A 57671-nucleotide genomic window follows, 5' to 3' on the forward strand; every position below is an offset into this window, starting at 1 on the left:
AATGTCGGACATTGTAAACCTATCGATCCGTCGCTGATGCAGAATTGCCCGCGATATAACGACGGATCGATAGAAATGATAGTGCCTGATACGAACCTAACGGTTCAATTAGTCGGCAATGAAATCTAGGTAGATAGCCGCGTCCGACGATTCAAAAAGGATAACGCCGCCAACTTCGTCTGGTGCGCCTTCGCCCTGATCGTAGCCAAAGAATACGCCTTCTGCGATCCCTTCGCCGCCCGTTCCGACATAAATGTTCGAAAAGTTTTCGACCATCGTACCGCCAGAGAACCCGTTGCCACTGATCGTCATGTCGTTGAACGCAATGCCGCCTGCTTCGTACAGGGTGACGCCATCATCCAAATACAGATCTGCAATTTCTAGATCGACAGTACCTTGGCCGAAATAGGCACTGGCCGTTGCGGTACCGCCGTACAGATCAAAATCGCCCCACGAATCTGCGCCGATACCAGCCGCGTCACCGATATACATCGCATAGCCGCTGCTGGGCATATCGCCCTCTTGCGTGACGATGCCACCAACGCCGGTCAGGTAATAGTCTACGCCGTCAACCGTATACGTTTCGGCGAATACGGTTGCGTAATCATAGTCCTGCGTGCCATAGGTGTAGACCAGCAACATAACTTCGCCGTTACCATCGGTTGCATAGCCTTCGCTGTCGAAACCGTCCTCATCAACCACGCTATATTGGCCGTCGCTGATGACCACTTTACCCGTGTTGTGGTTCAGCGAACCTGTCAGCGCGACAACGTCGAAATCATCGGAGACGCTATCCACACGTACGGCAACACCGCCCATCGTGCTGGTCGACGATGTCTGATTTGTAGAGGTCGTATTTGTCGTGGTCGTATTTGTCGTGGTCGTATTGTTTAGCGTATTATAGGTATTGGCAGCTGCCAAAAGTTCTTCAATTTCGGCGCCAACACATGCGGTCAACGAAAACAGGACTGGTGCCGCAGCAACCAATTTAAAAGCGGTAAATTTCACTATTTTGCCCCCCAAAGGCGTCTTTCAGCATAACAATCGGGGTGCGATGCCTGCTTTTATCAGCTCACCGAACACAACCCACAAGAGTATTAGAAACACGATGATAGAACGTTAATCAATTGTAAACTTTTTGATTAAAGGCGTTTTCCAAAGGTTTATTTTTACCTTTCAATCAAATGGTATGGAATTCCATACCCGCCATGATTGATCGGCAGGTGGCGATCAGGCCTCGGGCCGCCCAACAAAAAACGTGATAGACGAAATTTAGTTCGGACGCCCCGTCGATACGCCTAACAATCGCGAATTTGCCCCCTACATATTCCGTATGGATCACGCTTTGCCCACAAACCTAACGCTCGCCAGCTATAATATACGTGCTGGTTTGGGCATTGATTTGCGGCGCGATCCTATCCGCAGCCTGAAAACCATTCATGCGCTGGACGCCGATATCGTGACATTACAAGAGGCCGATTTCCGGTTAGGCAACCGCCCCACGGCCCTGCCCCGCGAAACCATTGGCACCTATACGCAATTGGCCCCTGTTCCCGTGGCGGATAATGACCACAGCCTTGGCTGGCACGGCGTTGCGATTCTTGCGCGGCCAAACCTTGCACACAGCGATATTCACCGCATTCCCCTGCCGGGGCTTGAACCTCGGGGCGCGGTCGTCGTGGATTTTCACGTCGGATTTCGATTGGTTGCCGTTCATCTGGGCCTGCTACGGCGCGATAGGCGCGCCCAGATGGCGCATATCCGGTCGGTTTTGAATGAGCTGGACAATCGACCGACCGTGATGATGGGCGATTTCAACGAATGGTCCACGCGCAAAGGGTTTGAACCATTGACAGGTTACAACGTTTTGACCGCAGGCAAAACGTTCCCGTCACGACTGCCGCTCGGCCATTTGGACCGTCTGGTCCATTGCGATAAATGTTTGGTCACGCCGATGCCCATTCCAACCGTGACAGGCGCCCACGCCTCGGATCACTTACCGATCAAGGCACGGCTGGACCTTAGCGGCGGATCATGACGCCCAGATCGGCCACGTTCGTGCCCGTTCCGCCGGTGATCAACAAATCCCCAGCGCGTCCTAATGCCTCGTAGCTGTCGTTATTGGCCAGCAAAGCATCAATATCCCCCCCTGCCGCTGCAATGCGGGACAACGTGCCCTGATCAACAATCCCGCCGGCTGCATCGGTCGGCCCATCGCGTCCGTCTGATCCCCCCTGCAAACAACACCAGTCTGTCCATCCACGCCGCGCGGCTTCTTGCGCGATTAGCAACGACAGTTCCTGATTTCGGCCACCCTTTCCTGTCCCTTTGATCGTGACAGTCGTCTCGCCGCCCCAAACGGTGACCCCGGACTGCGACGCATCACAAATCTGGCGCGCCGCATCGGCAACATCGCCCTCAACTGGTGCGCTGATGACATGGCATTGCGCACCTGCGGCCTGCTTTAATGCCGTGACAGATTGCGCATTAGATCCGATCAGAATGTTTTCAGCCGCGACAGGCCCAACCTGTGTTTCAGGTTTCGCTAAATGCGCACGGACACTGTCTGCAACCTTGTCCCACAACCCATAGCGTTCCAAAATTGCCCGTGCATCACGCCGCGTCCCCAATGCCGCAACAGTCGGCCCGCTTGCGATCGTAGACAAATCATCGCCAACAACATCCGATAGGATCAACGCACGCAAAGGCCGCCCCGCACACAATCGTGCCAGCCCGCCGCCTTTTAATTGCGACAACTGCTGTCGCACCAAATTCATCGCGTGAATATCAGCGCCGGACCCTAATAACAGTCGGCTTACGTCGGCTTTGTCTTGTAAACTCACGCCCTCGACCGGGGCAGGCAATAACGCCGATCCGCCGCCTGATACCAACACCAAAACAGGCCCGTCCGTCGATCTGATCGCATCGATAAATGCAGCCGCACCAGCCGCGCCGTTGTCATCCGGCACCGGATGACCGGCGCTCATAACCTTCGCGCCCTGCAAGGGCGCGGCATTTTCGTAATTGGTCACAACGATGCAGTCGGCACGCGGCGCCACACTCAGCGCCGCCTCTGCCATGCGGCGGGCTGCTTTGCCCACCGAAAGGATCAGCGCGGGGTCAAACCCGTCAATCCCGCGCAACACACCTGCATAAGGGTCCGCAGCCGCGACACCCGCCATAAAAATCTGTTGGGCCAAGGCCCTAATATCATTGGTCATAGGGCCAGCCTGACGCGTTCCGCCAGACGCTTCAACCCCTCAGCGGTTTATTCCAACCCCTTTAGCGCCCGATACGCCGCACCATAGCGCGCATGTGCAGCGGCAAAATCATCTTGCAACGCAACGACAGGATCAACCGTCCGTTCGATCACCGGCAGCGGCGCGGCCTCTGCCCCTGCGCCTGTCGCGGCCATCAACCCCAAACGGGCCGCACCAAACGCACCACCGTAATCGCCGGCCTCTGGCAGTGACACAGGAATACCCAGCGACGTCGCAATTGCCTGCACCCAGTAATCCGACTTTGATCCACCCCCAACGGCGATCAGGCGATCAATCTTTGTCCCTGTCGATGTCAACGCGTCATAACAATCGCGGATCGCATGGGTCACGCCCTCTAGCACCGCGCGGGTCATGGCCTGTTGATCCGTCCCGTGATCCAGATGCAGGAACGACCCACGGATTTTCGTGTCATTATGCGGCGTACGTTCGCCCCCCAGGTACGGCAGGAACATCGTCCGCGTCGGCGCACGCAAATCCCCCAAAACGCTGGTCAAATCCGCAGGTTTCGCGCCCATAACACGGCCAAACCAATTCATCGCATCCGCAGCGGCCAGAATGACGCCCATCTGGTGCCACGTATCGGGCAGCGCATGACAGAACGTGTGCACAGCCGATGCCGCATCCGGCTGATACGCCTCGGATGCTGCAAACAACACGCCCGATGTGCCCAGCGACACAAAGGCATCCCCCGGTTTCACAACCCCAACGCCCACGGCGCTGGCTGCGTTATCCCCGCCGCCGCCCGCAACAATCACATCCGATGGCAGGCCCCATTTTGATGCCAAAGCCCCACGCACGGTGCCAGAGTTTTCCGACCCTTCGACCAGTCGCGGCATCTGTTCGCGGGTCAGATCGGTCGCTGATAACAACCCATCACACCAATCGCGTTTGCCCACGTCCAACCACGACGTGCCCGCCGCATCTGACATTTCCGCGACCGCATCGCCCGTTAGGTACAGACGCAGATAGTCCTTTGGCAACAGAACCTTATCAACCTTTTTAAAAGTCTCTGGTTCGTTATTTTTCACCCATGCCAGTTTCGGCGCGGTAAATCCGGGGAATACGATATTGCCTGTCTTTGCGCGAAATTGTGGGTCGGCGTCCAATGCGGCGGCCTCGGCCGCGCTGCGGGTGTCGTTCCACAGGATACAAGGGCGCAGAACCTCGCCCGCTTTGTCGACCAGTGTCGCACCATGCATATGCCCCGACAGGCCAATCGCGCGGGTTTTGCCCAGATCCACCTTGGCCGCCAACCCTGCCATCACGTCATTCACGGCGGCGATCCAGTCGGCGGGGTTTTGTTCGGACCATCCGTCATGGGGGCGCTGTACGGTTAGCGGCGCCAAAGCCTCGGCCAGAATGGCCTGCGTGTCGTCGATCACAATCCCCTTGAGCCCCGACGTGCCCAAATCCAAACCGATGTACATTATCGTTCCTCCCGTTCCTGAATATCGGGCTAGCACGCCACCACCAAACGGGCAATAGCCCGCAATTGGGGCATATGCCCAAACCTTATCAAAACGTTGACGCAATGGGGCGACTCGATGTAGAACAAATGTAGAACATTGAGTGTTACCATGACCCGCCCCACCCCCAAAGACGCCACATTATCCGAAGTCTTTAGCCCCCGCGCCGCCGATGCCGCAGCGGTGGGTTTTGTGGTGGCGCATCTGGACACGGACAAACCCGTTCTGTGGATTCAGGACCGCATCACGCGCAAAGAAACAGGTCGCCCCTATACCCCCGGCCTGCCCCGTGATCTGGACCTGATCTATGTCGATGTGACCCGCCCTGTCGATGTTCTATGGGCGATGGAGGAAGGCCTGCGTTGCCGCGATTTCGGCGCTGTTCTGGGCGAACTATGGGGCAACCCGCAGGCGTTGGATTTCACCGCGACCAAACGTCTGGCGCTGCGGGCGGAATCCTACCGCGTGCCTGCATGGCTGATCCGCCGCGCCGCCGAACCCACGCTTAGCGCGGCGCGTAATCGGTGGCGGGTGTCATCGCTGCAATCGCTGCAAAACCCATGGGACAACCGCGCGCCCGGCACGCCCGTATGGGAGGCAGACCTGTTTCGCACCCGCTGGGGCAAACCGGGCCGTTGGGTGGCGACCTATGACAATGGCACCCTGCAATTCAGCCACGGAATGGAGGCAGACGCGGTTCCCCCCGCAGAACAGGTGCGCAGATGACCCGCGCCTTTGTTGCCATTCACCTGCCGCGCTTTGCGATGGAGCGTTGGCAAATCCTGACCACCCGCCATGGCGATGCCTATGATGCGGACCGCCCGCGCGTGTTGGCCGTAGACACGCTGCGCGGACCGATGGTGCATGCGACCAACCCTGCCGCTGAAAACGCAGGGATCACCGTTGGCGCCCGCGTGGTGGATATGCGCGCGCTGTGTCCCGAACTGGACCTGCATTACGCCGACCCCGACCATGACCGCGCCGCATTGGAACGGCTGATGATGTGGTCGCGCCGCTGGGCGCCTTGGACAGCCGTGGATGGCGCGGACGGGATCACGCTGGACGCCACGGGCTGCGCCCATCTGTTCGGCGGCCCCGATGGCATGTTGCTAGAAATAGAGGACCGTCTGGCGGGCCTAGGCATCACCGCATCCACCGCGATGGCCCCGACCATTGGGGCTGCATGGGCGCTGGCGCGGTTCGGGGGCATGCGGCCCATCGTGGGTGATCTGGATGCACTGATCGCGCCTTTGCCCGTGCGGGCGCTGCGGATTGATGGCGATACGGTTCTACTGTTGAACCGTTTGGGGCTGAAAACCATTGGCGGTCTGCGGGCCGTGCCGCGTGTCCCGCTGGCCCGCCGTTTTGCCCGTGCGCCGCTGCCGTCGAACCCTCTGATGCGGCTGGATCAGATGCTGGGCAAACTGGCCGAACCCCTGACCGCCCCCGAAGACCCGCCGCGGTTCATCCAGCACGCCCGCCTGCCCGAACCCGTCCAAGACCCGACCGAACATATCCCCGCCCTGACCCGCGCCCTGTGTGATGATCTGGAACAGGCGGGGTTCGGCGCGCGCCGCCTGACCCTAACCGTGTTCCGCACAGACGGAGAGGTATCGTGGACCCACGCCGCCACCAGCCAACCCAGCCGCGATGCGGATCACCTGACGCGGCTGTTTGACGGCAAACTGGATCGCATTGATCCTGGGTACGGGTTTGACCTGATCACTCTGGCCGCGCCTTTTGTCGAACGGATGGACCACAATCAGGACCGTCTGGACGGCAAAACGCATCGCGGCGCAGAACTGTCGCATACCGTTGACCGTCTGGTCGCGCGGTTCGGCGTACACGCCATTCAGCGCCCCGACCGCCGTGATCGGCATATCCCCGAACGGGGCGAACTGTGGCGCCCTGCGATGGCCGGCACGCCCCGCCGCCCGCTGCGCAACCCGCGCCGCCCCCAGCGCCTGTTAGAACACCCCGAAGAAATCCGCGTCCTATACGCCGTCCCCGAAGGCCCGCCCGCCCAATTCGTCTGGCGCAAAAAGGTGCACAAGGTCGGCCGCTTTGACGGGCCGGAACGGATCGCGCCCGAATGGTGGGCCGACCGCCCCGGCACCCGTCTGCGCGATTATTACAAGGTCGAAGAACAGCACGGCCTGCGGTTCTGGATTTACCGCGACGGGGTGCTGGGCGACAACCGTGGGCGCGAACCGCAGTGGTTCATGCAAGGCCTGTTTTTATAGGCCCGCCCCATGCCCGATATCGAACCGCGCCACCCGAAAAAAACGATCGCCACCGATGGGTTCACCCCCAACGCGCCCAGTTTCTATGTCGAACTGGGGCTGGCGTCGTGTTTTTCGTTTTTGCGCGGGGCCTCGGAATCTGCCGACTTTGCCCAGACGGCGTGGGACATGGGATACGACCGCATCGGGGTCGCCGATTGGAACACGCTGGCGGGCGTTGTGCGGATGTATATAGACTGCGAAAAGGCGCATATCCGCACGCTGATCGGCTGCCGTATTGTGCTGACCACGGGCGATGAATTTCTGGCCTACCCCACGGACCGCGATGCCTATGGCCGCCTGTCCCGCATATTGTCCAAAGGCAAAATGCAAACGCCCGATGGTGATTGGCAGGACAAAGGCATTTGCCAGATCACTCTGGACGATTTGGCCGCCCATGCGGACGGGATGCGCCTGATCGCTGTGCCGCCCAGCGACCTATCGCAATGGGAGCCGCGCCTTGCGCAATTGTCGCGCGCTTTGCCGCAGTTAACCCATGTGGCGGCCAGTTATATGTACCGCGCCGATGACCGCGCCCGCATCAATCGGCTGGACACGCTGGCGACGCGCAACCGCCTGTCTATTCTGGCGACCAATGATGTGCTGTACCACGCGCCGGACCGCCGCCCGTTGCAGGACGTGATGACCTGCATCCGCGAAAAGGTGAAATTGGCCGATGCGGGGTTTCTGCTGGAACCCAACGCCGAACGGCACCTGAAATCCCCCGATGAAATGGCGCGCCTGTTTGCCGAATGGCCCCACGCCATCCGCGCCACCCGCGAAATCGCGGACAGCATCCGTTTTGACCTGCGTGAACTGGCCTATGAATACCCGCAAGAGGTGGTTCCCGCAGGCAAAACCCCGCAACAGCATCTGATCGATCTGACATGGGCCGGTGCGGACTGGCGATACCCCGACGGCGTGCCCGAAAAAACCGCCGATGTCCTGCGCAAAGAATTGGCGATGATCGAAAAGCTGGATATCGCCCGCTATTTCCTGACGATCCACGACATCATCCGCTTTGCCCGTTATGAATCGCAGCCCGAAATCCTGTGCCAAGGCCGCGGATCGGCGGCGAATTCCGCGGTCTGTTACGTGCTGGGCATCACGGCGGTGGACCCCGCCCAACACCAGTTATTGTTTGAACGGTTCATTTCCGAAGAACGCAAAGAACCGCCCGATATCGACGTGGATTTCGAACATGAACGCCGCGAAGAGGTGATCCAACACATCTACCAAAAATACGGCCGCGACCGCGCAGGGCTCTGCGCGACCGTAATCCATTACCGCCCCCGATCCGCCATCCGCGAAGTCGGCAAAGTCATGGGCCTGTCCGAAGATATCACCAGCGCCATCGCCAAAACCGTCTGGGGTCATTGGGGCACCGACGTCGATGACAGCCGCGTCGCCGAAGCAGGTCTGGACCTGACCGACCCATTGCTGCGCAAAACGCTGATCATCGCGCGGCAAATGATCGGCATGCCGCGCCATCTGGGCCAGCACGTGGGCGGGTTTATCCTGACAGAACGGGCCCTGACCGAAACCGTGCCCATCGGCAACGGCGCTATGGCGGATCGCAGTTTTATCGAATGGGACAAAGATGACATTGATGCGCTGGGGATCCTCAAGGTGGATATCCTTGCGCTGGGAATGCTGACCTGCATCCGCAAATCTTTTGATTTGATATCAGCGCATTACGGGCGAAACCTTAGCCTTGCCACCACCCCGCGCGAAGACCCGCGTGTCTATGACATGCTGTGCAAAGGCGACAGCATCGGCGTGTTTCAGGTCGAAAGCCGCGCCCAGATCAACATGCTGCCGCGTCTGCGCCCGCGTGAATTTTACGATCTGGTCGTACAGGTCGCCATCGTCCGCCCCGGTCCCATTCAGGGCGATATGGTCCACCCCTATCTGCGCCGGCGCGGCGGCGAAGAACCCGTTGTCTATCCATCCCCCGCGCCGCCCCACAACCCCGAAGAATTGCGCGACATTCTGGGCCGCACCTATGGCGTGCCGATCTTTCAGGAACAGGCGATGAAAATCGCGATCGAGGCCGCCAATTTTTCCCCCGCCGAAGCGAACGAGCTGCGCAAAGCCATGGCCACATTCCGCAGCCGTGGCACCATCGGCAAACTGGAACAGAAAATGGTCGGGCGCATGGCCGAACGCGGCTATGACCCCGAATTTGCCGCCCGCTGTTTCGACCAGATCAAAGGCTTTGGCGAATATGGGTTCCCCGAAAGCCACGCCGCCAGTTTCGCGCATCTGGTGTATGTGTCCAGCTGGATCAAATGCCATTATCCTGCGGTGTTCTGCGCGGCCTTGCTGAATTCACAGCCCATGGGGTTTTATGCCCCTGCCCAATTGGTGCGCGACGCCCGCGAACACGGCGTCACCGTGCGCCCGCCCGATGTGAATTATTCCCAATGGGACAGCACGTTGGAACCGCACCAGAACGGGTTCGCCATACGGTTGGGGTTTCGGCAGATATCGGGGCTGAACCGCGCCGCCATTGATCAATTCATCGCCCGCCGCGACGCGCCCATTCGCGATATCAAAACACTGCAGGAAATGGGGGTATCGGCGGCGCATATCCGCAAACTGGCCGAAGGCGATGCCATGCGGTCGTTGTTCATTGATCGCCGTCAAGCGCTGTGGGATGCCAAATCCCTGCGCGACGCGCCCGACCTGCCCCTGTTTCAAGACACCCGAGACGAAGGCGCCGATCTGCCCGTCGCGCTGCCCGACATGCCCGTTTGCGAACAAGTGGTCGCCGATTACCAAACGCTGCGCCTATCGCTCAAGGCGCATCCGATGGGATTTCTACGTGGGTCGATGCGCAAACAGGGCTATGGGCAATGCGCGGACCTGATCCACAGCCGTCCGAACCAGAGGATCAAACTGGCGGGTCTGGTTCTGATCCGTCAACGCCCCGGATCGGCAAAAGGCGTGTGTTTCATCACGATCGAAGACGAAACAGGCGTCGCCAATGTGGTCGTCTGGCCCAAGGTCATGGAACAGTTCCGAAAAACGATCATGCAATCGCGGTTGCTAGCCGTGCATGGCTATATCCAGCGCGAAGGCGACATTATTCACGTGGTCGCGCAAAACCTGATTGATAAATCGGATGCGCTGCTACGGCTTGCGCCTGAATCAATGGCCACGCCCATCGCCCGCAGTGACGAGGTTAAACGCCCCATTCCAGCGCCCACCGCCCGTCATCCACGCAACGCGCAAATCATCCCCAAAAGCCGCGATTTCCACTGAGCCTAGAACAATTCGATCTTCAGATCACCGTCAGTGTCCGACCAGCTGTCTTCGCCGTCGTGGCCTTCTTGGGTGTGGATACGGCGCTGCGAATACATCACGTATTTCTGCGACAATTGCGCGATCAGATTATCCACATCATCACGGATATCAGTTGAAATATCCCGATCACGGATAAAGGTGCTCATCTCTTGTAGCATCTGGTCAATGGTTTCGGCCTGCTGGCGGATCACATCACCCAGTTGCGCGCTGGAAATAGCGTTGCGAATGGACCCTTCGATCTTTTTCGCCATCGCCTTGCGTTCGCTTTGCTGTTCTTCGTTCAATTCGACCAGTTCGGCGAAATTCCATGTCACGCCAGCCACCGTGGCCTGAACATTGCGCATGACTGCATTTTGTTTGTCCAAATTGGCAAAGATCGAAGCCTGTTTTTCCTGTTCCTCTTCGCTGATATAGGGCGCAACGTCGCGCGTGGCCGCGTTGATATAGGGATGCAGCTTGCGCGAAATGGCGTTTGTCGCATTCGCAAGACGCGCCACATCCATCGAAATATCCGTGAAATCAGCCAAGGCATCAGGGTATTTTTCGGATGTCGCGTTGACCTTTACCTCTAGGTCCAAAATCGCAGCGGTCACATCGTCCAATTTACCAAAACCCACGCGCATGTTGTTAATCGCATCAGCAAGGGACCGCATCACCTCGCGGGTGGTTTGGATTTCTTCGCGGATCATCCCACCGACTTTTTTGACCTCCATCATGTCACGGGTCAGTTTCATCTGATCCTTGCTATGCTGGGCCGATACGTCCTCTAGGTCGCTGATATGCGAAATCGCGGCATCTGTTTTGTCTTTTTCAGCGGCAATCGCGGTTTCAACCTCTTGCAGATAGGTCATGAAACTGATCGACGCTTCGTTCGTTTCATGCGCAATATTTTTGGTCAAACCGCTAAGTAGATCAAACAACCGAGGCAGATGTTCACCATAGGCTGACTGGGTTTCGTCGGCGTCTGCTAACATGGCTATCTCCTCTAGGTGTTTGGCAGTAGTTTGTTCAAAACAGCCTGCAGCTGTTCGTGATCGACAGGTTTGGTCAACCATCCGGTCGCGCCTGCAGCTTTGGCTTCTTCGCGGCGTTCTTTTTGGGAATCCGTGGTCAGCACCAACATGGGCGTGAACCGCAGGGGCGGCTGTTTGCGCAGCAGTTGGATCAATTCGGCCCCATTGGCGCCGCCCATGTGGAAATCGGTGATCACCATTTTTGGTGCGTCCCCGCCCTGCGATACGATATCAACCGCCTCTTCCGCGCTGGCGGCTTGGGTTGTTGTGTGACCAAACCTTTGCAGCAGGTTGTCCATGCTCATCAACACTGTGGGGCTGTCATCTACGATCAGAATATGTGCCATTTTTATTGTCCTTTATTGCACGAGGTAGCTGTTCGAATTTGATAAAATCGAACGCCAGTCATTGGTTTCAGAGTTGTTTTTGATGTTCGCCTTGGCCGCACACAGCAATTGAACCACGGCTGTATGTGCCGAAGTGCAGTCCGTCACATCGACAGTGCCGTTACGGTTTTCCAACAGCCACGGATGCAAAACGTCGACATCAGTGATGTCGATATCACCCGTTAACACAGCGGTTTGGTCTGTTAATGATATTGGCATTCGACGATCTCTCTTAGGTTTAGGGCCAACAGGATTGAACCGTCGCCCAACAGCGCGGTGCCCGAATAACAGTCGTAATTTGCTAAAACGCCGGTCATTGGTTTCACGATGGCATCGACACCTGGGTGGAACCGATCGACCACCAATCCGGATTCATGGCCGTTCACATCCACGACCATCACGCTGAGCGTTTCGGGATCGTCCAACGGGTCGCATTCAAACAGATCACGCATCCGCACCAACGGTATCAGCCGATCCCGCAGCAAAACCATTTCCGCATTCCGGTGGCGCCGAATATGCGTGGGGCTGATTTTCTGGCTTTCGACCACGCTGTCGACGGGGACCCCATACAGGCCGTCGCCGACCTCGACCATCATCAACCGCTGCACCGCCATCGACAAAGGCAACGACAAAGTCAGACGCGCACCCAGACCCGGTTCGCTGTCGATTGAAATCTGACCGCCCAGACGGCGCACCATGCTGGCGACCACATCCATCCCGACACCGCGCCCAGACAGGTCTGACACTTCTTCTTTTGTGGATAGTCCTGGCAAGAAAATCAGTTGCAGTTTTTCGTTCGCGGACATCGCGTTGACGCGTTCAGTATCGACCAACCCGCGCTCTATCGCCTTTTGCACCACCTTATCGACCGCGATGCCTTTGCCATCGTCGGTGATTTCAATGACCACACTGTCATCTTTGTTATAGGCGGACACACGGATTGTGCCCTGTTCTGGTTTCCCCGCATCGGCGCGTTCGGCAGGGGTTTCGATCCCGTGGTCAATCGAATTTCGGATCAGGTGAACAATCGGATCAGATAGGTCATCGACAATCGCTTTGTCGGCTTCGGTGTCTTCGCCATCAACAACATAGCGGATATCTTTGCCCAGCTTGCGGGACATATCGCGCACCAACCGATTGAACCGCGACAATACGGAGCCAACAGGAACCATGCGGATTTGCATGATGGCCGATTGCAATTCTTCGGCGATGCGATTGATGGTGTTGTGCTGCATTTTGATTTCGCGCACCAATTCACGACCATCTTCGATGTTTTCGGCTTTGCGCGCTAAATACGGCATCGCGTTTTTAGCAACGATCAATTCGCCTGCCAAATTCATCAATGCATCAATGCGATCACTGTCGACGCGCAAATATCCCGCCGACCGCTGTTTCGCTGGCGCGGCTGCGGATTGTTTTTCGGGCGTGGTTACGGACGGTTGTTCAACAGGCGCAGGTTCGTTTCCTGCCAATGCGCCGCGCATCCCCGCAATCGCGGCATCCAAATCGCCCGTTTCATCAGCCGATAAATTCAAATTACGTCCGATACGGCCCACAATGTCAGCCGCGCTTTTGTGGATGTTTTCCGCTGACAGGCCATGTTGGGGGGTCGCCAACAATGCAGCCTGAGACTGCAAAATATCATCGGCCAGCTGTTCGATAGCGCTGGTGCTACCCCCAGCCGAAATCTGAGTCATGACAACATCATCAATGTCATAGGAAAAATGGTTTTCCAGATCGCCCAAGGTGGCCGACGACACCAATCGAAAACCTATTTTCAGCATGAAAGGATCCAGCTGATCCAGTTCGGGCCATTCGTCAGGTTGCACAACCTGCATCCACAGAAGCCCCGGCGCAGACAGCACCGTGCGTAGCGGATCGCCGCCTGCAAAAAACGTGGTTTCACCGGGCGTATAGGTGATTAACGTCAGCCCCGTTTCAGCGCCCTCTAGGACAGGAATGTCAGCGGGCCAAGGCTCCGATGCAGCGTCTGTTTCGGACGCATCACTTGCGTCATCAACACTTTCGCCTTCGGAAATATGGGCGCGCAAACGGCTGCTCAGCGCTGCGCTAATGTCTTGGGCGTCGGGCGGTAGGGTTTCGCTGTCTTCGATACGGTCAAGCCATTCGACCAGCCGATCCAACATTTCCAGTAGCAGATCAGCGATATCCGAATTGAACGCCACATCCCCCGCGCGGACGGCATCCAACAAATCTTCGCCCGCGTGAACACAAGACGTTAACGGTTTGAAATCAAACAAACCTGACGCACCTTTGATCGTGTGAATGGCGCGGAACAGTTCATTGATTTGGGCCGCATTTCCGGTGTCAGCCTCTAATGCCAGCAATGCCCGAGATGATGTTTCAATCAGGTCACGGCATTCCGATACGAATTGATCTAGCAGCGAATTCATGACGGATCCTTTGGCGACAAAAGCGTCAACAGGTTTGAAATGTCCTGAGGACTGGCGGGTTTGACCAAATAGTGATTGGCCCCTGCTTCAAACGCTTTGTCGCGGTCAATCTTTTGGGCTTCGGTTGAAATCATCACGATCGGCACATGGCCAATCGCCCGCGACGCCCGTGCCGTTTTGATAAAGGTATAGCCATCCATGATCGGCATATTGACGTCGACAAACATCAGATCGACGTTCTGATCCAATACCTTCTCCATCGCCTCGACACCGTTTTCGGCCTCGACCGTTGTCCAACCTGCCTGTTCTATCAGCGATCGATGATACATCCGCACGGTTGTCGCATCGTCTACGATTAACGCTTTGAATGGGTGACCTGTCATGACATCGGCCTTTGATAAACGATGGAATTGGGAAAACGCCGAACCTGAAACAGCGACGTCATTCGGCTGATGCTTTCGGAATGACCAAGGAACAGAAAACCACCTGGGCGCAGCGCATCGTATAGCGCGTTAATGGCCGTCTGCCGGGATTGATCGTCGAAATAGATCAGTAGGTTTCGGCAAAAAATAACGTCATAACTGCGCAGTTTTCGGCAATCATCACGGTTGGCCAAATTGGCCTTGAACAGGTTAACGGCGTCGCGGATATCTTCGGAAATCTGGTACCGACCGGCTGAAGTTTCTGTGAAATGCCGGTCCAGCACATCAGGCGGCAGGTATTGGACACTGCGCTGATTATAAATCCCGTCGCGCGCGCGTTTCAGCACATTGGTATCAATATCTGCACCGTCCAATTCAACGTCGTAACGGTCCAACCCTGGCCAGTTTTCAATCAGCTGCAGCGCGATGGAATACGGCTCTTCTCCGGTTGAACTGGGGAGTGACAGTATACGCAAAGGCGATGATGAGCGGTTTGGCTGCGCAATCAGTTCATCCAACACCTGTTCGGTCAAAGTTTTGAATTGGTGATCTTCGCGGTAAAAATAGGTTTCATTCACCGTCATCACATTGACGATGTTTTGGAATTCTTTCTGACTGCTTTCAAAACGGACCGAGATGAAATAATCGCGAAACGATTTCGACCCTGTTTCCTCGATCCGTTTTAACAGGCGTTTATCAACGAAATATCGTTTACTATCATCAAATTCGATGCCGGTCTTTTTGTAGAAAAATTCGCGGAACAGGTTGAAATCCTGTTGGCTCAGAGCGGCTTTCATGACTGCTCCTCTGCCTGTATTGCGGTGATCCGATCAATCGCGTGCGAGGCCGCAAATTGCACATAGGCATCGGACGCAAATCGGTCTTTGACCTCTTTCAATATAGGAACCTCCAGCGGACCGCCAATTTCGCTAAGGCGGTCCAAAGCCGTCCCAACAACGTTTGCGTTTTCTTCGGACGCCAACAATTCCCGCAGCCATTCGACAGCATCCGAAATGGTCAGCAATTGCAGAATGTCCACGGCCATGATCCGCACATCCGCATCGGGATCCGACATCAGTTTGCGGATCTTTTTGGCTGCCTTTTTGGGCATCTGCTGCAAGGCATGAACCGCCTCTCGGCGCAGGGTTGCGTCATCTGCGCGCAAATGTTCAATGAACAGATCGACCACCTTAGCCGACCCGATCGCAATCAGCGCGTTTAGAACGGCATCGCGTACGGATGTTTCTGTTTCACTGCGCAATAGGTCAGACAGGGCCGCAAATGCATCCTTTCGGCCTGACAATGCGATGGCAGCCGCGCGGCGATTATCGGCATCCGCATCCGTGATCATAGCAAAGGCGTCAAACTCCGCGTCTTGTGCCATGGTCTGCGTCGAAGATTTTACGAACATTGGCGCCTCCGAATTGGGGCTGATTGACCCAGCCAACGTGACAATTGTTCGGGAATGTCAGGAAACGGCAGCACACATGTCGCACCGTCCTTTTCGATCAATTTTCCGGGCATTCCAAACACAGCGGCGGTTTCCGCAGATTCCGCGATTGTGACGCCGCCCGTTTGGTGAATGCGGGCCATTTCGTCCGATCCGTCATCCCCCATCCCCGTCAGCATGACGCCAATCAATTTTGTCGGATCGATTTTGCCCAACGCGCTTTGGCACATCCGCGACACGCTTGGGTGCCATGTGAATTGGTCATCCGATGGCACGGGCGAGGCAACCAATCGGTTGAATTTGCGATCAACAATGACGTCTTTGCCGCCTGCGGCCAGATAAACAGCGCCCTTTTCTAGCGGGGTTGTTTGCGTGACTTCGATCACGGGGTGACGACATATGTGCCCCAAACGGCCCGCAAAGGTCGTAGTGAAACGCGGCGGCATATGTTGCGCGATCAAAATCGGCACAGGCAGATGCGCAGGCAGGTTTTCCAGCACATGCTGAACCACGCCTGGCCCTCCGGTAGAGCTCCCTACCAGCACCAATTCGACCCGTGGGCGGGCACGATCCATATTGGGCTGACGCGTCGGGGCTGCGACTGATGTAACGTTCGTCGATTTTGCTGGTTTGCGTGTCCGATAGGCCGACCAAACCTTTTTCATCAGTTCGTCAAAAATTGTGGAAATATCGGTCGATACCGTTCCATCCGGCTTTGCAACGTAATCAACCGCGCCCAGCTCTAACGCCTCGAATGTGGCGGTGGCGCCTTTGTCCGTCAGCGAAGATAACATGATGACCGGACATGGCCGAATGTCCATCACATGCGCCAAACAGGTCAGGCCGTCCATTTTGGGCATATTGATGTCCATGGTGATCACGTCTGGTTCAAAGCTGGTCAGCTTTTCGATTGCGTCCTCTCCGTTTCTGGCAAAGGCCAAATCGATCCTTTGGTCAGCAGAAACATTTTCCCGCAACACTCGCCGCATAAGCGCAGAATCTTCGACCATCAGCAGCTTCATGGCGCGGCGTCCATTTCCAAGGTCGCCCCGTCCACCACGTCAAACGCCGCGCTATCCAGAACCAGCACCAAAGAACGCGATTCATGCAATTTGGCGACGTGTTCGACAAACTTTGCTGCCTCACTGTTCAAGGGCGGCGGCGGTGTAAGTTCGGCGGTGGTGACCCGCAAGACTTGGGTCACGCTGTCAACGATATACCCTGTCAGAGTTCCCCCGCAGCTAAGCACGATAATTCGCTGGCGTTCGGTGCGGGTGGCCGCCGCCATATTGAAATAGCGCCGCATGTCGATCACCGGCAAAACCATGCCGCGCAGGTTAATGATACCTTCGATTTCATGATCTGCGTTCGGAACAGACACAAAGCGATCGGGCAGCCGGATGATTTCCTGCACCGAATGGATCGAAATTCCGAAATCTTCGTTGTCCAGTTTAAAGACAACCAATTGAACGTCGTCTTGGTCGGTTGCATCCATGGGTGTCATATCCGCCTCCTGAATGGTGTCTTGCGGCTGCAGGTCGGCGTGAACGTCGCTTAGGTTGATCTGCCCTAGACTGTCATAGGCCGACAAAACCGAAACGATCCGCGCGCCGCCGTCCAATTTACAAATGCATTCGATTTCATTTGCGCCGCGCCGTTTGACGCCTTCGGGAACGTCGTCGATCTGATCCGTCGGCACGCGCAGCACCTCGCGGACGCGGTCCACAACCATACCGAATTGGCGCAGATCGCCGTGTTCATCCGCAACGCGCAAAACGACAACGCGGTTAATGTCTGTGCCCTGTTCGCGGGGCACGCCCAGACAATCACGCAAGCTGATCATCGGCATGACGCGGTCCCGCAAAGTGACCAATCCGACCACATTGGACGGCGCATTCGGAACCTCGGCGATGTCCGATGGCACGCGCACGATTTCATCCACATCCGCCAATTTGAATGCGTATTCTTCGGTGCCGATCTGAAAGGACACGATTTGCAGCACATCTTCGATGGACGTGTTATCATCCGAACGGACCGAATGCGCGGCGGCAGCGACTGAAACCGACTGTGTTTCGGTGTCCCTGTCGGTATGTTGCAATTCAGGCAAACCGCTGGGATCGCACAGCTGGATCAAACCATGATCCCCAAAGTTTTTGACCACCCCGGTCAGCAGGTCGGTATTCACCGTCTTTTCGATCGCGGTCACATCTTCAATGCGGTCGGCGGGAACGTTCAGAACCTCGGCCACGCGGTCAACGACCAACCCGACTTTCGTGCCCTGTTCGACAACGATCACGCGCGACGTGTCTGTAATGGGCCCCGATGTGCCCAGCATCGCACGCAGATCAAACACAGGCAGGATGTACCCACGTAGATTTGCCAAACCCAACATCGAAACAGGTGACATAGGAACCCGTTTTAGATCGGGAACGCGGATGATTTCCTGAACCTTTTCAATGGAAAAGGCGAACATTTCTTGACCAATGACAAAGCTGACAAACTGGCGAACGCTGGTGAGCTGCTCCTGCTCGACTTTGTCGGCGTCAAAGGCGTTTGGTTCATGTTGTGCCATGACATACCCCTTGCAATATCAACAACTTACAGCGCGTCCATCATCCCATTTGCAATTCGTCAGCGCTGGCTGCGATATTGTCGATTGCAGCGGACAATTCTTCGGCGCCCTTGCGCTGTTCGTCAGCCGCGATTGATGCCTGATTTGCAGCGGTCTGGGCCTGTTCAGCCGCCGATGCGATCTGTTCCATTCCCAGACGCGCCGTTGCGATTGCCTCTAGGATTTCGTCGCTGGAACTCAGAATATCGGAATTGCCATCCAGGACGGTGGCCATATCATCAGCGACCTGTTCCAACAGTGTCGTTGTGCCTCGGGCGCGTTCGACCTCGGCCAATGAATTTTCTGCGGTTTCAATCAGGTCGTTGCGCACAACGACGATCTGATCCTGAATGCCTTTGACCATATCTTTGATATCGTCCGCATTCTTTTGGGCGTCTTCGGCCAGATTTTGGATGTCTGTCGACACCACGGCAAAGCCTTTGCCGTATTCACCCGCGCGGGCAGCTTCGACTGCGCCACTCACGGCCAGCATGTTGGTCTGGATCGCAACATTTGCAATCGCATCGACGATTTTGTCGATACGGCGGCTGACAATTTCCAGTTCCTGAATTTCCGCGACAGACTGTTTTCCGGCCTGCATCGCATCGCTGACACCAGTGATCACAGCCGCAATGCTATCACGGTTTTCCAACAACAGTTCGCTGATCGCCTTGCCTTTGGCAACAGCGTCCTGCGCATTCTGTTTGCCCAGCTTTGCGTTGTTTTCGATCTGGATAATCCCCGCAACCGACTCTTCAACGGCCGCAGATTGCAAAGATGCTGTATCCAAAATCTGCGATATCGCGGTCGAAATTTCCGTGCTTGCGCGGTTCAATTCTTCGATGGTCGATGCCAGCTCTTCAGAGGCAGAGGCAAGCTCTTCGGACGATTTTCCGATATCCGCCGCCGTGCTTAGGTCTTCGGCGATTTCGACCAGTTCGGTCGATGCGCGGTCGGCTTCTTCTAATGCTGCGGCTTGGTCTGTGACGCTTTTGTTTGCCTGTTCGGCACCGGCGGATTGTTCTTCGGCAGCGGCGGCGACTTGTTCGGCCCCTTTTAGTGCCTGTTCAGCAGAGGTGCCCATTTCCATCGCATTCGCAGACAGGGCTTCGGCACCGGTTTGAATAGACCGCATATCATCAGAGATAACGGCCAGATTATCCGTGACCTTGCGACATTTCTGAACCTCTTCGGCGGCCGTATCTGCAGCCTCTCGTACGCTGCCCGATAGCACGTTGGCTTTGCCTTGGATGCTGCGGACCAATTGATCAATATCGGTCGCATTCCTTTCAGATGCTTCAGCCAACTTGCGAACGGTATCGGCGACAACGGCAAAACCTTTGCCGTGTTTTCCCGCGCGGGCGGCTTCGATCGCGGCATTCAGGGCCAACAGATTGGTCTGATCGGCGATGCGGATAACTTGGTTCACCGCTTCGATCACGTTTTGCGCTTGATTTTCCAATTCGCGCATCAGGTCCACAGATGCCAATTGACGCCGCGCCCCAGCATCCACGTTATCGATCAATCCAGCGACGCTGCTGTCTGCTTTGGCGATCAACGTCTGCAGTTTGTTGGTGACCTCTAGCGATTTCGACGCAGCGACCGACTGCTGGCCGACACGGCGGTTCACTTGTGTCATAGACGCAGCGCTTTCTTCAGAGGCCGAGGCTGCCTGAACCGCGCCAGCAGCGATCTGCGACATCGCGTTTGATAATTCTTCGGTTGCGGCGCTGGCCTCTTGGACGCCTGCGCTCAGCTCTGCGCAAGCCGATGCAATGGCATCCGCCGTCTGTTTTTGTTTCGCAACGGTACGCGCATGCTGGCGTTTTTGGTCAACATTGGCAGCGCGGCCATTGGCAGGGGCTTTGGCTACACGCTTTGTCCCGCGCGCTGCATCGGCATTTTTTTGATTAACGAGTGCCATGGTTCCTCCCCTACAGATGGCGCATCACGGGGTCAGAAAGCATGTCCGCATTCTTGCATTTCTCCCGCTTGTTTTCACTATCGGCAAAATGCGCGGAAATTTTTGGGGCCTTAGGCTTATACCCCCGCACCTGCCCGCAAGCAGAGTTAGGCAGGCCAATCGAACCAACTGCCCCCCCAAAAAATATTCATTGGGCAGCCAAATATTAGTTTTCAGAAAATACGCAGCACCACCAGTTCGGGCGCATTAGGATAGTTAACCGCGCGAAAGGCGCAGCATCGTTTCACTGCGCATAGCGCACGATCAGAACGAACACTGCTTTAGACTGCGCGCTTCGAAACGTCGTAGGTCTAACCTAGCGGTCTTATACGCCAAACGCCCAGATATCGTTTTTAGATCAGGGAACAGCTGCAGCAGTTCGCGCCGTTGCGCGGCATCAATCCCGGCCAAACTGTAATCGCCTGGCTGAAAGCTTTCGCTCCAGAAATTGTCCGTACAGACGACTTCGTGCTGTTCGCACATGAAATGCACATACGAAACCGCCATGGGCGCGACCTGCTTGATACCGCGCATCCCGATCAAAAATTTTGCTGCGGCAAAAACTTCGTATTCGCCAAAAAACAATTCGACATCAGCGCCCGACAACAACAAACGGTGGTTCGGGGATACCATGATATCGCGATCCGGCTGTAAATCACCCAACGCCCCCTTTGGGATCAGAATAGGACATAGTTTTGGTTCGTTTACCAATTCTACGGGCGTCAAAAGGCGGTGCCCTGTCCACGCAATAGGCTGAAGCCCATTGTCGCGCGTGATCACCAAATCACCTTGTTTCAGATTCTCGACGGCCACCAAACCTGTGGGCGTGGCGACCTGTGATCCCAGCGTAAAACACGGAATGACGTTTTCAATTTCCGAGAAAACCAAACTGGTGCCATCTTCAAACACCACCGTGCCGTTTTCGCGCGTGTCATCTGAATAATTGATCGTTGCGACATTCGTGCCCGTCAGATCAAGGGTATCGATATCAGTCCCATTAGCGTCTTCGCCGCCAGTAATGACGTCACCTGCAGACCCGCCAATGAAAACGTCGTTTCCCTGATCGCCAAACAGGCTGTCTGCACCTGCACCGCCGGTGATCGTATCGTTTCCGTCACCGCCGTAAACGACATCGTCGCCCCCCGCAGACAGGATAATGTCATTCCCGCCATTGCCGAAAATGGTGTCAGATTGATTGGTGATCTGATCGCCCTGCAAATCGGTATAGCCCAATCCCATGACTTCGCCGATTTCCAAACCGTCCACTGTGCCGTTTTGCGGCGCTTCCAAATCGAACAATGTGTTGCTGTCGATGTCCAAGCTGACGTTCAAGAACGACAATGGCGGTAGGCCATCTGGGACGAAAAGAAAGGTTTCGCCGTCTGCCTCGAATACCAGAACATCGCGTGGGAACAGCGTCGCGCCAAAGAATGACACCAGCCCGATCGTGCCCGCTCCGACGAACGTCAAATCCGTCGGATCGCCGCCGTCAGGGGTAAAGGTCGACAGCGCTTCGGCACCATCCGCGATAACGCCGTTCGGGTCGCTGATCGTCCCGCCGACCTGTTCAAACGAATTGATCAGGTTCGTGCTAAGGATACCGTCAAAGTTGACGCCGATCAGGCTGTTATCGACGCGAAAAAATTGATCTGATGTAATTTCAACCGGCATGGCAGTGCCCACTTCATTAGAATACTCTAATGTATACGTGAGCATCGCCATTTAGTTGCACCGCGCCCATTTTGCGCAGAGCAAAAGGCGAAACAGGCTATTCCGCTGCCATTTCGCGCAGGGTCAAACCACCCTCTTGAATAATGAAATCCGCGATCTCTGCAGGGCCGACGCCATTGCGCAGTTCGGCAAACAAAAACGGCCGGCCTTTGCGGTGTTCGGTGGCATCGCGGTGCATGCGGTCCACATCCGCGCCGACATAGGGTGCCAGATCGCGTTTGTTGATCACCAGTAGGTCCGATTTGGTCAGCGCGGGGCCACCTTTGCGCGGGATGTCATCGCCCGCTGCGGTATCGATCACATAGATCGTCAAATCCGCCAATTCGGGGGAAAACGTGGCCGACAGATTGTCGCCGCCGCTTTCGATCAGGACCAGATCCAGATCGGGAAAGGTTTCATTCAACTCCGCAATGGCCGCGAGATTGATCGAGGCGTCCTCTCGGATCGCGGTGTGCGGACAGCCGCCCGTTTCCACGCCGCGAATACGGTCCAGCGGCAGAACCTGCGCGCGCATCAACGCTTCGGCGTCTTCGCGGGTGTAGATATCGTTCGTGATGACCGCCATCGAACATTTGTTCGCCAACTGTTTGCACAGCTCTTTGGTCATCGTGGTTTTGCCAGCGCCAACCGGCCCGCCGATCCCGACCCGCAATGGTCCATGAGGTGAGGTCATGTTCGTTCCTATTCTACGTGCGGAAAATGCGCACGGTTTGTGTTTCGTGGTCTATCGCCGCGATGTCAGCGGCAAAGGCCGCGCTACCCAGATCATCCTCGGTCGCGGTGATGGCCTGATGCGCGATGCGTTCGATCACAGGGGCCATGTCACGCAGTACGGATTGCGCGTCTGATTGACCGATTGGGATCGCGCGGGCGGCGATGGTGCATAGGTTACTGACAAAGCCCTGTAGGTAAAACACCAGCGTTTGTTCCAATGGCAAACCATGTGTTTGCGCCGCCGCTCCTGCCGTCACGCAAAACGGCCAAACAGACTGCGCATCTCCCCAGACGTTGGCAACGACCTGACCAAAGGCGCGGCCCTGTTGGGTGGATTCAAATTGCCGTTCGCGACTGGACGCCAAAGCCAGCGCCAGTTCAGCCGTTTGTTCGGCGTCACCGCGATAGGCCAGCGACAAAAGGAACGCATCCTGCCGCCCTGAACCCAGTTCAACAACATCGCGCAACCAATTGTCAAAGCTGTCTTTATCCGTGACAAAGCCCTCTGCGATCATCGCCTCTAACCCGTGGGAATAGGCGTAACTGCCGACGGGAAAGTTCGCGCCAAACCATTGCGCTAGCGTCAGCAAATCAGTGGCTGTGGCCATGTGTCCTCCCGTGACCATAGGCGCCGCCTTCGGGGGTGAAAGGTTCGGTCACGCGGGCCAGATCAGCGCCCAAACGGATCAACATATCGGCCATCACATGATCGTCTTTGATCAACAAACGGCCCGCGCCGATTTGGCACGGCGTGTGACGGTTTCCGATGTGCCAAGCCAGCCGCGTCAGGTTTTCACCGCGCACCTCTAGCAATTCCTCTTTCGCGGCCAGAACGGTGACCATACGGCCATCGGTCAGAACCAAGGCATCGCCGTGATCGATCGACGTTGTTTCCGACAGATCGACCAGCACCGCTTCGCCCTGATCGGTGATCAGTCGTTTGCGGCGGATGAACCGATCCTCGTACGTCAACGTCAGCGACAGCGCGGTCGGCGGCATCGGCCCCCGTTTCAATGCGCGCGCAGCTAAAATTTCCAAAGTCGTCATGGGGGCCTCAGAACATGAAATAGCGCTGCGCCATCGGCAGGCTTTCGGCGGGTTCACAGGTTAGCAGAACGCCGTCTGCGCGGACCTCATAAGTTTCGGGGTCCACTTCGACCTTTGGCATCAGGTTGTTGTGGACCATATCCGCCTTGCCAATACCGCGGCAGTTTTCGACCGGCAGAACCTCTTTGCCCAAGAATTCGCTGACGCCAGCCTCATACGCGGCTTTGGACACGAACGTCACGCTGCCAGCGGTCAAACCACCGCCAAAGCTGCCGAACATAGGGCGGGTATAAACGGGCTGCGGCGTTGGGATCGACGCATTTGGATCGCCCATTTGCGCGACCGCAATCGTGCCGCCCAGCAGAACCATTTCAGGTTTCACACCAAAGAACGCAGGCGACCACAGCACCAGATCGGCGCGTTTGCCGACCTCGACGCTGCCGATGTGGCGCGACATGCCGTGCGCGATGGCAGGGTTGATCGTGTATTTCGCGATATAGCGTTTGACCCGGGCGTTGTCGTTTTCACCCGTTTCAGCGTCCAATCGGCCCCGCTGTTTTTTCATTTTGTCAGCGGTTTGCCATGTGCGGATCAGCACCTCGCCCACGCGGCCCATGGCCTGACTGTCAGACGCAATGATCGAAAACGCGCCCATGTCGTGCAAGATATCTTCGGCTGCGATGGTTTCTTTGCGGATGCGGCTTTCGGCAAAGGCGACATCTTCGGGAATCGACTGGTCCAGGTGGTGGCACACCATCAGCATGTCGAGGTGTTCTTCTAACGTGTTGACCGTATAGGGCCGCGTTGGGTTGGTGGACGACGGGATCACGTTCGGTTCGCCGCAGACACGGATGATGTCAGGGGCATGGCCGCCGCCTGCGCCTTCGGTGTGGAACGCATGGATCGTGCGGCCCTTCATTGCGGCAACGGTGTTTTCCACGAAACCCGATTCATTCAACGTGTCGGTGTGGATCATCACCTGCACGTCCATTTCGTCGGCCACGGACAAACAGCAATCAATCGCGGCTGGGGTGGTTCCCCAGTCTTCGTGCAGTTTCATGGCCGATGCCCCTGCCCGCACCATTTCGCGCAAAGGTTCGGGTAGCGACGCGTTGCCTTTGCCCGCGATGCCCGTGTTCATGGCCAACCCGTCAAAGGATTTCATCATCTGGCCAATGTGCCACGTTCCCGTGCAGGTCGTGGCCAAGGTGCCATGCGCAGGCCCCGACCCGCCGCCGATCATCGTCGTCACGCCCGAATGCAGGGCGTCATCAAACTGTTGCGGCGCGATATAGTGGATGTGGCTATCAATACCGCCAGCGGTCAAAATGCGGCCTTCGCCTGCGATGGCTTCGGTCGCGGGACCGACGATGATATTCACACCGGGCTGCGTGTCAGGGTTGCCCGCCTTACCAATGCCAACGATACGCCCGTCTTTTAGGCCAACGTCCGCTTTGAAAATACCCGTGTGATCGATGATCAAAGCATTGGTGATAACCGTATCAACGGTGCCTTCGGCGCGGGTGCGTTGGGATTGCCCCATGCCGTCACGGATGACTTTGCCGCCGCCGAATTTGACCTCTTCGCCGTAAATGGTGTGGTCTTTTTCGACCTCAATAATCAGGTCTGTGTCTGCCAGACGGACCTTATCGCCCACTGTGGGGCCGTACATATCAGCATATGTTGCGCGGGAAATTTTGGCCGGCATTTACAGGTCCCCCATGATTTTTTGATTGAAACCAAACACTTTGCGGTCGCCAGACAAAGGGATCAGATTGACCTCTCGTTCTTGGCCCGGTTCAAACCGCACGGCTGTACCTGCGGCGATATCTAACCGTTTGCCGCGTGCGGCGTCGCGATCAAACGACAAGCCCGCGTTGGTTTCTGCGAAATGATAATGGCTGCCCACCTGAATGGGACGGTCGCCCGTATTGGCAACTAACAGCGTCGTCACCTCGGCCCCGACATTCAGTTCGATATCGCCGTCGGCGGGAAAAATTTCACCTGGGATCATGGGAACCTCTTATCGAATGGGGTGGTGGACGGTGACCAGTTTGGTCCCATCGGGAAAGGTGGCTTCGACCTGCACGTCGTGGATCATTTCAGCGATGCCATCCATGCACATATCGCGGGTCACAACATGCGCGCCCGCTTGCATCAGATCCGCAACAGACCGCCCGTCACGCGCGCCTTCGACCACGAAATCGGTGATCAGCGCGATGGCTTCGGGGTGGTTCAGTTTCACGCCGCGTTCCAGACGGCCACGGGCCACCATGGCCGCGACGGACACCAAAAGTTTGTCTTTTTCACGAGGGGTAAGGTTCATGTTTCCTCCTTACATTGTCCAAACGCGGGGCAGATCGCAGCCGCGGAATTTTTTCAAAAAATCAGTTATTTGCAGGCGCAAGTTGCGGGGGTTTTCGTTCATCAAACGGATCACCAGCCGCCCGTCCCACGCGCTGGCCTGAACGCCGTAGCTGCGCACTGTTTCCAGCAGGTCCACCGCATCGGGACCGACATACAAAATAGTCGCCACCGCCCGCGCACCGTTCAACGCGCCGATACCCTGATAGGCCTTAAAATCGCCCGTGATGCGGGTCTGTTCGGCATGGATTAGTCGACCGTTTTGACGAACACGCCAGCGGTCGACGAAATGCGTCTGCGTCAGGGTTTCGCCCATGGCCTGACGGCCAAAAACAACGGGTTCGACGATCAACAAACGGCTATCTGCGTCCACATCTGCGGTGATGGTCCGCTGGATCGCGCTGTGGTCAAACAGAATGGTTTCTTGGGGCAACCAATGCAGCGCCCCACCGTCAGAAACGGACAGGGTCACATCCATATGTGCAACGCCTGTTGATGCTTTGTAAACGCGTTCAGCAGTTTGCGTGGCAACGGTGACAGACGCGCCATCATGCGCGGCGATATCTACCGCATATCGATCCCCGCCCGTCAGGCCGCCCGCCGTGTTTACCAGAACCAGATCAGGGACAGCCGCATGATTTTTCGGCAGCAGCGCCTTTAGGCTGCCGGACTGGTGCAAATCGCGCAGCCGGTTGTCGCCGCCACCAAAGGCAGCCATGGCACGCCCTTTGGCCCGTTGCAAAGATACCTGTGGCTCTGCGTCTAACATCTGTCCCCCAATTCGCATCTAATCAAAGACACCGCGCACCAAGATGCGAAAGATGGCGCAAACATTGCGCCCCTTTCGATCCGGCCGCAACGCAGGGAATGCACAAAATTGGGCATATTGCGCAAAAATTAGGCAATCAAGAAATCAGTTCAAATTTGTGAACATCCACCATCCCGCGATCTGTGATTTTCAGCGCGGGGATCACCGGTAGCGCCAGAAATGCCAGTTGCAGGAACGGCTCTTCTAGCGTGACACCCAATGACCGCGCGGCGGATCGTAGATCGACCAGCATATCGCGGACGGCTTCAAAGGGCTCAAGGCTCATCAGTCCTGCAACTGGCAGCGGTAGTTCGGCCAAAACCTGACCATCTTTGACTACGACAAAGCCGCCTTCGATTTCGCCCAAACGGTTCGCGGCAACGGCCATGTCATCGTAATCAGCGCCGACCACTGCGATGTTGTGGTGATCATGGCAAACGGTCGATGCAATCGCGCCTTGTTGGATACCGAACCCTTTGACAAAACCCGTCGCATAGTTGCCGTTTTTCCCGTGCCGTTCGATCACCGCGATACGGGTCAAATCACGCGCCACATCGGGGCGTTTGTCGCCATCCGTGCTGGGAATATCGTGGGTCAGGTATTCGGTGATGATCTTGCCCTCTAGAATACCAATCACTGGCGTTTCGGGGTTATTGCCGCCATGGCGGAACATATCAGGGGTCACCTTGGGGGCATTCACCGAATTGCGCCCCACAGGGTCAATGATGTCGCGCGCGGCAAAGGCGGTATCATCCACCACAACTCCGCCCGCCATCACCAGCTGCGCATCGCAATCGGCCAGCGATGTCACTGCGACAATATCCGCGCGTTTTCCTGGGGCGATCTGTCCGCGATCCTTTAGACCAAAGGCTTCTGCGGCAGATAGGGACGCGGCGCGATACACGGCCAGCGGCGGGCAGCCCAGTTCGATCAGGCGGCGGATCATGTAATCTAGATGCCCATGTTCGCCGATATCCAGCGGGTTACGGTCATCCGTGCACAGACACAAATAGGCCGAGGTCACGTCCGTCAGCACCGAATGCAGCGCATCTAGGTCTTTGGAAACAGAGCCTTCGCGGATCAGCACGCGCATACCTTTTTGCAGCTTTTCGATGGCTTCGGCGGCGGTGGTTGCTTCGTGTTCGGTGCGGATGCCCGCGCTGACATAGGCGTTCAGATCCTTGCCCGATAGCTGAGGGCAGTGTCCGTCAATATGCGCGCCTTCGAACAGGCGGATTTTATCCATGCAGTCGGGATCGCGGAACATAACTCCGGGGTAGTTCATGAACTCGGCCAGACCGATGTTGGACGGATGCCCCATCACCTGCGCGATATCATCGGCCAGCAACGTCGCACCCGCCGTTTCCATATGACTGGACGGTACGCAGGACGACAGCTGCACCTTGATATCCATGACCGTGCGTTCGCTGGCGGATTGGAAATAACGGATGCCGTCCAATCCGATCACATTGGCGATTTCGTGGGGGTCACAAATCGCCGTCGTCACCCCGCGCGGCGCAACGCAGCGATCAAATTCGAACGGAGTCACCAAAGAGCTTTCGATATGCAGGTGGGTATCGATGAACCCTGGAACCAAAATCAGCCCCGAAACATCGATAATGCGCGCACCATCATAGTCAGCCCCGATTCCAACGATCGTATCCCCGCAGATCGCAACGTCACCTTGGATCATGGCGCCGGTCACAACGCATAACACCTGACCGCCGCGTAAAACGATGTCTGCGGGTTCATCCCCGCGCCCTTGCGCAATGCGTGTTTCCAACTGTGCCATGTAACCCTCTGATCTTATGATCGAAGTACACCCCAGCCGCAGGCACGGCGCAACCCCGTAATCCACACCTCTTTCGATTTGCGGGTCCGTCAAAAGTTTAGGCACACAATCACAAGCTGCCTTGGGCGCGACGGCATGACGACGCATTTCGGCCCGATTTCCCCTCTAACCCCACTGGACTCGGGGATTGTGAAAGTTAACTCTGTGAGTCGGGATTCTTGCGCGTATCGAACCTGATCCGCGTAACGCAAAAGTTTAGACGACCGGGTCGGGTAATGAGGGACGAAAAATGACGAAAAAACTCCATGCTTTTGGAGCAATGGCACTGGCTACGTTATCGTTTACGCCAGATCATGTAGCCGCCACGTCCTTTACCATGACCGTTCCCGGGACGAACATCAGCCTGCCGTCGGAATACCCCGAAGCAGGCGGCGTTGCTTTTGTCATCATCGGTGACAACGGAAACATCTATTACCAGTTTTCCAACCCCCAAGGTGCGTTTGTCGGATTCCAAGATTCCGGTCGCCCGCGTCAGTTTCGCGGCAATCCGTTTACGATCAACGACCCTGTTGAACTGAATTGCGGTTTTGCACCTTGTTCGACCTATTTCGGGGGCGGCATCGCCCAGATTTACGTCCGCTTTACCGCTGATGATGGTGACACATCGCCCGGCAATTTCGACGAAGACGATATTTTCCTGATCCTAAACGGATACAACGTTGGCAACTGGTCTGACGTTACGGCGGAATCCACGAACACCGCAGGCACGGTCAGCTATGGGTTCACCACAGGCTTTGCCGACCGCGCGATCAGCACCGGCTGGTTTTCATCCACCGATCCGGCGCTGGCAAATTCAATCCTGACGTCGGGCCAAACGACGACCCAAGTTTTTGACCGCGACCCGAACGATAACTATTGGGATTTCAGCGCAGGCGAAAACATCCGCAACCGCGACTTGGTCACAGTTGCGCCGGGCTACGAGATTGAAAAATCCGCAGATCGCAGCAGCTATGCCGCGATTGGTGAAACGGTCACTTACACATATACGGTCACTAACATCGGGTCGGTGCAGATCACCGACATCGTTGTGAATGACGATAAAATCCCGTCGGTCACGTGTGATACCACCACCGTAGACGCAACGACGAACGGCAATGGCGCGGCGCAATTCGCGACCTGTACAGGCAATTATGTCGTCACCCAAGCCGACATTGATGCAGGTGAAATCACCAATGTGGCCACCGCATCAGGCACCCCGACCTATGGCAATTTGGGCAATGTAAGCGATACCGTCACCATCACCGGCCCAACGCGCACCCCTGCTCTATCGTTTGAAAAAACTGCGGATGTCGCGTCGGTTGCGGCTGCAGGCGATGTCATCACCTACACCCTGGCCGCGACGAACGACGGCAATGTGACCCTGACCAATGTTGTGGTAACCGACCCAAAGCTACCATCGCTTTCGTGTACCGCTGCTGCACTGGCCCCAGGTGATGATCTGACCTGTTCCCAGTCCCACACCGTCACCCAGTCCGAATTTGAAACGGCGGTGAACGGCAGCCCGATCACGAATACAGCCACAGCGCAGGCGGATACCCCGCTGGGTACAAAGCTGACCCAGACCGACACGGCCACCGTGTCTGCCTCTGCGCCGCAGATTTCGCTGACGATCGATAAATCAACGGGCGCGGCGACCTACTCTGCCGTTGGCGAAACCATTATCTATGCGATTGATGTGACCAACACATCGAATGTTGCGTGGCCGACCGCGCCGACCGTGACGGACAGTATCGCCCCCGTAAATTGTCCAACGGGCGGCGTGGCCATCGGCGCGACGATCACCTGTAGCGCTACCTACGATATCACGCAGGCCGATCTGGACGCAGGGACATTGCTGAACACAGCAACAGCATCCATTTCCGTCGCGGGACAATCCGATAGCCAGACCGACAGCGTGACTTTGACGGCGACGCGTACGCCATTGTTGACGCTAGATAAATCGCTGAACACTGGGTCCGCCACCACCTATGCTGCGACAACAGATACCATCACCTATGACTACACCGTTACCAACGGCGGCAATGTCACGATTGAAAACCTGACGGTCACCGACGACCGCGTGACCGTGACTTGTCCAGTGACATCGCTGGCGCCATCAGCGACTACTGTGTGCTCGGCAACTGAATCGGCTATCACCCAGACGGATATCGACGCAGGATCCATCACCAATACCGCTTTTGCCGCCGGTACAGCCGCCACATTGGGCGAAGCCGTCCAATCGAATTCCGATCAGGTCACGGTCAGCGCGGAACAAAGCCCTGCTATCGGTTTGGATAAATCCGCTAGAAACGTGCCTGCACCACTGTTTGTCGCCGGAAATACGATTGAATACAGCTTTGACGTTGAAAACACCGGCAACACAACGCTGGTGGGTCCGATTACGATCACGGACGATAAGATCGGTACGTTTGAATGCCATCCGAATGATCTAGCCCCTGCAACATCAATCACCTGTGACCGCGATTACACGATCACGACCCAAGACCAAATCGCAGGCTTTGTAACCAATGTCGCCACAGTCCAAGACGCAAATGGCGCTGCCACGGCCCAAGACAGCGAAACCGTTGCGCCGAATTTTGATGGCGGCATTTCTTTGGTCAAATCGGCCGATGTGGCTACGGTTTCTGCGGCGGGTGAAACGGTGAACTATACGTTCAACGTCACCAACACAGGCACAGCCACCATTATCGAACCGATCACCATCAACGATCCGCTGATCAGCACCGTTGACTGTTCAGCGCAGCCGCCTGCGCTGCTGGCCGGTCAAAGCTTTGATTGTACTGGGGCACTGACGACAACACAGGTTCAAATTGATCAATCCAGCATCACAAATACGGCGATTGCATCGACCAGCTACAACGGTTCGACCTTTAGTTCGGCGCCGTCGTCCGTCACAATTTCGGTGAATGGCGCGCCTTCGATCACGATTGTCAAATCGGGCCCTGCCGAATTTTCTGCCGTGGGCGAGGTTTTGGCCTATAGCCTGACCGTCACGAACACCGGCAACAAAACTCTGTCCCAAATCGCCGTGACCGACCCGTTGATCACATCCGTGTCCTGCCCCGCTACCACATTGGCACCAACTGCAGCGATGACCTGTACGGGCAATTACACCGTCACCCAGACCGATCTGGATGCAGGAACAATTACGAACACAGCATCAGTCGCTGCGCGCACACCATCGGGCGCGGCGTTGAACGAACCGTCGAACACAGTCACCGCCACCGCTGCCGCAGGGGCGCAGGTCGCCGCGGCAACGTTGGACAAAACGGCCAATATCACCGAAATCACGCAGGTCGGTGAACAGATCATTTATACGATGTCTGTGACGAACACGGGCACGGTGACGCTGAATAACCTATCGCTGTCCGACGCGCTGGACACGGGTTGGAGCTGTTCCATTTCGACCCTTGCGCCATCGGCCACCAACAGCAGCTGTCGTTTCGCGCATGTCGTCACGCAGTCCGAATTTGACGCGGGCAGCCTAACGAACACTGCGACGTTGTCGGCGGCACAGTTGGCCGCAGATGAAACCGACGCGATCACCCTGCCCGTGGCTGGGCGCACCGCTGACTTTACGGCCGTGAAAACCGTGGATCAGGATTACACGGCTGTCGGCGAAACACTGACCTTTGGGTTCACGGTAGAAAACACCGGCAATGTGACGCTGTCTAACGTCACGGTGAATGACGCTCAGCTGGGCCTGAATTGCGTCATCGGCACATTGGCACCGGGCGCGGTTGACACATCGACCTGCAGTGCGACCCACAGCGTCACGCAGTCTGACATTGACGCGGGCAGCTACACGAATACAGCGACCGTATCGGCAGAGGCCCCCGCTGGCGTCACCGCACCTGCGGCTCAATCGCCGACAGTCACCGCCAATGGCCCGACATCGGCGCCTTTGATCGTTGTTACCAAATCCGGCCCAGCCAATTTTGCACTGAATGACACGCTGACGTGGACGTTCAGCATTGAAAATACGGGCAACGTGACGCTGACGAATGTGACCATCAATGATCCGTCTTTGGGGTTCAGCTGCGCGGTTGGCACCATCGCGCCGTCGCAGACCGTCACCCAATGCGCCGACACCACGCCGTTTTCGGTCAGCCGAACCGCCACCCAAGCGGACGTTGACGCGGGATCGGTGCAAAACACAGTTACAGCATCCGGATCTGCACCCGACACAACGGTTGTGACGGATACGGCCTCTGTCCTGTCGACGGGCCCAGCGCGTGCCCCAGCGATTTCCATTGATAAAACGGCGGATACACCGACCTACGCCGCCGTTGGCGATACGATTGATTATACAATCACCGTGACGAACACCGGCAACGTCACATTGACCAGCCCGTTTGATGTCACCGATCCTTTGGCGGACAGTCTGTCTTGTGCGGCGGTCCCTGCTGCGGGGCTCGCGCCCAGCGCGTCCTTTGTGTGTACTGCATCGTATGAGGTCACTCAGACCGATCTGGACAACGGCAGCTTTGCCAATACGGCGACCGCGACCACCAGTGATCAAGGCACCGAACTGACGGTTTCGGATGACGCCACCGTCACCGCCGCGCAAAGCCCTGCGATTGCGCTGGATAAATATGTTGCAGCAACATCGGCGTCGACCTATGGCGCGGTGGGTGACACGGTGACATTTGAATACCGCGTGACCAACACAGGCAACGTGACCCTGACCGATCCGATTACGGTGACCGACGACAAAATCCCCGCAGGCAACGTAGATTGTAACCCAGGTACGCTAGCGCCTGGTGCGAATGGCACATGTACGTTGGTCTGGACCGCAGATCAGGCGGCATTGGACGCAGGGTCGGTTACAAACATCGGCACAGCGCAAACCGTATTTGATGGTCTGACCTATCAGGCAACGGACACCGCGACCGTGACTGCGCGGCAAACGCCTTCGCTGACAACGCTGAAAGAGGTTACAACGACCCCGTCTTTGTATTCGGCAGGCCAGACGATCGGCTATACCTATACCATCACAAACAACGGCAACGTCACGATTGATGGCCCCTTTAGTGTGACCGACAACCTGATCGGAACCATTAGTTGCGGCACCGCCGGATCATTGGCGCCTACAGCGACCACCACCTGCAGCGCGAACTATGTCGTGACAGATGGCGATATTTCTTTGGGGTCGACAGTGAATGTTGCGACCAGCGCGGGTACGTTTGACGGGGCCGCGATTATATCCCCGCCTACGTCGGTGATTTATCCCAACGATCCGATCCTCTACCCGCCCGCGCTGTCGATCGCGAAATCAGCAGATGCTGTGACCTATGACACCTTGGGTCAGGTCATTACCTATACCTACACCGTTACCAATACGGGCAAAGCGGACCTGAACGGCGACATCAACGTCATCGACAACAAGATCGGCACCTTTATCTGCCGCGATATCGCGACCTATGGCAACTTTGCGGTTGGTGACAGTTTCGATTGTACTGCCCCCTACTCTGTCACGCAGGCAGATCTGGACGGCGAAGCCATTTCCAACGACGCCTATGCCGATACAATCTACACCTACGGTGGCACAAACCAACTGAGCGTTGTTTCCGCCCCAGATAACGTCACGATCACGACAGCGGGTGCGCCTGCATTGACCATCGCAAAAACGGGCGATGCGACGGCAACCCCTGCGGTTGGTGACACGATCACCTTTACGATTTCCGTTCAGAACACAGGCAACCAGACGCTATCGAATGTCATCATCAGCGACAGCATGCCGGAATTGGTGTTGTCCTGTACCGACGGCACCAACCCTGTCACCATGCCGCAAACGATGTCTGTCGGGGATAGCTGGACCTGTACTGCCCCCTACACCGTGGACCAAGACGACGTTGACGCGCAGACCATCATCAATACGGCAACCGTACGCGGTGACGATCCCAAAGGTGTCACGATCACCGCATCTTCGACCGTTAACCAGCCGGTCGTTCCCGCCGCGCCGAACCTGACCATCACCAAAGAGATTACATCCACCGTTGTCGGCGGCGTTGCCTTTGGTGCCGTGGGACAAGAGATTGATTACCGTATCACTGTGACCAACACTGGCAATGTGACCTTGGCCGATGTGTCTATTACCGATGATCTGGTTCCGGGAACCTGCGCAATTGGCACGCTGTCCCCCACAGATGCTGATAATAGCTGTACCTATACCTACACAGCGACGCAGGCCGATATCGATGCGGAATACGGCCCAGCGCCCTACTACGGCGGCGTTACCAACACTGCGACCGCGACTTATTTGCCAGTAAACCCCACAGGGACCGAACAATCGGTTTCCGACAGCGTATTCGCACGCGGCCCTGATCACATTCTGGAATTCACGTTGCAGAAAACCGCGCTGGACACGGGCTTTGCCGCTGTGGGTGATACATTGGATTACCAATATGTCGTGGCCAACACGGGCAATGTGACACTGACAGCCCAGCCCGTGATTTCTGACGACAAAATCGGAACGGTGACTTGCCCTGCCATTGCGCCGGGATTGGCGCCACGCGATTTCGTTTTGTGTACGGCAACATATGCCGTCACCCAAGACGACGTTGACGCAGGGGTCGTGACCAACATCGCCGAAGTCACATCAACACAAATCCCCGTGGCAACCGCCACCGCGATTGATGATGCGACGGTTACCGGAACACGCAGCCCTGCCATTCGCGGCATCAAAACCGCCACAACAGATTTCGGCGCAAACGGACGCGCGGATGCGGGTGATACGGTCACCTACACTTTTACTGTGTCCAACACAGGCAACGTGACCCTGTTTGATATCGACGTCACCGAAACCGCCTTTGGCGGCACAGGCACTGCGCCCGTCATTACCTATGACGCGGGCGGCGCATATCTGGGCGGCACGGCGGGGATCATCGATTTGCCCGTTGGGCAAGATGTGACCTTTGTCGCGACCTACACCCTGACACAAACCGATATCGACGCAGGATCCATTGAAAACAGCGCAACGGTTAGCGGCACTGCCCCTGACGCATCCAACGTGTCGGACGTCACTGGTGCAACGCAGACAGATGATGACCCAACCGTGGTCGATCTGCCGCCCGTCGGCACGGTCGAGGTGTTCAAGTCCGTCAGCAACGCCCCCATTGCCCCGATAGCAGGTGATGTGGTCACGTTCGCGATCACTGCCGAAAACACGGGCAACGTGACATTGTCCAACCCGACCCTGACCGACACGCTGACCCGCAAAGACGGTGCAACCCTGTCGCTGGATTCAGCCCCTGCTTATGTCAGCGGCGATACAAACACAGACGGCAACATCGATACGGGCGAAGTTTGGACCTATACCGTGTCCTACACTTTGCAGCAGGCCGATATCGATGCAGGCGGTATCAACAACAGCGCAACCCTAGCCGCCACTACGCCTGCTGGCGCGACGGTATCGGATATTTCAGATGACGGCACAGGACCGGGGAATAAACCTGCGTCGCTGGACATCACTGCCCTGCCGTCGATTGAAACCGAAAAAACACTGACCAATTCTGTGTCGGTCGCGGGCGAAACGGCTGAATTTGAAATCACGGTGCAGAACACAGGCAATGTGACCCTAACGGCCATTGCTGTGACCGATACGCTGACCCGCGCGGACAGCACTGCGCTGACGCTTACCTCTGGCCCGACGTTTACGGGCGCGGATTTAGGCTCTGGTCCTGCATCGCTATTGCCGAATGAAACGGCAACCTATGTGGCCACCTATACCCTGACGCAATCTGACGTAGATGCGGGCGGCATTTCGAACACCGTCACCGCCCAAGCCGCAGCACCCAGCGGCCAGATCGTCGATGACGCGGCAGACACGCCAGCGGTGCTGACCATCGCCGCCGCGCCAGCCATCGCAATTGCGAAATCGCGGGCAACAGGGTCTTTGGCCAGCTATGATAGCGTTGGTGATGTTCTGGATTATACCTTTGTCCTGACCAACACGGGCAATATCACGTTGACCGGCCCCTTTACGGTATCCGACCCATTGATCGAAAACGCAGGCGGCTCTCTGACCTGCGGCGCTGGTCCATTGGGTCCGAACGACACGCTGACCTGTTCGGGCAGCTATGCCGTGACCCAAGCAGACATAGACGCAGGGTCCGTGGCAAACACTGCCAACGCATCGGCAGAGGCTGGAACACCGGCCACGTCTAACACCGTGACGATACCGGCGACCCAAACGCCAGATATCACCATTGTGAAAACCGTGGTTCCCGTACCTGCCGAAGATTTCGTTGTCGGCGCGATCATCGGCTACACCTATACCGTGACCAACACCGGCAACACGACCCTGACCGACCCGATTACGGTGACCGATAACCGCATTGATGCTGTGGACTGCCCTGCGTTGCCTGCAGGCGGTTTGGCCCCAACACAGGCGATCACCTGTTCTGCGGACTATGTTGTGACCGCGGATGACGTTGATCTGTTTGTGGTGACCAACCTTGCCACCGCCCAAAGCGGCGATCTGTCATCTTTGGGCACCACTGTCAGCATCCCAGAGGCTGCGATCCCTGCCCTATCCATGACCAAAACAGCCGCAACGGGCGCGACCTATTCCGTGGTTGGTGACGTTCTGGATTATACCTTTACCGTCGAAAACGCAGGCACGCGCCCATTTGTGCGCGACGTTTTGATCGTTGACCCGTTGATCGGTGATATCACCTGTTGGACGGCAACCGCGGGAGATGAAACCTTTGCCCCCGGTGAAACGGCAACCTGCTATGGGTCTTATACTGTCGTTCAGTCCGACCTAGACAACGGCGAAGTGGTCAATCAGGCCTATGCATCAACCCAATACGGCGCCGCAGATGACGAGGTCGTATCGGATCCGCAGACCGTCACAGTTCCTGCTGCTGGCGGAGCGCACCTAAGCCTGACCAAAACGGCGAACCCGACGACGGTTGCGGCTGTGGGTGATGTCGTGACCTTTACCATCACCGCGATCAACGACGGCAACCGCACCTTGCGCGCAACGTCCATCAGCGATCCGATGATTGATACGCTGGCTTGCACGGTTGGCGGGGCCCCTGCGTCGATGGGCGCCGAACTTGCACCGACCGAGTCGCTGGAATGCACGGGCACTTACACGGTGACGCAGGCGGATTTGGATGCAGGCTCGCTGACCAATACGGCATCAGCATCGGCGGTGACGCCAACAGGGTCCGAACTAACAGCAACAGCGACGGCAAGCGTTACACTGCCCGCGCAGGCCCCAGCGATTGACGTGTTCAAATCCGCAACGCCAAATGAATTCGGCACTGTGGGAACGACGCTGACCTATCTGCTATCTGCGCAGAATACTGGAAACGTCACCCTGTTTGATGTGACGATCACGGATCCGATGGCGCCAAATCTGGCCTGCACGGTTCCTACTCTTGCGCCAAATGCCGTATCTGCGCCCTGCAGTTTCAGCATCCCCGTGACCCAAGATATGGTCGATGCGGGTGACATCGAAAACACGGCAACGGTCACTGCGGCGACCCAACTGGGCACCTACGTCAGCGACAGCGCCACGCTGGTGACGAACGGCCCAGACCAATCGCCATTGATCAACGCCACCAAAACAGCATCCGCCGTGGCCCCTGTTGCGGGCGAAGTGATCACCTACACCCTAACGGTTGAAAACACGGGCAACGTCACGCTGTCGACGATCGGGATCACCGACACGATGCAGCGCGTTGACAACAGCGCCGTGCAATTGGATGCGCCATTCGCCTATGCGGCTGGCGACGACGGCGATGGCCTGCTGGATGTAGCCGAAGCATGGGTCTACACCGCCCGTTACACCGTGACGCAGACCGATCTGGATGCGGGCGGGGTGTTCAACTCTGTCGATGTGGCCGCCGTATCGCCGCAGCTGGTATCGGTGACGGACACATCCGATGACGGCAACGACACCGATGGCAACACCGCCGATGACCCGACCGAAACACTGTTCGTGGCTGGCCCAGCGCTGGACGTGACAAAAACGGTCACCACCGCAGGGTCTGCCGTTGGGGATGTTTTGGAATACACCATCACCGCGCGCAATATCGGCAACGTCACGCTGGATGCCCCTGTTATTACGGACACCATGACCCGCCTGAACGGTGATGCGATTAGCGTGACACCGACGCTAGTTTCCGGCACGGCGCCGATTGCGCCGTCCGAAACGCTGGCGTGGACCGTGACGTATACTCTGACCCAAGCCGACATTGATGCAGGCGGTATTTCCAACACCGCCACGGTCACGATGACAGCACCGAATGATGTTGCGGTGACTGACGTATCTGATGACGGCGATGATGCGGATGGGAACACAGCGGATGATCCGACGATCACTCGTTTTGCCCCTGCCCCGGCGATGGATATCACAAAAATGGTTGGCCAATCGGGTGACAACGCAGGTGATACCGTCACCTTTGACGTCTATGCCCTGAACACAGGCAATGTGACCCTGTCGAACCTTGCACTGACGGACACAATGACCCGCGCCGATGGCACGCCGATTTCTGGGATCACCGCGACCTATCTGCGCTCTGATCTGGGATCGGACGAAGGCACAATTGCCCCGGGCGAAACCGCCACCTACAGTGTGACCTACGTCCTGACCCAAGCGGACGTTGATGCGGCGGGTCTGGTCAACCAGATCACGGCCACCGCAACTGCCCCCGCCGGAGCCGCGCTGTTTGACCTGTCGGACAATGACGCAGCATTGGGCGGCGATACCCCGACCGAATTGTATATCGCTCCTGCACCTGTGGTGAACGCAACGCTATCAACAGATTTTGCCGAAACCGCCACGGATGGCACTTCGGTTCCCTATGTTATCACTGTTGAAAACACAGGAAACGTGTCGCTGGATGCGGTGTCGTTTGAAGAAACCCTGTTCGATGGTGTGGGCAATGCGGCGGGCTTTGCTGCTGCGCCAGAATACGTGGGCGGCGATACCAACAACGACGGTCTGGTCACCCCCGGTGAAATCTGGACCTATTCGGTCGCAGCAACCCTGACGGATGACATTATTGAAACGGGCGTTCTTACCGCGTCGGTCAATGTATCTGCGTCTACGCCAAACAGCGCCATTGTGTCCGACGTATCAGACGATACCGATGACACCGATGGCAACACAACAAACGACCCCGAAGTTATCGCCTTTGGCCCAAGCGATTTGTTTGTAGCCACCAAAACCGCCAACCGCGAAACCGTTGTCGCGGGCGATGTTGTGACCTTTACCTTGGATTTCACCAACAATTCGGTCAGCGATTATAGCGACATCGTATTGGTGGACCGCATGCCAAACGGTCTGGGCTATGTTCCAGGGTCGGCCACGGTCAACGGCGCGGCACGCGAACCGGCTATGGTCGGGTCCAATCTGGCGTGGGACGGTATCGATATTTCGGCGGGCAACAGCGCCACGGTGACATTTGCCGCGCGCGTGACCCAGACCCTGTCTGATGGAGCTGAAATCGTGAACCGAACCTTTGCTGAAAATGCCGTAGGTCAACGGATTTCGACCATCGGGTCCGTGACCCTGCGCATGACACCCGAAGGCGTGTTCGATTGTTCTGATGTCATCGGCAAAGTCTGGATCGACACTGACGGAAACAACCGTCAGACCGACGGCGAAACAGGCATCGCTGGCGCGCGTATCGCCACCCAAAACGGTCTGTTGATCACCACCGACGCATTTGGCCGGTTCCACGTACCTTGTGCGGCCCTACCCCGCACCGAAGGGTCGAATTTCACGATTGAACTGGACACCCGCAGCCTGCCCGAAGGGATGGGCGTTCTGTCAGAAAACCCGCGCAGCCTGCGTTTGACAGCGGGTATGGCAGCGGAAATGAACTTTGCCGTTGGCCCATTGGTGCCAGTACAAATCGCACTGACCGATGACGCTTTTGGGGATGAAGATCAGTTGCCCAATCAACTGGCCACGGCCATCAACGCGTTGGTCGCTGATCTATCTGGCCAGCCATCGCAAATTGAACTGGTTTATATCCTTAATTCGGCCGACAGCGACACGATCGCGTTGGAACGTTTGGATATGGTCGAAACCGCAATCAAACGGGCAGCGCGTGCGCAACGCGGAACACCGATCACGGTTATCAAAACCGTGCAGTACCTACAGTAAAGAGCAAGACAAATGATGACCAACACACACCGCTTTGCCCTTTTACTGTCCACCGCCGCAATCATCGGCTCTGCCGGTGTGGCGCGAGATGGAGCCGGTTTCGCCATTGTCGTCGGCGGCGCACCTGTATCTGGGGACCGCGCGCTGGCGCAAACGCTGCCGGATCGCCAAATCCTGCAATTGCAGCAGGGCCGCATTGATGTGATCGCCGATGGTCTGTCTGCGCCGCGCGTTTTGGATATGTCGATCCGCGTGACAGACGGCCGCGCAGCGGTTCAAACGCTGTCCAATTATCCCGCGTTTATTTCTGCCAGCGAATTGCGCGTTTATGACGGCAGCAAATTGGTGGCGGTCCACCCTGCCCCTATTGGGGATACCGTAACCGTCGCTGCACTGGAACATCAGCGGATTGCCCTGCGGGTTTATGGACACGGTGGCCGCTATGACGAAACCATTGCCATCCCAATTGATGCCGACCGCGCCTTTGATACATCCCTGTCTTTGGCACATCGGTCCATCGCAGTCGCAGGCGGGGCGGTCACAGTCAGTGCCACCGATTTGCCCGCAGGCGCGGCGCTGCATGCATTCGGCGATCACTATACGGCTGGGCCGAACGGCCGCGCTGTGATCCAACGGATTTTGCCGGTTGGCAGCCACATTATCGCAGCATCGGCCAATGGGGCGGCATCGGTGTCGCCCGTTATTACGATCCCCAACGGCGAATGGGAAACCACGGGCCGTGCAGAGCTGACCTACGGCCAATCATTGTCATCGGGCGATGCGTGGAACCGCGGCCAGATCGCATTCTATACCAGAGGCCGCACCGCAAAAGGTTGGTCCTTTGTCGGCGCGGCAGATACAGGTGAACGGCCATTAAACCAGCTGTTTGATGATTTCACGCAGTCCGACCCGCTGAACCTATTGGCGCGCCTAAACCCCGATCTGGCCTATGCCACCTATGGTGACGACAGCAGCGCGATCAACGATGCACCGACCGACGGGCGTTTTTACCTGCGCGCCGAACGCGATGGATCATACGTGATGTGGGGCAATGCGCGCGCCCCATTGACCGGCACCGAATTGATGCGAAACGAACGGTCGATCTACGGCGCATCGGGACGCTATGAAATGCCCAGCCGCACGATCAATGGCGATCCGCGTGTCACGGTTTCGGCCTATGCCGCCACGCCCGATTCTTTGACGAAACGCGACATCCTGCGCGGCACGGGCGGGTCGGTGTATTTCCTGAATGAACAATTCATCGCCCCCGGATCGGAAACAGTCACCATCGTGGTTGCCGACCCTGATACAGGCCGCGTCATTTCCCGCCGATACCTCACCGCCGGCACCGATTACGACATCAACTATACCCAAGGCCTGATCACTTTGTCCGCCCCTTTAACCGCGACGGTTGCGGACGATGGCGCGTTGGTTTTGGCGGCATCGGACCAAAATACGCAATCCTTGGTCGTTCAGTATGACTATGCGCCGACGGGCGACGACATTGACGGATATGCCTATGGCACCCGCGTCGAAGGCTGGGCAAACGACAGCCTGCAAATCGGCGCAACGGCTACAGTCGATAGAACAGGCTCTGCCGACCAAACCGCGCAGGGCGTTGATATCGCGTATCATTTTGGCGAAAATAGCGTCATCACGGCAGAGGCCGCAATGACCCGTGGCCCGGGATATGGTGCCGAATTTTCGGCGGACGGCGGCAGCATTTATGAAACCACCGCGCCGACTGCAGGAAACGGGCGGGCATTCAAATTGAATGCAGACGTGGACCTATCTGATCTGGGCGCAAACGCCGAAGGTCAGCTACGGGTTTGGGCGGAACGGTATTCGGCAGGGTTTTCGACACCAGACCGTCAGTTTCAGACGGACCAAAACACAACAGGGTTCGATGTCACGGTCGTACCGTCTGACCGCCTGACATGGGGCATTGCCGCCGAACGCAGCCAATCTGGCCAGACGACTCAAACCGAAGTTGTCGGCGAAATGACCTATGCCGTGTCAGACAAATGGGAACTGGATTTCGGCGTCAGCCACACAGATGAAACCGATACTGCGGATCCGGCCGAAAACGGCCGCCGTACCGATGCCGCAGTAAAGGCAACCTATGCACCCAATGACGCGCTGTCCGCATATGCATTCGGCCAATCGACATTGCACCGTTCAGTCGCATTGTCGCGCAACGATCGTATCGGCGTTGGCGCGTCCTATGGATTGACCGAAACGCTATCAGCCGCCGCCGAACTATCGACAGGCACCGAAGGAACAGGCGGCCTGTTGCGACTGGATTACGACAACGGCACGACGACAACCTATTTCGGCTATGAACTGGCCGCTGGACGCACCATCAGCGGGGTTGATTTGGTCGGCTCTGACAAAGGCCGATTCATCACGGGCGGGTCGTCCCAGCTGACGTCGGACCTGAATGTGTTTACCGAAAACAGCTATGATATGTTTGGGCGTCACCAATCTATCGGATCGACGTTTGGTGCCGAATACCGCCTGACCAACAGCGAAACCATCAGCGGTTCGTTTGAAATGGGCCGCATCACCGACCCCGCTGGCGATTTTGACCGACACGCGGTCAGCTTTGCCTATGACGCGACATATGAAACCCAAAACGCCTTTAGTGCGCTATTGGAATATCGCCGCGACAACGGGACCCTATCCGCAACAGACGTTGACCGCGAAACCATCGCGGTGGTGATGGATGGCATCGTGCACATCAATGATGACCAGCGCGTTTTGCTGAGCTTTGATGGCATCAGAACAATAGGCGATGACGCCACCCTGCCTGCAGGCGACTATGTGCGTGCAAAATTGGGCTATGCCTATCGCCCCACAACGAATGACCGCCTGAATGTGTTGGCGTCCTATACCTATTTGGCCGATGACTATGGCCAATCGACCGACGGGCCGGATGACGAGGCACCGCTGCAGCGCAGCCATGTTGCGTCCATAAACACCATCTATGATTTGACCGACCGTTGGACCATCAGCGGCAAACTGGGCGCGCGCATCAGCCAAAGCGCGCCAGACGCTGCATCCGCCTATACCGATAATGACGCATGGATCGTCGTGGCGAACGCGCGATACCATCTGCCACATGAATGGGACGCGTTGGTTGAACTACGCTACCTGAATGCTGTGGATGCTGATTTCACCCAAGGCGGCGCATTGATCGCCCTTAGCCGCAAGGTCACGGACACTGTGTCATTGGGAATCGGATACAACGCGACCGATTTTTCGGATGACCTGACCGATCTGACCCGCAACGACCAAGGTGCATTTATCTCGCTAATGGCCGAATTCTAAGGCCATTAGCCACCAATGTGGCGGCGTATCATCAGCGATGTAAGGATTGTGATGGTGCCCCCACACGGACTCGAACCGCGGACCTACTGATTACAAATCAGTTGCTCTACCAGCTGAGCTATAGGGGCACTGCGCGGGGTATTAGCCTGACATTTCAGAGGCTGCAACCCCTATCGGTTCGCACGAGCAAGAAAAGCGACGGCAGCCAGTCCAACAACCGTAATCATCAGCGCCGCAGGGGCCGCTTCGGTCAAGTTTTCAAGGCTTGCTTTGTCATAAACGCGGGTAGCCAGCGTGTTGTAATTAAACGGGCGCAGCAACAATGTGGCGGGCAATTCTTTGACGCAGTCCACAAAAACCAGCAGCAAAGCCGACCCAACAGACGCACGCACCAGCGGTAGATAGATTCGGTTCAAAACCCCGCCCGCCGATTGCCCCAAAGACCGCGCCGCCATAGGCAAACTGGGCGACACGCGGCCCAATGCGGCGTCTGCTGTGCCTTGGGCAATGGCAAAGAATCGAACGACATAGGCCAACACCAACGCCGCGGCCGACCCCGTCATAATCAAACCCGGATCCCAGCCTGTCACGGACAGGACGGCATCGGCCACGCGGTTATCAATCGCCGCCAATGGTACGAAAATGCCCAAAGCCAAAACAGCGCCGGGCGCGGCATAGCCGATTGCGGTGACCGGCATCAAAATCCGAGGCAGGTTTTTACCCGACAGGCGCACGCCGTAGACCATAACGACGCCGCCCAACACGGTTAGAATCGCGGCTGCTCCGCCAACGACCAATGTATGGGCCAGTGCCCGCAGCAAACCAGGCGCGACCCATTCCGCAGCAACCATCGCATGTGTCGATAGAACGTAGACAGGCAGAACAAAGCCGATCAGCAGCGGAATGACGCAGGCGATTGTTGCCAACCATTTGGCCGTGCCTCTGATCGCAACGGGCGACACAGGGCGTTGGCCACGTGCAGACGTGAAAAAGCGGCTTTTGCGGCGGGAAAATTTTTCCAACGTCACCAACATCACGATAAGGCCTAACACCAGAACCGCAATTTGCGCAGCCCCGCCCAGATTGCCTGCCTGACGCCACGTTGAAAAAATGCCTGTGGTCAGGGTTTGCACGGCAAAATAATCGACGGTGCCGAAATCATTCACCGTCTCCATCATCGCCACCGCGCAGCCTGCCGCAATCGCGGGACGCGCCAAAGGCAAACCTACACGCCAAAAACGGCCCCAAGGCCCAACACCCAGCGCGCGGGCGACTTCGTATCCGGCGCCGGATTGTTCACGGAATGCGGCGCGGGCCAACAGATACACATAAGGGTATAATGACGCTGACAGCACCACCACAGCCGCCCATCGCGTCCGTATCGCGGGGAACCAATAATCGGAGGGGCGCGCCCAGCCAAATGCGTCGCGCAGCGCGGTTTGAACCGGGCCCGCATATTCAAACAAATCGACCAACGCATATGCGCCAACATAGGCGGGCACGGCCAAAGGCATAAGTAATGCCCACTGAATCCACTGGCGTCCGGGAAACTGGTACATAACAACCAGCCACGCAGCCCCTGCCCCCACCGCCGCTGTGACAATTCCAACCGCTGACATCAAAACCAGCGTATTGCCCAAATACCGTGGCAACGTTGTCGAAATCAGGTGCGGCCAGATATTATCGGTGGGCGTCGCCGCAAACCACAGTACTGCAACAATCGGCGCAAGCACCAACAGCGCAATCAGAACCGACGCTGTAGACCACGGATCAAATCGCAATCGACGCGCAAGAGGGGCATAATTCTGACTAGTTTCATCGGACATAAATCACGGCCTAGCCGAAACCGGTTTCCCTGTCCAGAAATCACCGTATATTAACCACGCACAAAGAAGGCACAAAAGGAGCAGGCACTTGGAAATTGCGTTCCACATCGGCGCAAGTTGCACAGACGAAGAACGTCTACTGAAAAGCCTTTTGAAAAACGCGGATCGGTTCGCCGAACATGGTATTGTTGTGCCGCGCCCCAATCGGTATCGCAGGTTAGTTCGGGAAACATTGAATAACCTCAATGGGATGCTGCCCTCTGCTGATACCCGCGACATATTGATTGATGCTATTCTAGAGGATCAAGAAGGCAGCCGATTGATCCTATCGAACCCAGATTTTATCTGCGTTCCCAACCGTATCTTTGAGGGCGGCGAATTCTATTCACTGGCATCGGCCAAATGCGCGACCCTGCGCGACCTATTCCCGCACGATAAGATTTCGTTCTACATGGGTATTCGCGACCCTGCGACCTTTATCCCCGCAACGCTGGCCAAATCAAAAACCGAAGACGTGAATACGTTTTTGCGAGGCGCTCAGCTGGACAACATTCGCTGGTCTGATGTCATCCGCCGCATTCAGGAAAACGCACCCGGGATTCCGATCACCGTGTGGTGCAACGAAGATACGCCATTCATCTGGGCGCAATTGATCCGCGAAATTTCGGGGATCGATCCCAAAACGCGTATCACGGGCGGCTTTGATCTGTTGCGCGAAATCATGTCGCCCGAAGGCATGCAAAGGTTCGTCGCCTATATCAAAGATCACCCGCCACAAACCGAAACGAAGAAACGCAAAATCATTGCAACGTTTCTGGAACGGTTCGCAATCGAAGAAGAAATCATCGAAGACATCGAAATTCCGGAGTGGGACGAATACGTCGTCGAATCCCTGACCACCGCCTACGAGGCCGATATCGATGTCATTGCGACAATGGACGGCGTACGGTTTATCGAACCATAAAAAAGGGGGCCGCGGCCCCCTAATGTTTTACGCCATGCCCAGCGCGGATTTATACATATCCAAAATCGCTTCTTCTTCGGCGATATCGTTGGCGTCGCGTTTGCGCAGAGAAATGACTTTGCGCATGACCTTGGTGTCGTAGCCGCGGCCTTTTGCTTCGGCCATGACCTCTTTGATGGCTTCGGCGATGTCTTTCTTTTCGGCCTCTAGGCGTTCAACACGTTCGATGAACTGGCGCAGCTCTTGGGATGCGACGCTTTCGGTAACGGAATCGGACATGGTGGCTCCTGCTCTTTTTTGGGTTGCCGCAATCCCTAGCGTTTGACCGCCCCCTTGCCAAGTCCCCGCCCCCACGTTAGGCGGACACCCGCAGCAAAGGAGAAACACATGGACCTTTTGATCTGGATCGGCGCCGCCATCAGCGTCATTGGCATCTGCGGATTGCTATTTACCGTCGTGATGGTGCGCAAAGCCCGCAAGGCCGCAACAGACGACGAAGACTTGCGCGCGCGTCTGGGCAAAATCATTCCGATCAATTTGGGCGCGTTGTTGTTTTCGATCTTGGGCCTGATGGCCGTTATTCTGGGCATCAGCCTAGGTTAACTGGCGCGTTTTAGAACCAGACCATCAAAACCAGAGGCGTATTTTACCGCCTCTTCCATCATTGGCGGCACAGCCCAAACCGGGCTGAGTTGTTGCCAGTCCCGCATTTGATTGCGCAGGTGCAACAAACCGCGTTTTTGTGCGACCTGTATCGGACCGCCCAGCCAGCGACTGAACCCCAATCCGAACACGGCCACCGCGTCCAATTCGGCGGCGCGGTTGACCAAACCGTCCTGAATAATGCGGCCGCCTTCGGCCACCAAAGCGCCCAGAACCTGATCTGATACTGCGCCATTGCCTGGGCCGCTTTCGCCATCGGCGGGCGATGTTAACCCGAACGTGGCCATCGCATTCTGGATGGCAATTTCGGATATTCCGGCCTGCTGCATCGCGGTTTGTGCCGTTTCCAGCGCGCGTTTCAACCGTTCGACTACGTTTTGTCCGGTCGGGCCTAACACCCGTTTGCGGGTTTCAGCATCACGTGCGATCAGGTTTTCGGGCAACCGCCGTTCAACTGCAAACAAACGCCGTAGCGCCGCAGATTGCGGATCTGCGATCACGTCCTCGGCGCGGCCCTGTTCAAACGACAGCCCAATGTCGAACGGCATCATGGCCGCCGCCTCTAGCGCGTCCAAAATCGCCTTTGGTGCGATCAAAGGGCTAGAGCCTGCAACAGCGCGGCGGGTTTTGATGGCCGCGAAATAGCTGCGTCCATCGGGTTTCACAGGTAAATCACAGGTGCGGCGCGCGGGTTTGCCCGCCTCTGCGATAGCTTGGGCAAACCTGATGGTGCCGGCCTGAACATTTCCGTTGATCACGCCATCGATCAACGCCGCCTTTTTGGCCGCTTCTGCGCCAATGGGTTTACCTTGGATCAGCATGTCCATTGCGACACCCAACCCCGCCAAACGCGGCAACCGTTGCGTTGCGCCGCCCGTGGGGATCATGCCCAACGTGACCTCTGGCATCGCGAAATGGGCGTCGGGCGATGCGATGCGGAAATGACAGGCCATCGCCAATTCGAAACCGCCGCTAAGCACAGACCCATGCAGCCCAGCCACAACGGGTACAGCGCAGTTTTCGATCTGTTCGCAAATGTCATAAAGGGTCGGCGATTGGGTAACGTCCGACAGGTCACGCAAATCCGATCCGGCCGAAAACGTCACGCCTTCGCCCGTAAGAGATACCGCGCGCACGTCATCGCGATTGGCGATGCGATTGAACACATCCGCCAAGGCGTCGCGTAGTGGATGGGTCAACGCGTTCACGGGCCCTGATGCCAACGCTACAATCGCGATACCATCCGAAATACGGAATTTTACCAATTTCACCGAACGATCCCGCCTGCCCTGCTACACAATTTGGTTAATTGTGCCAAAGCGGCGGATCATAGCAAGACCACAACGGCAATTTCCGCTGAAAATACGACCGTTTGGTGCAAAATCGGGCGTGTTGGGTTACACAGGCAGATTATCAAACTGCGCTTCGACCGCTTCGTCCAACATTGAATTGTTCAATTCAACCAGACGATGCGGGATAGGCAGTCCGCTTTCGCGCATCTTGGTCAAAACAGCATCTAACGCAGGTTGATGCTGATGGCGACCAGCCGCACAGTTTTGGATAGTAGAAAGGACTTCGTTCAGACGTGCTTCGAATGGGTTCTTCAGCATAATGACTCCTCCTTTAAGGAAATTGAAATTCCCCCACGTCAACTACTGTAAAACCCGTTCGATGACAAAGCCATGACCTATGTCATGCCTCAAAGCGATTTGGGACAAAATACTTCGTATAGTCGTTCTAGAATCGGCGCGATGCGTTCATCTGCGATGCGATAATGAATCGTTCGACCATCACGGTCGCATGTCACCAAACCTTCGGAACGCATCCGTGCCAATTGGCCCGATACATAGGATTGGGACGCGCCCAACATTTCCTCTAGGTCACTCACACAACGTTCGCCCGGCAAAAGAGCACATAAAATGCGCAAACGAGCGGGGTTCGAAAGAACCTTGAGAACTTCTGCCGCTTCGTCGGCGGCTTGGTTCATTTCTTCAGCAGTAAAAGCTAGGTCAGTCATCGCACCCTCATAACTCATACCCATCATATATAATAGACTTGAAATATTTCAATATCCAAATATATACCTATTCGAACGCGTGATTCACCGTGGCAAACGCCATGTCCGAATGCGCGGGTCCAGCCGTGTTAGAGCGTTTTGGGCTGAAATTCAAATAACCAAACTGGGCAGAGCTGCAATTTCTGCCCAGATACAAGCGAACGGAAAAGAAAATGCAGATTGATTGGCTTTTCGGATTAGCCGGTGGTGTGATCATCGGCCTTGCCGGCGCTGTTTACCTGTTGGTGAACGGTCGGATTATGGGGGCATCGGGAATCATAGGCGGGCTGATTGACGGCAGCGCAGGGTCCCAATCCAAAGAACGTATCTGGTTCCTCGTCGGGTTGTTCGGCGTGCCGACTGTTCTGGCATTTTTGCTGGGCGACATCCGCGGCGAAGGCGCAGCGCAAACCTATGCAACATCCAACCTAGCGGCTGTCATCGTTGCTGGTCTGTTGGTCGGCATCGGCACACGTATGGCAAACGGCTGTACATCTGGTCACGGCGTCTGCGGCATTTCCCGCCTAAGCCTGCGCGGCATTGCTGCAACCGTTTTCTACATCATGGCGGGCGGCTTTGGTGTGGTCATCTTTAAACATCTGCTGGGATGGGTCTAATGCGTAACCTTTTTGCTCTTATCTCTGGTGGTCTGTTCGGCACAGGCCTGTTCATTTCCGGCATGACTGACACCCGTAAGGTGCAGGGTTGGCTGGACGTCTTTGGCGACTGGGATCCAACGCTTGCTTTTGTTATGGGCGGCGCCATCATCCCGATGTTTATCGCGTGGCGTTTGACCAATAACCGCACCCCTGCGCTGGGCGGCATGTTCCCACCGAAACCCGATCCCGTCATCGGTCGCAACCTGATCATTGGGTCGACCCTGTTCGGTTTGGGTTGGGGACTGGTTGGCCTATGCCCAGGTCCGGCCATCGCATCGCTATCCTTTGGTGGCCTACAAGGCGCAACCTTTGTTCTCGCGATGGGCGTCGGCATGTACATTTCACCAATGGTGAAAGCCCGTCTAGACGCGGCCGCTGCAGCGGTTTAAAGATTCGTCATGGATATTCGACCGATTACTGACAGCTACGCTGTATCGCCGCAGATCGCCCCCGAGGACATGGCCGCAATCAAAGCGGCCGGTTACGTGGCGATTATCAACAACCGCCCAGACGCAGAGATCCCGCCAGAATGGCAGGCCGATGCGATGGAAGCCGCAGCGAAAGAGGCTGGATTGGCGTTCACCGTCAATCCTGTCACCCACGCGGGGCTGAATATGGGTATGGTTGAAACCCAAATCGCGGCGTTGAAATCGGCAGGCGGTCCTGTGTTGGCTTATTGCGCGTCGGGCACTCGTTCGTCGATCGTCTGGTCGCTGGGCATGGCCAAAGACATGTCGGTCGAAGATATCATGACCGCCACCAGCAATGCAGGCTATGATCTGTCGGGCCTAGTCCCCCAGATCACCGCGATTGCCGGCAGCTAAAATCGGCGTCTGGTCCGATTGAGAAATAGAAATTCCGCCGTCGGTCATTTCCGGCGGCGTTTTTGCATCCAGTCGCACAGCTCTTTGGCCGGACATCTGACCCAATCGCGCGATGCCCACGCAGGACCGATCTGGCCCCAGCAATTCGACATGATTGATGGCCGCACCGTTCAATCTGATCAATTGTCCGACATCGAACTGTTCCACGTCGCTAATCGGCAATTTGAAACGATGCAGCACGGCATCCAAACGCGTTGGCGCGTCTAATACGGCCGTCGATAACGTCACCTTTGCGGGTGGTTTTTCTGTGGTGGCGGGTTTTGGTTTTGCAACAGGCGGCATTGCAAACATCGCGCGCCCTATCCGATCATGCCCCAGATCGAACGTCGCGGTGATAACGTCGTAGACCCCATCCGCCAGCAACATAGGCAAAGACCGCGCCGCACGAATGATGGCCCCTGTTTTTGCACCCTTGGCCGATTGCACCACGCTGACATCGCCGGACACCGTTTCAAACTGCGCCAAAACGTCGGTGACAAAGGGTGCGACCAACGCCAAATCCACAGGCGTTGCGCCCCGCATCGGCGCAACACGGGGCTGCACCGCACCGCAGGTTTGCAATTCAACCAATGCATTGCGCAATTCGGCGCATAGCATGACCGCGCCCGCCGTTTTTCCGCCGCGATCCAATGCAGCGATCAGGCAGGTTTCATCCACCAAACAATGCAGATCATCCAACGCCACTTTGGTCAGGGCAATTCCCACCGCCTGTTCGGTCAAAGGGCCAAAGGCATCAGCCGCCCGTTCGACAGCAACCCGTAATAGCCTGTCAGGCCCGGGTGCAGGCTCTGGCGGGGTCGGGTTGCGTAGCATTTGCGATAAAATGGATGGATCGGAATCGTGCATCACCATGACCTTTCATCATGGGAATACCCATCTGACCTTTAGCAAATGGTTAATCCGACCGCACTGGCAGAACAATTCTGAACGCCGCGCCGCCCTGCCCCGGTAGATAGGAAATCTCTCCGCCCAGGCGCTGCATCACCTCGCGGCAAATCGCCAGCCCCAGCCCCGCACCGCCCGCCGTCACGGAATCAGCCAGGCGCGAGAATTTTTCAAAAATAACCTGTTGGTTTTCTTCGGAAATACCGGCGCCGTTATCGACAAAATCCACGACCCAGCGCCCTGACACCTGATGCGGAACGATCCGCAGTTCAGGGCGTTTCGCGTCACAATATTTGGCCGCATTCACGATCAGATTTATGAACACCTGACTTAACCGATCCAAATCCGTTTCCAGCATAATCGGAATATCTGCGCGCAGATGACGAATGCGCATGGCGTTCGTCGCGATATTGCTGGCCGCAATGGCCCGTTCGATCAGATCGCCCAAATCGCCACGACTGATGTTCAGCGTGACTTGACCGTTTTCCAGAACACTTAGGTCCAGCAGATCATCCAACAGTCGGGTTAGGCGTTTGGCCTCTTCGTGGATGATGCCCGAATATTTGCCGATCTGGTCGTCGGACATGCCGCCTTCGCCCAAAATTTCGGAAAACGCACGGATCGAAGTCATCGGAGTGCGCAATTCGTGACTGATCTGCGATAGGAACGCGTCCTTTTGGATCGACAGTTTCGTCAGTTTTTCGTTGGCCAACCGCAGTTGCCGCGCGGTGCGTTCCTGTTCGGCCGATTTTGCCTCTAGTCGGTTGGAATATTCCATGATCTGCGCAGCCTCGTCCGCAACGGCGATCAGATCTTCGACCGAAACGGATGCGCCTTGGATGAATTGACCGACCATCGCATGCGCCGTTGCGGCCCCGACCGACCCCGCAAGTTCGCGTTCCAACCGCTGGACGAAATCGGGGGTAACCTCGGGCAGATAGCCCGCTTTGCCTTGCAATTGGGCTTCGGTTTGGAACAGGGCCTGCGCGTCGCTGGGGCCCAAAATGCGCTGAGCCATGACCAATAGGTCTTCGGCTTCGGCCGACGATGTTGTCCACGCCCGCGCCCCATCGGAATGGTCATAGATATTCACGAACTGCGCCCCCTGCAGACGTTCCAAAGGCAACGGGAACGTCATGACCGACGCGAAAAAGAACGCGGATGTGTTCAACAGCATCGACCACATCACCGCGTGCACCTGAGTGTCCAAACCTTCGATTCCGAACAGCGCCTGTGGTCGCAACAGGCCGATACCGAATGGACCATTTTCAATGACCGATTGCGAAATAATAGCATCGCCAAAGGATGGCAAAAACAGGGTCCACGCCCAGACGATGAACCCGACCGACACCCCCGCCGCAGCGCCCCAGCGCGTTGCGCCGCGCCAGAAGATGCCACCGATCAACGCAGGCAGCACCTGCACTGCGCCCGTAAACGAAATCAAACCGATAGAGGCCAAAGCCGCCCCGCCGCCCGATAGGCGGTAATAGATGTATCCCAGCAGCAAAACGCCCGCGATCGACAAACGGCGGGCCCCGATAACCAGCTGCCGCACGTCCCCTGACACGACAGCGCCCGCGCCCTTGGACGACAGCCAAATTGGCGTGACGATATGGTTCGAAATCATGGTCGCCAGCGCGATGGTCGCCACGATCACCATCGATGTTGCCGATGAAAACCCGCCCAAAAAGCTAAGGATCGCAAGGCCGGTCCGACCTTCGGCCAGTGGGATGGTCAGAACGAACAAATCGGGGTTTGACCCTGCCGGCAAAACATTCAGTCCGACAACCGCGATGGGGACCACGAACAGGCTCATGACCATCAGGTACAATGGAAATGCCCAGCTGGCCGTGATCAGGTTTGTTTCATCGGCGTTTTCCACAACCAACACCTGAAACATCCGCGGCAAAGTCAAAAATGCAGCCCCAGATAGAAACGTCAGACCCAGCCAGCGATCCGCGCGCTGTTCCCATGCCGCCAAAGGCGACGCATCAATCAACTGCAAGGTTTCCCCGACACCGCCCGCGATCCCCCAAATGACGAACACCCCAACCGCCACAAGTGCAAAGAGTTTGACCACAGCTTCGACCGCGATGGCCAAAACGATACCATGATGGCGTTCATTGGCATCCAGATTGCGGGTGCCGAATACGATGGTGAACAAGGCCAGGCCAGACGCCACCCATAGGGCCGAGCGGGTCAAATCCTCGGTCATCCAAACGGCACCAGAGGCATTTGCAAAGACCGCAAAGGACAAGGTCACAGATTGCAATTGCAGCGCCAAATACGGGGTCGCTGTCACAACCATGACCAATGTCACCAAAACGCCCAATGCGGTGGATTTACCGAACCGCGATGAAATCAGATCAGCGATGGACGTAATACGCTGGCTGCGCCCGATGCGGACCAATTTGCGCAGCACCCACCACCAGCCGATCATGACCACGGTTGGGCCCAGATAGATCGTCAGATATTCTAGCCCAGATCGCGCTGCGTATCCCACAGCGCCATAAAACGTCCAAGCGGTGCAGTAGATGGACAATGACAGCGTGTAGATCAGCGGTGACCGCAGCCATTTGACGTGACCCCGATCAGCGCTGCGTTCAGCAGCAAAAGCAACGGCAAACAGGAAAACAACATAGGATAACGCGACGCCAACAACGACGTTGAACGATAGCATTACCGCATATCCTCGGACTTTTTAGCGCCGATCAGATACAGCAAAACACCTGTAAGAACGATCAATAACATCCAGACAGCAAAGATAAAAATCACTGCGCTACTGGTCCCGTAGGTTCCGACCTCTCCGCGCGGCCACAACAGAGGGATGTTAAACAGAAACAGCGCAAATATCGGCAACACGCGTGCCACATCGCGCATGCGCCGCCTGCGGTATCCAGACCGTTCAAGAAACGTTAATTTTCCCGAAGGCAGCGCCATAGGTCGCCCCTAGGCCTGAACCAGTGACCGAACAGATTCCAACACTTCGGCATTGGAAAAAGGTTTGGTCATAAATTGCGACACACCCAGTCGTTCCGCCATTTCGCGATCACGGGTTTGCCCGCGCGCCGTCAGCATTAACACAGGCAATTGCGCGGTTTCGGGCGCTTCGCGTAGGTCGCGCAAAATGTCAAAACCGCTTTTGCCCGGCAACATGACATCCAAAATCACCAGATCGGGCGGTGTTGATTTGATTTTGTCGTTGGCCGTTGTGCCATCGGAATGAGTGTGCACAGTCCATCCGTCTCTGGACAGAATGAAACTGATTGCTTCGATGATATTGGGTTCGTCCTCGATCACCAATACGCGTTTGGCCATGCGTCAGTCCCTCCCAAGACGTCAGCTATTGTTTTTATTGCGACGACTATTGCGGGAATGAGCGACGCTGTCAAAAAAATCCGCTATTAAAGTCGTCTACGTCACACAGCGTCATCGTTCAAAATCGACGGCTCGCGGCGCGACCGACAACCAGAGCGCGAACATATGCGACACGACGTGCCAACCGGATCCGCAGGGCCACCCGATGCTGTAATCGGACGCACCAGCATGACGGCCTGCATCGTTGGGGCCGTATCGAAACTAAAGGCACCTGCCGGGGTTGCGATCGCATAACAGCGGAACCGCCCGCCGCCTTCGATGGGCAATTGCACGTCGCGGCGGATCGGCTGCATCGGCTGGCTCAGCGCGGAAAACAGTGGCCATAGCGGGCAGGACGCCGCCGACCGTGGCAAACTAAACCCCGGAATGGAACGTTGCAGCGTTATCGCGCCCGCCGCATCGCACATCGCTAACCCGAATGCGGGATGCCCCAGAGTTTCGGGCAACGTCGCCAGACGCCGCATCGCCGCCGCAAGCGACACATCAAACCGTGCCGCCAACAATGCAGGATCATGCCCCAATTCGGTGGCTGCCTGTGAAAACGCGACCAAAGGCATGTCGCGCACGTCTTGGGAATAGGTCGCACGGTATTCGGCCAGAATGCTAGATGCTGCTTTGGACCGCAATGTGGGCGCGTGGTGGGCGGCACCGCCTTCTTCTAGGTACGGCAAATGGAACCCTTGGGCGTCCAGATAGGCTTCGACTTCTTCGTGGGGCGACAGCGCTGCCGCGCCTTCATCGCTAGGGGTATCCAGATAAGACACCAGCGCACGCGACGATTCAGCCAGCTTGAGGCTGTCTTCGTATATATTACGGTGGAACCTTTCTTCCCAATCGCGGTCGATGTCGTTGTCGGTCACAAGGATCGACGCAGTGGACCGGATCGCGGTCACAGCGGTGATGACTTCGTGCAAGGAGGTTGCCAATTGCGGGTCATGCGCCAAACGGTCGGTCAGAACTTTTACACGGGCCTCTAGATCATTGATGCGTTTGGCCTGACGTGTGACCAGTGCAGACCACCCCTGAAAACGGCCTGCAAAATCTTCGGTTCGGGACAATTCCGCCCCTGCCCCACGATCCTGCGCGGCGGCGCTGCGCAACTGATCCAGCAGCGCGACTTCGGCGCCTTCGGTCAGGGCCGCTAGGTCGACTTGCAACACGCGGGCAAGGTCATTCAACAACTTTCCGCCGATTCTGCGCCGGTTGTGTTCTATCAAATTTAGATAGGACGCCGAAATCCCAACGGCCTGCGCAAGATCGGTTTGCCGCATTTCCAAATCAATGCGCCGTTCGCGAATCCGGCTCCCAGTTAACTGACGCTGTGGCATCCAATTCCTTTAACGTTTTCAGTGTCTTTCCGCAGGTGCGAGAAAATGATTTTACAATGCATACCATGGTATTGTGACAAAATTTACAAAAAAGTCATTATATCCAAACGGTTTGTTGCGAGATTTTCCAAAACTCATCGATACTAAACCAGCGTGTAAAGCGCATTCGCCGTTGGGAAGAGGAGCCCAGCTGCGTTTTTTCAAAATCAGGGAGGATATATATATGTCCAAGAACTTCACACGTCGCGGTGTGCTGAAAACCGGTGCCGTTGCTGGCGCTGGTCTGACGCTACCAACCTATCTGCGTGCTGCAGGCCACGAAGGTTTCACCAACGCGCCAACCGGCAGCACAGTGACTTTGGGTTTCAACGTACCGCAGACTGGTCCATACGCTGATGAAGGCGCAGACGAACTGCGCGCCTATGAACTGGCTGTTGAACACCTGAACGGCGAAG

45 protein-coding genes and 1 tRNA gene (2 of these 46 running past the window's edge) are annotated in these 57671 nt (G+C 56.7%); 12 read left to right on the forward strand and 34 right to left on the reverse strand.

Annotated features, from left to right (window positions below; genetic code table 11):
- On the reverse strand, positions 1-12 hold the 5' portion of the coding sequence (dusA, locus tag ACXAGA_RS11315) for a tRNA dihydrouridine(20/20a) synthase DusA (RefSeq protein WP_475117582.1). Its footprint begins 978 nt before the window's first position; the window shows 12 of its 990 coding nt (coding positions 1-12); it begins with the start codon at positions 10-12; its stop codon lies off the left edge, out of view.
- A gap of 96 nt (positions 13-108) precedes the next feature.
- On the reverse strand, positions 109-1008 hold the full coding sequence (locus tag ACXAGA_RS11320) for a HupA family protein (RefSeq protein ID WP_475117583.1): 900 nt from the start codon (positions 1006-1008) through the stop codon (positions 109-111).
- Between the two features lie 337 nt (positions 1009-1345).
- Here ACXAGA_RS11320 and ACXAGA_RS11325 point away from each other — a divergent pair, with 337 nt between their 5' ends.
- Positions 1346-2038, forward strand: coding sequence for an endonuclease/exonuclease/phosphatase family protein (locus ACXAGA_RS11325; protein ID WP_475117584.1), 693 nt, complete (start codon positions 1346-1348; stop codon positions 2036-2038).
- Here ACXAGA_RS11325 and ACXAGA_RS11330 read toward each other — a convergent pair.
- Entirely contained in the window at positions 2022-3221 is a 1200-nt protein-coding gene (locus ACXAGA_RS11330; RefSeq protein WP_475117585.1) for a glycerate kinase type-2 family protein, read from the reverse strand. The genes ACXAGA_RS11325 and ACXAGA_RS11330 overlap by 17 nt on opposite strands.
- Before the next feature lie 47 nt (positions 3222-3268).
- Positions 3269-4708: a xylulokinase gene (gene xylB / locus ACXAGA_RS11335; protein ID WP_475117586.1), complete on the reverse strand. Its 1440-nt coding sequence runs from the start codon at positions 4706-4708 to the stop codon at positions 3269-3271.
- Positions 4709-4858: 150 nt separating this feature from the next.
- Between xylB and ACXAGA_RS11340 the strand changes: the two genes are divergently transcribed.
- Genes ACXAGA_RS11340 through ACXAGA_RS11350 form a run of 3 tightly spaced genes read left to right on the forward strand, consistent with a single transcriptional unit; the run spans position 4859 to position 10296 of the window.
- A complete protein-coding gene (locus ACXAGA_RS11340) occupies positions 4859-5473 on the forward strand; it encodes an ImuA family protein (protein WP_475117587.1) in 615 nt (204 codons plus the stop codon).
- A complete protein-coding gene (locus ACXAGA_RS11345; RefSeq protein ID WP_475117588.1) occupies positions 5470-6990 on the forward strand; it encodes a Y-family DNA polymerase in 1521 nt (506 codons plus the stop codon). Before ACXAGA_RS11340 ends, ACXAGA_RS11345 begins: the two co-directional genes overlap by 4 nt.
- A 9-nt stretch (positions 6991-6999) precedes the next feature.
- Entirely contained in the window at positions 7000-10296 is a 3297-nt protein-coding gene (locus tag ACXAGA_RS11350; RefSeq protein ID WP_475117589.1) for an error-prone DNA polymerase, read from the forward strand.
- A gap of 2 nt (positions 10297-10298) precedes the next feature.
- Here the strand turns inward: ACXAGA_RS11350 and ACXAGA_RS11355 are convergent, their stop codons facing one another.
- From ACXAGA_RS11355 to ade, 19 genes are all read right to left on the reverse strand, one after another.
- Positions 10299-11312: a hypothetical protein gene (locus ACXAGA_RS11355; RefSeq protein ID WP_475117590.1), complete on the reverse strand. Its 1014-nt coding sequence runs from the start codon at positions 11310-11312 to the stop codon at positions 10299-10301.
- 11 nt (positions 11313-11323) lie between these two features.
- Entirely contained in the window at positions 11324-11698 is a 375-nt protein-coding gene (locus ACXAGA_RS11360) for a response regulator (protein WP_475117591.1), read from the reverse strand.
- A gap of 12 nt (positions 11699-11710) precedes the next feature.
- Positions 11711-11956 carry an STAS domain-containing protein gene (locus tag ACXAGA_RS11365; RefSeq protein WP_475117592.1) on the reverse strand — a complete coding sequence of 82 codons (246 nt, stop codon included), beginning with the start codon at positions 11954-11956 and terminating at the stop codon, positions 11711-11713.
- Positions 11941-14151 (reverse strand): chemotaxis protein CheA, encoded by a 2211-nt coding sequence (locus tag ACXAGA_RS11370; protein ID WP_475117593.1) that lies wholly within the window; start codon positions 14149-14151, stop codon positions 11941-11943. Before ACXAGA_RS11370 ends, ACXAGA_RS11365 begins: the two co-directional genes overlap by 16 nt.
- Positions 14148-14534, reverse strand: coding sequence for a response regulator (locus ACXAGA_RS11375; protein ID WP_475117594.1), 387 nt, complete (start codon positions 14532-14534; stop codon positions 14148-14150). Before ACXAGA_RS11375 ends, ACXAGA_RS11370 begins: the two co-directional genes overlap by 4 nt.
- Positions 14531-15370 (reverse strand): CheR family methyltransferase, encoded by an 840-nt coding sequence (locus tag ACXAGA_RS11380; RefSeq protein WP_475117595.1) that lies wholly within the window; start codon positions 15368-15370, stop codon positions 14531-14533. The genes ACXAGA_RS11375 and ACXAGA_RS11380 overlap by 4 nt, the downstream gene beginning before the upstream one ends.
- Entirely contained in the window at positions 15367-15984 is a 618-nt protein-coding gene (locus tag ACXAGA_RS11385) for a HEAT repeat domain-containing protein (RefSeq protein ID WP_475117596.1), read from the reverse strand. Before ACXAGA_RS11385 ends, ACXAGA_RS11380 begins: the two co-directional genes overlap by 4 nt.
- Positions 15975-17045, reverse strand: coding sequence for a chemotaxis-specific protein-glutamate methyltransferase CheB (gene cheB, locus ACXAGA_RS11390; protein WP_475117597.1), 1071 nt, complete (start codon positions 17043-17045; stop codon positions 15975-15977). Before cheB ends, ACXAGA_RS11385 begins: the two co-directional genes overlap by 10 nt.
- Positions 17042-18595: a chemotaxis protein CheW gene (locus ACXAGA_RS11395; protein WP_475117598.1), complete on the reverse strand. Its 1554-nt coding sequence runs from the start codon at positions 18593-18595 to the stop codon at positions 17042-17044. Before ACXAGA_RS11395 ends, cheB begins: the two co-directional genes overlap by 4 nt.
- Positions 18596-18635: 40 nt before the next feature.
- On the reverse strand, positions 18636-20558 hold the full coding sequence (locus ACXAGA_RS11400; RefSeq protein ID WP_475117599.1) for a methyl-accepting chemotaxis protein: 1923 nt from the start codon (positions 20556-20558) through the stop codon (positions 18636-18638).
- Positions 20559-20861: 303 nt separating this feature from the next.
- The gene (locus ACXAGA_RS11405) at positions 20862-22268 is read right to left on the reverse strand and encodes a Hint domain-containing protein (protein ID WP_475117600.1); all 1407 of its coding nucleotides are present in this window, start codon (positions 22266-22268) and stop codon (positions 20862-20864) included.
- Positions 22269-22365: 97 nt separating this feature from the next.
- Positions 22366-23001, reverse strand: a complete 636-nt coding sequence (gene ureG, locus ACXAGA_RS11410; protein ID WP_475117601.1) for an urease accessory protein UreG — start codon at positions 22999-23001, stop codon at positions 22366-22368.
- Positions 23002-23014: 13 nt separating this feature from the next.
- Positions 23015-23650, reverse strand: coding sequence for an urease accessory protein UreF (locus ACXAGA_RS11415; protein ID WP_475117602.1), 636 nt, complete (start codon positions 23648-23650; stop codon positions 23015-23017).
- The gene (locus tag ACXAGA_RS11420) at positions 23634-24041 is read right to left on the reverse strand and encodes an urease accessory protein UreE (protein WP_475117651.1); all 408 of its coding nucleotides are present in this window, start codon (positions 24039-24041) and stop codon (positions 23634-23636) included. Before ACXAGA_RS11420 ends, ACXAGA_RS11415 begins: the two co-directional genes overlap by 17 nt.
- Before the next feature lie 55 nt (positions 24042-24096).
- Complete coding sequence (ureC, locus tag ACXAGA_RS11425; RefSeq protein WP_475117603.1) at positions 24097-25797, reverse strand: urease subunit alpha; 1701 nt, start codon at positions 25795-25797, stop codon at positions 24097-24099.
- On the reverse strand, positions 25798-26103 hold the full coding sequence (locus tag ACXAGA_RS11430) for an urease subunit beta (protein ID WP_475117604.1): 306 nt from the start codon (positions 26101-26103) through the stop codon (positions 25798-25800).
- 9 nt (positions 26104-26112) lie between these two features.
- Positions 26113-26415 carry an urease subunit gamma gene (locus tag ACXAGA_RS11435; RefSeq protein ID WP_475117605.1) on the reverse strand — a complete coding sequence of 101 codons (303 nt, stop codon included), beginning with the start codon at positions 26413-26415 and terminating at the stop codon, positions 26113-26115.
- 9 nt (positions 26416-26424) lie between these two features.
- Positions 26425-27222: an urease accessory protein UreD gene (locus ACXAGA_RS11440; RefSeq protein ID WP_475117606.1), complete on the reverse strand. Its 798-nt coding sequence runs from the start codon at positions 27220-27222 to the stop codon at positions 26425-26427.
- 136 nt (positions 27223-27358) lie between these two features.
- Positions 27359-29053, reverse strand: a complete 1695-nt coding sequence (ade, locus tag ACXAGA_RS11445) for an adenine deaminase (protein ID WP_475117607.1) — start codon at positions 29051-29053, stop codon at positions 27359-27361.
- A gap of 289 nt (positions 29054-29342) precedes the next feature.
- Here ade and ACXAGA_RS11450 point away from each other — a divergent pair, with 289 nt between their 5' ends.
- Both ACXAGA_RS11450 and ACXAGA_RS11455 read left to right on the forward strand, forming a co-directional pair.
- Positions 29343-41243 carry a beta strand repeat-containing protein gene (locus tag ACXAGA_RS11450; RefSeq protein WP_475117608.1) on the forward strand — a complete coding sequence of 3967 codons (11901 nt, stop codon included), beginning with the start codon at positions 29343-29345 and terminating at the stop codon, positions 41241-41243.
- 12 nt (positions 41244-41255) lie between these two features.
- The gene (locus ACXAGA_RS11455; protein WP_475117609.1) at positions 41256-44573 is read left to right on the forward strand and encodes an RHS repeat domain-containing protein; all 3318 of its coding nucleotides are present in this window, start codon (positions 41256-41258) and stop codon (positions 44571-44573) included.
- Positions 44574-44625: 52 nt separating this feature from the next.
- Here the strand turns inward: ACXAGA_RS11455 and ACXAGA_RS11460 are convergent.
- Both ACXAGA_RS11460 and ACXAGA_RS11465 read right to left on the reverse strand, forming a co-directional pair.
- Positions 44626-44701 (reverse strand) — tRNA-Thr (locus tag ACXAGA_RS11460).
- 42 nt (positions 44702-44743) lie between these two features.
- Positions 44744-46399 (reverse strand): ABC transporter permease, encoded by a 1656-nt coding sequence (locus ACXAGA_RS11465; RefSeq protein WP_475117610.1) that lies wholly within the window; start codon positions 46397-46399, stop codon positions 44744-44746.
- An 88-nt stretch (positions 46400-46487) separates the two neighbouring features.
- Here ACXAGA_RS11465 and ACXAGA_RS11470 point away from each other — a divergent pair, with 88 nt between their 5' ends.
- Positions 46488-47363: a hypothetical protein gene (locus ACXAGA_RS11470; protein WP_475117611.1), complete on the forward strand. Its 876-nt coding sequence runs from the start codon at positions 46488-46490 to the stop codon at positions 47361-47363.
- Between the two features lie 27 nt (positions 47364-47390).
- On the opposite strand, the gene ACXAGA_RS11475 is transcribed toward ACXAGA_RS11470, so the two are convergent.
- Positions 47391-47642, reverse strand: coding sequence for a DUF2312 domain-containing protein (locus ACXAGA_RS11475; RefSeq protein ID WP_475117612.1), 252 nt, complete (start codon positions 47640-47642; stop codon positions 47391-47393).
- A gap of 108 nt (positions 47643-47750) precedes the next feature.
- Here ACXAGA_RS11475 and ACXAGA_RS11480 point away from each other — a divergent pair, with 108 nt between their 5' ends.
- On the forward strand, positions 47751-47966 hold the full coding sequence (locus tag ACXAGA_RS11480; RefSeq protein ID WP_475117613.1) for a hypothetical protein: 216 nt from the start codon (positions 47751-47753) through the stop codon (positions 47964-47966).
- Here the strand turns inward: ACXAGA_RS11480 and ACXAGA_RS11485 are convergent.
- From ACXAGA_RS11485 to ACXAGA_RS11495, 3 genes are all read right to left on the reverse strand, one after another.
- Positions 47963-49297, reverse strand: coding sequence for an enoyl-CoA hydratase/isomerase family protein (locus tag ACXAGA_RS11485; protein ID WP_475117614.1), 1335 nt, complete (start codon positions 49295-49297; stop codon positions 47963-47965). The genes ACXAGA_RS11480 and ACXAGA_RS11485 overlap by 4 nt on opposite strands.
- Before the next feature lie 126 nt (positions 49298-49423).
- A complete protein-coding gene (locus tag ACXAGA_RS11490) occupies positions 49424-49636 on the reverse strand; it encodes a hypothetical protein (RefSeq protein WP_475117615.1) in 213 nt (70 codons plus the stop codon).
- Positions 49637-49725: 89 nt separating this feature from the next.
- The gene (locus tag ACXAGA_RS11495; protein ID WP_475117616.1) at positions 49726-50043 is read right to left on the reverse strand and encodes an ArsR/SmtB family transcription factor; all 318 of its coding nucleotides are present in this window, start codon (positions 50041-50043) and stop codon (positions 49726-49728) included.
- Positions 50044-50255: 212 nt separating this feature from the next.
- Here ACXAGA_RS11495 and ACXAGA_RS11500 point away from each other — a divergent pair, with 212 nt between their 5' ends.
- From ACXAGA_RS11500 to ACXAGA_RS11510, 3 genes are read left to right on the forward strand one after another with little or no spacing between them, the layout of a single operon-like run.
- Positions 50256-50699 carry a YeeE/YedE family protein gene (locus ACXAGA_RS11500; RefSeq protein WP_475117617.1) on the forward strand — a complete coding sequence of 148 codons (444 nt, stop codon included), beginning with the start codon at positions 50256-50258 and terminating at the stop codon, positions 50697-50699.
- The gene (locus tag ACXAGA_RS11505; protein WP_475117618.1) at positions 50699-51130 is read left to right on the forward strand and encodes a DUF6691 family protein; all 432 of its coding nucleotides are present in this window, start codon (positions 50699-50701) and stop codon (positions 51128-51130) included. The genes ACXAGA_RS11500 and ACXAGA_RS11505 overlap by 1 nt, the downstream gene beginning before the upstream one ends.
- A 9-nt stretch (positions 51131-51139) precedes the next feature.
- Positions 51140-51565 (forward strand): protein tyrosine phosphatase family protein, encoded by a 426-nt coding sequence (locus ACXAGA_RS11510; protein ID WP_475117619.1) that lies wholly within the window; start codon positions 51140-51142, stop codon positions 51563-51565.
- On the opposite strand, the gene ACXAGA_RS11515 is transcribed toward ACXAGA_RS11510, so the two are convergent.
- From ACXAGA_RS11515 to ACXAGA_RS11535, 5 genes are all read right to left on the reverse strand, one after another.
- Positions 51530-52471 (reverse strand): FliM/FliN family flagellar motor switch protein, encoded by a 942-nt coding sequence (locus ACXAGA_RS11515; protein ID WP_475117620.1) that lies wholly within the window; start codon positions 52469-52471, stop codon positions 51530-51532. The genes ACXAGA_RS11510 and ACXAGA_RS11515 overlap by 36 nt on opposite strands.
- A 49-nt stretch (positions 52472-52520) precedes the next feature.
- On the reverse strand, positions 52521-55190 hold the full coding sequence (locus tag ACXAGA_RS11520) for an ATP-binding protein (RefSeq protein WP_475117621.1): 2670 nt from the start codon (positions 55188-55190) through the stop codon (positions 52521-52523).
- Positions 55190-55450, reverse strand: coding sequence for a hypothetical protein (locus tag ACXAGA_RS11525; RefSeq protein WP_475117622.1), 261 nt, complete (start codon positions 55448-55450; stop codon positions 55190-55192). The genes ACXAGA_RS11520 and ACXAGA_RS11525 overlap by 1 nt, the downstream gene beginning before the upstream one ends.
- Before the next feature lie 9 nt (positions 55451-55459).
- Entirely contained in the window at positions 55460-55828 is a 369-nt protein-coding gene (locus ACXAGA_RS11530; protein ID WP_475117623.1) for a response regulator transcription factor, read from the reverse strand.
- A gap of 101 nt (positions 55829-55929) precedes the next feature.
- Positions 55930-57216 carry a short-chain fatty acyl-CoA regulator family protein gene (locus ACXAGA_RS11535; protein ID WP_475117624.1) on the reverse strand — a complete coding sequence of 429 codons (1287 nt, stop codon included), beginning with the start codon at positions 57214-57216 and terminating at the stop codon, positions 55930-55932.
- A gap of 223 nt (positions 57217-57439) precedes the next feature.
- Here ACXAGA_RS11535 and ACXAGA_RS11540 point away from each other — a divergent pair, with 223 nt between their 5' ends.
- A protein-coding gene (locus ACXAGA_RS11540; protein WP_475117625.1) for a substrate-binding protein crosses the window boundary here: on the forward strand, positions 57440-57671 show its start. 1130 nt of this gene lie beyond the right edge of the window; 232 of the gene's 1362 nt are visible here — the first part of the coding sequence; its start codon is at positions 57440-57442; the stop codon falls past the right edge of the window.

The sequence above is a fragment of the Marivivens sp. ABH4_498 genome, from assembly GCF_056160585.1.

Excerpts from the sequence above, each read along its gene's own strand:
- ACXAGA_RS11330 (WP_475117585.1), bottom strand. The coding sequence starts at position 3,221 with ATGACCAATGATATTAGGGCCTTGGCCCAACAGATTTTTATGGCGGGT.
- xylB (WP_475117586.1), bottom strand. The coding sequence starts at position 4,708 with ATGTACATCGGTTTGGATTTGGGCACGTCGGGGCTCAAGGGGATTGTG.
- ACXAGA_RS11340 (WP_475117587.1), top strand. The coding sequence starts at position 4,859 with ATGACCCGCCCCACCCCCAAAGACGCCACATTATCCGAAGTCTTTAGC.
- ACXAGA_RS11345 (WP_475117588.1), top strand. The coding sequence starts at position 5,470 with ATGACCCGCGCCTTTGTTGCCATTCACCTGCCGCGCTTTGCGATGGAG.
- ACXAGA_RS11350 (WP_475117589.1), top strand. The coding sequence starts at position 7,000 with ATGCCCGATATCGAACCGCGCCACCCGAAAAAAACGATCGCCACCGAT.
- ACXAGA_RS11355 (WP_475117590.1), bottom strand. The coding sequence starts at position 11,312 with ATGTTAGCAGACGCCGACGAAACCCAGTCAGCCTATGGTGAACATCTG.
- ACXAGA_RS11360 (WP_475117591.1), bottom strand. The coding sequence starts at position 11,698 with ATGGCACATATTCTGATCGTAGATGACAGCCCCACAGTGTTGATGAGC.
- ACXAGA_RS11365 (WP_475117592.1), bottom strand. The coding sequence starts at position 11,956 with ATGCCAATATCATTAACAGACCAAACCGCTGTGTTAACGGGTGATATC.
- ACXAGA_RS11370 (WP_475117593.1), bottom strand. The coding sequence starts at position 14,151 with ATGAATTCGCTGCTAGATCAATTCGTATCGGAATGCCGTGACCTGATT.
- ACXAGA_RS11375 (WP_475117594.1), bottom strand. The coding sequence starts at position 14,534 with ATGACAGGTCACCCATTCAAAGCGTTAATCGTAGACGATGCGACAACC.
- ACXAGA_RS11380 (WP_475117595.1), bottom strand. The coding sequence starts at position 15,370 with ATGAAAGCCGCTCTGAGCCAACAGGATTTCAACCTGTTCCGCGAATTT.
- ACXAGA_RS11385 (WP_475117596.1), bottom strand. The coding sequence starts at position 15,984 with ATGTTCGTAAAATCTTCGACGCAGACCATGGCACAAGACGCGGAGTTT.
- cheB (WP_475117597.1), bottom strand. The coding sequence starts at position 17,045 with ATGAAGCTGCTGATGGTCGAAGATTCTGCGCTTATGCGGCGAGTGTTG.
- ACXAGA_RS11395 (WP_475117598.1), bottom strand. The coding sequence starts at position 18,595 with ATGGCACAACATGAACCAAACGCCTTTGACGCCGACAAAGTCGAGCAG.
- ACXAGA_RS11400 (WP_475117599.1), bottom strand. The coding sequence starts at position 20,558 with ATGGCACTCGTTAATCAAAAAAATGCCGATGCAGCGCGCGGGACAAAG.
- ACXAGA_RS11405 (WP_475117600.1), bottom strand. The coding sequence starts at position 22,268 with ATGCCGGTTGAAATTACATCAGATCAATTTTTTCGCGTCGATAACAGC.
- ureG (WP_475117601.1), bottom strand. The coding sequence starts at position 23,001 with ATGACCTCACCTCATGGACCATTGCGGGTCGGGATCGGCGGGCCGGTT.
- ACXAGA_RS11415 (WP_475117602.1), bottom strand. The coding sequence starts at position 23,650 with ATGGCCACAGCCACTGATTTGCTGACGCTAGCGCAATGGTTTGGCGCG.
- ACXAGA_RS11420 (WP_475117651.1), bottom strand. The coding sequence starts at position 24,041 with ATGCCGCCGACCGCGCTGTCGCTGACGTTGACGTACGAGGATCGGTTC.
- ureC (WP_475117603.1), bottom strand. The coding sequence starts at position 25,797 with ATGCCGGCCAAAATTTCCCGCGCAACATATGCTGATATGTACGGCCCC.
- ACXAGA_RS11430 (WP_475117604.1), bottom strand. The coding sequence starts at position 26,103 with ATGATCCCAGGTGAAATTTTTCCCGCCGACGGCGATATCGAACTGAAT.
- ACXAGA_RS11435 (WP_475117605.1), bottom strand. The coding sequence starts at position 26,415 with ATGAACCTTACCCCTCGTGAAAAAGACAAACTTTTGGTGTCCGTCGCG.
- ACXAGA_RS11440 (WP_475117606.1), bottom strand. The coding sequence starts at position 27,222 with ATGTTAGACGCAGAGCCACAGGTATCTTTGCAACGGGCCAAAGGGCGT.
- ade (WP_475117607.1), bottom strand. The coding sequence starts at position 29,053 with ATGGCACAGTTGGAAACACGCATTGCGCAAGGGCGCGGGGATGAACCC.
- ACXAGA_RS11450 (WP_475117608.1), top strand. The coding sequence starts at position 29,343 with ATGACGAAAAAACTCCATGCTTTTGGAGCAATGGCACTGGCTACGTTA.
- ACXAGA_RS11455 (WP_475117609.1), top strand. The coding sequence starts at position 41,256 with ATGATGACCAACACACACCGCTTTGCCCTTTTACTGTCCACCGCCGCA.
- ACXAGA_RS11465 (WP_475117610.1), bottom strand. The coding sequence starts at position 46,399 with ATGTCCGATGAAACTAGTCAGAATTATGCCCCTCTTGCGCGTCGATTG.
- ACXAGA_RS11475 (WP_475117612.1), bottom strand. The coding sequence starts at position 47,642 with ATGTCCGATTCCGTTACCGAAAGCGTCGCATCCCAAGAGCTGCGCCAG.
- ACXAGA_RS11480 (WP_475117613.1), top strand. The coding sequence starts at position 47,751 with ATGGACCTTTTGATCTGGATCGGCGCCGCCATCAGCGTCATTGGCATC.
- ACXAGA_RS11490 (WP_475117615.1), bottom strand. The coding sequence starts at position 49,636 with ATGCTGAAGAACCCATTCGAAGCACGTCTGAACGAAGTCCTTTCTACT.
- ACXAGA_RS11495 (WP_475117616.1), bottom strand. The coding sequence starts at position 50,043 with ATGACTGACCTAGCTTTTACTGCTGAAGAAATGAACCAAGCCGCCGAC.
- ACXAGA_RS11500 (WP_475117617.1), top strand. The coding sequence starts at position 50,256 with ATGCAGATTGATTGGCTTTTCGGATTAGCCGGTGGTGTGATCATCGGC.
- ACXAGA_RS11505 (WP_475117618.1), top strand. The coding sequence starts at position 50,699 with ATGCGTAACCTTTTTGCTCTTATCTCTGGTGGTCTGTTCGGCACAGGC.
- ACXAGA_RS11510 (WP_475117619.1), top strand. The coding sequence starts at position 51,140 with ATGGATATTCGACCGATTACTGACAGCTACGCTGTATCGCCGCAGATC.
- ACXAGA_RS11515 (WP_475117620.1), bottom strand. The coding sequence starts at position 52,471 with ATGCACGATTCCGATCCATCCATTTTATCGCAAATGCTACGCAACCCG.
- ACXAGA_RS11520 (WP_475117621.1), bottom strand. The coding sequence starts at position 55,190 with ATGCTATCGTTCAACGTCGTTGTTGGCGTCGCGTTATCCTATGTTGTT.
- ACXAGA_RS11525 (WP_475117622.1), bottom strand. The coding sequence starts at position 55,450 with ATGGCGCTGCCTTCGGGAAAATTAACGTTTCTTGAACGGTCTGGATAC.
- ACXAGA_RS11530 (WP_475117623.1), bottom strand. The coding sequence starts at position 55,828 with ATGGCCAAACGCGTATTGGTGATCGAGGACGAACCCAATATCATCGAA.
- ACXAGA_RS11535 (WP_475117624.1), bottom strand. The coding sequence starts at position 57,216 with ATGCCACAGCGTCAGTTAACTGGGAGCCGGATTCGCGAACGGCGCATT.